Origin of the sequence: uncultured Nisaea sp., from assembly GCF_963974195.1 — a bacterium.
In the GTDB taxonomy this organism is placed as follows: Bacteria; Pseudomonadota; Alphaproteobacteria; order Thalassobaculales; family Thalassobaculaceae; genus Nisaea.
This window is the reverse complement of record NZ_CAXBDC010000019.1, coordinates 1-52,471: the sequence shown is the minus strand read 5'-3', so window position 1 is coordinate 52,471 and position 52,471 is coordinate 1. Positions and strand designations below refer to the sequence as shown.

Here is a 52,471-nt window from a genome sequence, read left to right as displayed (position 1 = left end):
GAAGGCCTATGTCGCCGATTTCCCGCCGGCCCTGGTTGCCCGCGATCAGCTTGAACATGCCGTGGCCGAGCTTGCCACCTATCAGAACCAGCGCATCACCAGCATCTTCAATGACGGCCTGGAAGCCGCCATTACCGGCAAGGCCACGCCGGAAGAAGCAATGAACGATGCGCAGCAGAAGGCGGACAAGATCCTCAAGGACTACCGCTAAAACTCCGGGACCCGGCGGCGGGCATTGTCCCGCCGCCGGTCTTTTTCCGACCAGCGAAAGTACCGCGCCCGATGGGACCCACAGCAAAGAGAACCTGGATCCATGCCTGGCTGTTCCTCAGCCCGGCCATGATCCTGCTGATTGCCTTTACCCACTATCCGGCAGCGGTCACCCTCTTCCACAGCTTCTTCTCCACGCCGCGTGGCAAACGCGAGGCGAAATTCGTCGGTCTTGAGAATTATCAGACGCTGATCGCGGACGACACATTCTGGACCGTGCTGGTCAACAATCTCTGGTACGCACTCGCCACCATCCCGCTTTCGGTCGGCATTGCTATCGCCATGGCGCTCTGGGTCGACAGCAAGCTGAAGGGCCGGTCCTTCGTGCGCATGGCCTACTTCACGCCGACCGTGCTGCCGCTGATCGCCGTCGCCAATATCTGGATGTTTTTCTATACGCCCGGCTTCGGCCTGATCGACCAGATCCGTGGTGTCTTCGGTTTTGCCCAGCAGAACTGGCTCGGCGATCCGGAAAGCGCGCTGAACGCCGTCATCGTGGTGGCGATCTGGAAGGAAGCCGGTTTCTTCATGATCTTCTATCTGGCCGCGCTGCAAACCATCCCGGCATCACTCCGGGAAGCCGCTGCCATAGAAGGCGCGGGGCGCTGGTATTTCTTCCGCCGCATCACCTTCCCCTTGCTGATGCCAACCACTCTCTTCGTCTCGGTCAACGCGATCATCAATTCGTTCCGGCTGGTCGATCACATCTTCATCATGACGGAAGGCGGCCCGGACAATGCCAGCTCCCTGCTGCTGTTCTACATCTACGAGACCGCGTTCCGGTTCTGGGACACCGCCTATGCCTCGACCCTGACCGTTGTTCTGCTTGTGATCCTGTTCACCGTGGCCATCGGCCAGTTCCTGCTTCTCGACAAACGGGTGCATTACCGATGAGCGCCGCCAGAGCCTTCCGTTTCGACTATGACCGGGCGCTGAACACCACTGCCGCCTGGGCACTCGCCATCGTCTGGTTCGCGCCGCTGATCTACGCCACCTGGACAGCGTTTCACCCGACGGAATTCTCCACCCGTTTCGAGCTGACAGCTCCGCTGACACTGGAGAACTTCTCCGCAGCCTGGAACGCCGCGCCGTTCGCACGCTATTTCCTGAATACGATGCTGCTGGTGACGTCGATCCTGATCGGCCAGTTCGTGCTCTGCACGCTCGCCGCCTTCGCCTTCGCCCGGTTCGAGTTTCGCGGGCGGGATACCGTCTTCGTTCTGGTGTTGCTGCAGCTTCTGGTCATGCCGGATATCCTGATCGTCGAGAATTACCGGACCATGCGGTTTCTTGGACTGGTCGACACCATCCTCGCCATCGGCCTGCCCTACATGGCGTCCGGCTTCGGCATCTTCCTCCTGCGGCAGACCTTCAAGACCATCCCGAAGGAGCTGGACGACGCGGCAAGGGTCGAGGGTGCCGGGTTCATGACCATCCTGCTCAGGGTCTATGTCCCGCTGGCAAAGCCGACCTACCTCGCCTACGGCCTGGTTTCCGTCAGCCACCACTGGAACAACTTCCTGTGGCCGTTGATCGTGACAAACTCGGTCGAGACACGGCCGGTGACCGTCGGCCTCAGCATCTTCTCCTCGACCGATCAGGGCATCGACTGGGCCGTCATCAGCGCCGCAACGCTGATGACCTCCGGCCCGCTGCTGATCGCCTTCCTGCTGTTCCAGCGGCAATTCGTTCAGAGCTTCATGCGGGCCGGGATCAAGTAGGCTCAGGCCTCAGGCACAACCTTGCCCGGGTTCATGATCCCTTTCGGGTCGATCGCCTTCTTCACCGCCTGCATCAGGGCGATTTTCGAAGGCGAGCCGTATTTGATCAGATACGGCAGCTTTTCAGAGCCGATCCCGTGCTCGGCGGAGATACTGCCGCCGAGCGCGATTGTGCTTTCATACATCCGCTGCGAGAGACCGGGTTTCTTAACCTCCCACTCCTCGTCGCTCATGTCCGCCGGTTTGCGGGCCGTGTAATGAATATTACCGTCCCCCATATGGCCAAAACAGTTGAAGGCCATACCCGGCACATATTCGCTCAACGACGCCTGAGACTGATCTATGAAGGTTGCCACCTTGGAGACAGGCACCGAAACATCGCCTGCCATGCGGGGCGTCCCCTCGCGCTTACCGGCCTCGGCCTGCTCCTCACGGATCCGCCAGAGTTCGCGGCGCTGGCCTTCATTCTCAGCAATCACCCCGTCAGTTACCCAGCCCTGCTCCATCGCTTCGGTGAAGATTGCCTCAAGCTTGGCCCGTAGATCGTCGAGCGGAGATGGCGTCCCCATCTCCAGCAGCACGTACCAGGGCGAGCGCTCTGCAAGCGGGTCGGTGATTCCATCAATATACTTGATCGCCATGTCGAATGAGGCCCGGGGCATGATCTCAAAGGCGAGGATCGTGTCGCCGGACAGCTCTCGCGCACTCGACAGCAGATGCTGTGCCTCATGCGGGGACGGCACTGACAGCATGGCTGTCTCGCGGACGCGCGGCAGCGGCATCAGACGGAACGCCGCGGCGGTAACGATGCCAAGCGTGCCTTCCGCGCCGATGAACATCTGCTTCATGTCATAGCCGGTATTGTTCTTGCGCAGCGTTTCCAGCCCGTCGAACACGGAGCCGTCCGGCAGCACGGCCTCGATACCGAGGATCTGCTCCCGGGTATTGCCGTATTTGATCGTGTTGTTGCCCCCGGCATTGGTGGAGAGCGTCCCGCCGACCGTACTGGAACCTTCCGAAGCCAGGGACAGCGGGAATAGCCGTCCTGCCTCTGCCGCAACCGCCTGCATGTTCTGGATAACGCAACCCGCTTCCGCAATCATTGCGTAATTCTCCGGGTCAAGAGACCGCACGGTTGTCAGACGATCAGTCGAAACGACGATGGTCGGGCGCGGTTCGGTCGGGACAGAGCCGATGGCAAGGCCGGTATTGCCGCCCTGGGGCACGATGGCGATATCCGCCTTCGCCGCCGCACGCACAACCGCCGCCGTCTCCTCCGTCGAGGCGGGCCGGGCGACGCCGAGGGCATCGCCGGTCGGTGCGCCGCGCCAGTCGGTGCGGTATTTCAACGTGTCATTCGGATCTTCCAGCCAGCCCTTCGATCCCAGAATGGACCGGATTTCCGTAAGCGCCGCGTCGATGGACTGGGGCGTCTGATCGTTCACCCACTCTCTCCCGTTGGATAATTTCAGGCGGGAGGCTATCAGCGATCACGGCACGCGCCAATCAGGCGGGCAATCTGTTTATGGAAATTCTCTCGGTCAGTTCCAGCCGCTGTGCCGCACCGAAGAGCGCGCCGATGCGCCGCGCCGCCTCCTGCATGCCGCCGTCGAAATCTTCTTTCGACGTCTCTGCCCGGACCATGGAGAGGGAATGCGAGAGAGTTCTGTCATCCTCTGCAACGCTCAGCAGCGTCAGGATCAGGGTTGCCAGGTCGCGATCCGGTGCGTTGTCCGAATCTTCGGTGAGAGTCTGGGTGGATAGTCGGGACATCTAAACCTCCTCCGGTGCACCCCGCCCGGGTTAAATGTGGACACAGCGTTGGCAGGTTTCCTGACTCCCGGCTCTTCGATCCGTGCCGCCTTCCCAGCCCATGGGGGCCAGTGGCATACCGGTCGGATCTAGCCGGTTACAGTTGCGGGGGCAGTCCCGGACTTGCGGCGATAAAACCGCGCACCGGATTCCCTTTTGTCCCGAAGGACACCAACGCTGGAAGGCTCGTCCTTACGGCCTCCCGTGTCAAGGCAGGAGGCGGAAAATCACTCGCGGATCAGCCGTTCCAGCTCGCGGATGAAGGTTTCCCTGTCTCTTTTCGAAAAGGCCGGGCCGCCACCCGAAACCTCTCCCATGGCGCGGAGGTCTGACATCAGATCACGCATTGCCATCGCCATGCCGATTCCCGCCTCGGTGAATTCCTTGCCGGAATGGCCGATCGCCTTGGCGCCGCTCTCGATCACCCGATGCGCCAGGGGGATATCGCCGGTAATAACGATATCGCCCGCCGCCACCTTGCCCACGATCCAGTCATCCGCCGCGTCGAACTTGTCGGAGACCAGGATGTTCTGCACATTCGGCCGGTCACCAGTCCGGAAGCCCCGATTGCTCACCACATAGACCTTGATGTCGTGCCGGTCCGCGATCGACAGGATCTCGTTCTTCACCGGGCAGGCATCGGCGTCGACATAGACAGACTTCATTGCGTGCTTTGCCCCTTTTGCAGGCGATCAGTCGTGCTAGGTTCCGAGCCCAACCTGATCGCATTCAACATTAAGCTGGCCAAGAAACACGGATGTACACGGTCCTTCAAGATTTGACAGTCGTCGAGGGCGCATCTTTCATCGCCGCGCCGTCCTGTACCCTGAACATGCTGCAGATGGGCGCGACGGTGATCCGCTTCGACGCCATCGGCGGCGGGCTCGATTACCGGCGCTGGCCGAAGGCTCCGAATGGCGCCAGCCTGTATTGGGAAGGCCTGAACAAGGGCAAGAAGTCCGTCGCACTGGATCTGCGCAATCCGGAAGGCCGGGAGCTGGCTCTGCAGCTTGCCACGGCGCCCGGTGAAGGACGCGGCCTGTTCGTGACGAACTACCCGGTGTCAGGCTTCCTCTCCCATGAAGCACTGAAAGCACGGCGCGAGGATATCATCACGGTCCGCGTCATGGGTTGGGCGGACGGCACGCAAGGCGTCGATTACACAGCCAATGCCGGTGCCGGATTTCCACTGATGACCGGCGAGCCCGGTCCCGTCGGCGAGAAGCGCCCGGTGAACCATGTCCTGCCCGCCTGGGACCTGATCGCTGGGGCCAATGCCGCGTTCGCCATGCTGGCGGCGGAGCGGGAACGCCAGAAGACCGGCAAAGGCGCCGAAATCCGCCTACCGCTCGGCGATATCGCGCTGACCACCCTCGGCACACTGGGCCAGGTCGCCGAAGTGATGACGGAAGAAGAAGACCGGCCAAGCTATGGCAACGATGTGTTCGGCGCCTTCGGCCGGGACTTCAGGACCAGTGACGGCCACTACCTGATGCTTGTCGCCCTCTCCCCCCGGCAATGGACCGGCCTTCTGGCATCTCTTGGCATCGAACTGGAGATCGCCGCCATCGAGGCCGAGACCGGGGTCAGTTTCGCCAAGGACGAAGGCTTGCGGTTCGACTATCGGGAGAAGATCAACCCGGTCGTCGAGCGCGCCGTCGCGGCAGAGACGCTGGATGCGCTTGCGCCGCGTTTCAAGGAAAACGGCGTGTGTTGGGAGCCTTACCGCACGGTCCGGGAAGCAGTCGCGAGCGACCGCTTCAAGACCATGGGCAAGCCTTACAGCGATGTCACCCACGGCAGCGGGCTGACCTATCCGACTTCGGACACGCCCATCGATTTTTACGGACAAGCCTCCCAGATTCCGGCACCGGCGCCGCGCCTTGGCCAACACACCGACGAGGTTCTGGCGGACTTTCTCGGTCTCGACAGTGGCGCCATCGGACGGCTGCACGATGAAGGCATCGTCGCCGGCCCCGACCACGCCAATTGAGGCACGCGATGCCACAACCGGAAATGACCCGGGAAGATTTCGCTGCCCGCGATGCCGCCGATCCCCTCGCCCCGTTCCGCGCGGAATTCGAGCTGCCGGAGGGTGTGATCTATCTCGACGGTAACTCCCTCGGCCCGCTGCCCCGCATCGCGCGGGAACGGGTAGCCGCTTGCGTCTCCGAGGAATGGGGCAATGGCCTGATCCGAAGCTGGAACGATGCGGGATGGATCAACCTTCCCGCGCGCGTCGGCGACAAGATCGGCGCACTGATCGGCGCGGAGCCGGACAGCGTGGTCGCGGCGGACTCGACCTCGGTCAATCTCTTCAAATGCCTCTCCGCCGCGCTGGCGCTCCGGCCCGGTCGCACAGTCATTGTTTCGGAGAAGTCGAACTTCCCGACCGATCTTTATATGGCGGAAGGCCTGTCGGCGCTGCTTGGCGGCCGTCATGAACTCCGTTTGATCGAAGACCCGTCCGAGCTGCCCGGCGCCCTCACGGACGAGGTTGCCGTGCTGATGCTGACCCATGTGAACTACCGCACCGGCTACATGCACGACATGAAAGCGGTGACCGCCGCCGCCCATGAGGCAGGCGCGCTGACGCTGTGGGATCTCGCCCATTCCGCGGGGGCCGTTCCAGTCGATCTCGCCATCGCCAATGCGGATTTCGCCGTCGGCTGCGGCTACAAATATCTGAATGGCGGCCCGGGTGCCCCGGCATTCCTCTATGTCGCGCCGCGCCACCAGCAAGACGCCACCCAGCCGCTCACCGGCTGGTTTTCCCACAAGGCACCGTTCGCCTTCGATCACCGGTTCGCGCCAACGGACGGAATTGGGAAATTTCTTTGCGGTACGCCACCGGTGCTGGCCATGACGGCGCTCGATGCAGCGATGGATATTTGGGCCCGTGCCGACATGAATGCAGTTCGGGAAAAGTCAGTCTCACTGACCGAGAGCTTCATCACGCTGGTAGAGAAACGCTGCGCCGGGCTCGGCCTGACACTCGCAAGCCCGCGCGCTGCGGCGCAGCGCGGTAGCCAGATATCTTTCGCGCATGAAAGTGGCTATCCGGTGATGCAGGCCCTGATCGACCGTGGTGTGATCGGTGACTTTCGCGCGCCGGACCTTCTGAGGTTCGGGTTCACACCGCTCTATACAAGGTTCACGGACGTCTGGGATGCCGTCGAGCATTTGCGCGACATCCTTGAGACCGGCGCCTGGGATCGCCCGGAATTCCATGCCCGGGCGACGGTTACCTAAACCTCCGGAAAACACTCCCGGAACCGGCGCTCGCCCTCTCCGGTGAAGGAAACCACGCGGGAATCTTCAATCCGGTGCGCCCAGCCAAGGTCATAGAACCTGTCCAGGAGTCCGGTGCCGAGGGCGCCCGCCAGATGACTGCGGCGCTCGCTCCAGTCGAGGCAGGAGCGGCATAACGGGCGGCGTGTATTCGTCAAATCGGACAAGGCGATGCCGAGTTCGCCGACAAATGCCTCTCCGGCTTCCGTCAGGGAAATCTCCTCCCCGTCTTCCATCAGCAGATCCCGCGCCATCATGCTGTCGAACATCCGCACGCCGTAATCGCCAGCCAGATGGTTGTAGCAAACCCGTGCTTTGCGGAGTGCCGGGTCGCGCGGGCCGGTGCGGGCCCGCATATGCCCGCGTTTTGCCGCCAACCCCATCATCGCTTCCAGCAGATTGCCCACCTCGTCATCCGCCAGGGCAAAATAGCGGTGCCGCCCCTGTTTGCGCTGGGACAGCAGCCCTGCCGTTTCCAGCTTGGAGAGATGGGAGCTTGCCGTCTGCGCGGTGATACCGGCCTCGGCGGCAAGTTCGCTCGCCGTCAGGGCCTTTCCGGTCATCAGCGTGGTCAGCATGTTGGCCCGGGCCGGGTCCCCAATCAGGGCACCGATCAGAGCGATGTCAGGTCCTTCTTTCATACTTCGACCATAACCGAAGCATGAATCCGCGCCAAGGTGAGATTGTCCGCCTATCTTATATGGAGGACCACATGCTTACCTGCTTTATCCGCTATCACATCGACCCGACCAAGAAAGCTCAATTCAATCAATATGCTCGCAACTGGGGCGAGGCTATTCCCCGCTGCGGCGCCGATCTGATCGGCTATTTCGCCCCACATGAGGGTTCCACCACACTGGCCTATGGTGTCTACAATATCGAGAGCCTGGCCGCCTATGAAGCCTATCGCGCCCGCCTGTCCGCCGACCCGCTCGGCCGGGAGAATTATGAATTCGCACAGAAGGAAAAATTCCTGCTGCGCGAGGACCGGACATTTCTGATCAATGCGTCAAATCCGGCGCCAAAGAGAAACGCCTAGGGAGAAACATGCCATGATAGCCGTGATTTTCGAAGTTGAACCGTATCCGGAACACAAGGGAAGCTACCTTGAGGTCGCCGCAAGCATGCGTGCGTTGGTGCAGGAGGTGGACGGCTTTATCTCCGTCGAGCGATTCCAGAGCCTCACAAACGAAAACAAACTCCTGTCCCTCTCCTATTTCCATGACGAGAAAGCGGTCGAGGACTGGCGGAATCTGGTTGCTCATCGCAAGGCGCAAGCAAAGGGACGGGACAAACTGTTCCAGAACTACCGCCTGAAGGTGGCGTCCATCCTGCGGGATTACGGTCCGAACGACCGGGCAGAGGCGCCCACTGACAACAATGCGGCCCATATCGGCTAGGAGTGCAGCAGGTCTCGCAACTTTCGTGCGAAATCGGAATAGCGTAAGCCATGCGAGCCCGGTTGACCGGCCTCGCCGGCCCGCGTCTAATCCTCAATCTCACATTCCATAATTTCTGCACGGACACATCACATGACCGACTTTCGCACAGCCAAACCTTCCGCTTTGGGCTTCAGCGGCAAGCGCCTGGAGCGGATCGGCGACTGGATGAGGCGCTATGTCGATGACGGCAAGCTGCCCTTCGTCGAAACGCTGATTGCCCGGCGGGGGGAGATCGTATTTCACGAAACCGTCGGACACCGCGATGTGGAGAACGGTCTGAAGGCGGAGCCGAACGGTATTCACCGGATCTATTCCATGACCAAGCCGATCGTCAGCGCGGCGATCATGCAGCTTCTGGAAGACGGCAAACTGCAGCTCGACGATCCGCTGGCCTGGCACATTCCGGAACTGGCGAACCTGAAAGTGCTCGAAGAGGATGGTGAAAGCACGCATGTCGCCAAGACCCAGCCGACCCTGCACCATCTGCTGACCCACACATCCGGCCTGACCTACGGCATCTTCGATCCGGGACCGGTCGGCAAGGCGCTGCGCAAGGCGAAGATCGATTTCTCCGAGAAACATGGCCGGCTGGACGAGACCGTCGCCAAGCTCGCCGATATCCCGCTGGTCTTCGAGCCCGGCACACGCTGGAACTATGGCGTCTCGACGGATGTACTCGGCCGCGTGGTGGAGACCGCTTCCGGCATGTCCCTGCCGGAATTCCTGCATGAACGCATTTTCGAGCCGCTCGGCATGGAAGACACCTTCTTCGCCGTGCCCTCCGACAAGCTGGACCGATTCAGTGCCTGCTATGCCAAGACCGAGGATAACGGTATCCGCCGGATCGACGAGATCGAGGACAGCCGCTATGCCAATTCGGTCACCATGTTCTCCGGCGGCGGCGGGCTTTGCTCCACGGCGAAAGACTATATGCGTTTCATGGAGATGATCCGCACCCATGGCGGCAAGGGCAGCGATCCCGTTCTCGGCCGGAAATCCGTCGAGCTCATGCTGATGAACCACTTGCCGGGCGACATGGCTTCGATGGGCCAGTCCGTGTTCAGTGAAATGCCGATGAAGGGCATCGGCTTTGGTCTGGGTGGCTCGGTCGTGCTCAACCCTGCACAGGCACAGGTCCTCGGAACGGCCGGTGAATGGGCCTGGGGCGGCGTCGCCTCGACCGGATTCTGGATCGATCCGGTCGAAGAGCTGAGCGTGGTTCACATGACCCAGCTCATGCCGTCCTCTTCCTATCCGCTGCGGCGCGAACTGCGCACACTGGTCTATCAGGCGATGACGAACTAATAACGTTCCCGGCGGCGCTTGCCCGCCGCCGGACGAATGACAAAACAATAAAAAACGACTTCAGGGATGGAATGACGTGACCAGGGACCTCGGGGCCTATGACTACATCATCGTCGGCGCGGGCAGCGCCGGCTGCGTGCTGGCAAATCGGCTGTCCGCCGATCCGGCGAACAAGGTCCTGCTGCTGGAGGCCGGCGGTAACGACAATTACCACTGGATCCACATCCCCGTCGGCTATCTCTACTGCATCGGCAATCCGCGCACAGACTGGCTGTTCAAGACCGAGGCGGAGCCCGGTCTCGGCGGGCGCGCGCTCAACTATCCGCGCGGCAAGGTGATCGGCGGCTGTTCTTCGATCAACGGCATGATCTATATGCGCGGTCAGGCGCGGGACTACGACCAGTGGCGCCAGCTCGGCAATCCCGGCTGGGGCTGGGACGACGTGCTGCCCTACTTCACCCGCTCCGAGGGCTTTCAGGTTCGTCTTGAGGATGGCCGCAACCCGGATGGTGAGCTCAGGGTCGAGAACCAGCGGCTTTCATGGGAGATCCTCGACGCCTTCAAGCAGGCCGCCGTCGAAGCGGGTATCCCGGAGACGGACGATTTCAATCGGGGAAACAACGAAGGCGTCGGTTACTTCCACGTCAACCAGCGCAAGGGCATCCGCTGGAGCGCCGCCACGGCCTTCCTGAAGCCGGTGAAGCACCGCTCCAACCTGCATATCGTCACCCACGCCCATGCCAAGGCGCTGGAGTTCGACGGCACGCGCTGCACCGGTCTCTCTCTCTCGGTGAACGGCCAGGACGCCCGCGCCACATGCAGCGGTGAGATGGTGCTTTCCGCTGGAGCTATCGGCTCCCCGCAAATCCTGCAACTCTCCGGCATCGGCGATCCAGCTCTGCTGAAAGAGCACGGCATCGACATAAAACACGCATCCGCCGAGGTTGGCGGCAATCTGCAGGACCATCTGCAGATCCGCTGCGCCTACAAGGTCTCCGGCGTTGAGACACTGAACCGGCGGGCCAATTCCTTCTTCGGCAAGATCGGTATCGGACTGGAATATGCCCTGTTCCGGCGCGGGCCGATGACCATGGCACCGTCCCAACTCGGCCTGTTCGCCAAGTCGGACCCGTCCAAGGAAACGCCGGACCTCGAATATCATGTCCAGCCGCTCTCCCTCGATGCCTTCGGCGAGCCGTTGCATTCCTTCGGCGCCTTCACCGCCAGCGTCTGCAATCTGCGCCCGGAAAGCCGGGGCACGGTCTCGATCAAGAGCGCGGACCCGATGGCGGCCCCGGCGATCCGGCCGAACTATCTCGCCTCCGAAGCGGACAAGAAGGTCGCTGCCGATGCAATCCGTCTGACCCGGCGCATTGCCTCCCAACCCGCATTGTCACGCTATGAGCCGGACGAGTTCAAACCGGGACCGGAATATTCGGATGCCGACGAGTCCCTGGCGGAAGCCGCCGGTCAGGTCGGCACAACGATTTTCCATCCGGTCGGAACCTGCCGGATGGGAGACGATGCGACGGCCGTGGTCGATCCGGAGCTGAAGGTGAAGGGCTTCCAGAATCTCCGCGTGGTCGACGCCTCGGTAATGCCGACCATCACGTCCGGCAATACCAATGCCCCGACCATCATGATCGCGGAAAAAGCCAGCGACCTCATTCTTGCAGCCGCACGGGCGGGATGATTCCGGCGGCTACAGCTTGCGGCAGAGGGTAAAGAAGGCCAGCAGCGCGATCAGGCCTGAGGCTCCCATCACGGCGCACATGGAAAAGGCGGTGCCGTCATGCAGCGCGCCGACGACAAAGGCCGCAACCGCCCCGCTGCCGAACTGGGCCGCCCCGAGGGTGGCTGCGGCGGCACCGGCGTTTTTCGGATAGCGCGCCATCAACAATGCCATGCCATTGGCGCCGAGGATCGGCACCATGGCGACAAATACCATCAGCCCGGCCATGATCGTGACCGGCCCTTCGAGGCCAGCCTGCTCGATCACGACCAGATAAAGTCCTGCCGTGAAGGAAATCAGCACCCCGCCGGAAAGCAGGCTTTTCAATTCGAAACGCCGGGTCAGACGGCTGTTCAAGAAAGCCGCTCCCATGATTGCCGCCGCATTCATCGCAAACAGCATGGCATAGAAGCCCGGCGCGATGCCGAAATGCTCGATGAACACAAAGGACGAGCCTGAAATATAGGCGAACAGCCCGGCGAAAACGGCGGCACTGGCAACGGTGAGGCCAAAAGCCGGACCGTCGGACAGAATATGCCAGTAGGCCCCGAGAGCCTGTGCCATGGTCATTCCGCCCCGCGCTTCCTTGGAGTGGGTTTCCGGCAGTAACAGCACCACAACCAGCATCGCCAATGCGCCGAAGCCGAACAGCACCGCGAAGATCGCTCGCCAGCCGGAAAACTCAAGCAGGAGCGCGCCTGCCAGCGGCGCCAGGATCGGCGCCAGAGTGGTCAGCACCATCATCAGGGAAAGCACCCTGGCGGCTTCCTGCGCCGTGAAGAGATCCCGAACGACCGTCCGGGCCAGAATAGAGGCTGCCCCGCCGCCGATCGCCTGAAACAGCCGGGCAATGATGAGCTGATCGATTCGCTCCACATACACACATGCGAGAGACGCGATGATGAAAATAAAAATCCCGGTCATCATCACGGGACGGCGGCCGAAACGATCCGAAATCGGGCCGTAGAGCAGCATGCCGGCTGAAAACCCGGCCATGAACACGGCCAGGGTCGCCTGAACCTCACTGGCCGGCACACCAAGATCGCGGGCGATGGACGGCAAAGCGGGCAGATACATGTCGATCGACATCGGCGCAAAGGCCGCGAGTGCCGCCAACAGAACCACAAGCCCCGATCTGGGCAGCGTAAAACGCGCATTCGCTAACATTAAAAACTGTCTCCAGGTAAGCGCCGGACAGGCACCCCGCACAATTGCTCTCCCCGGTTAGCGGCTGGGCAAGCGGAAGAGATCGGCAGAACGTCAAAAGCGATTTTCATCGAGATACCACATCATGCCGCAATGCAGCGTGTTAAATGGAAAAGTCCTTGCCCGAGGCGGCTCACCCACTACGATATTTGCACACAATCCGTCGCGCCCGCGAACGGCCTTACAGGGAAAGAACCATGGATTCTGTCGTCGAAGACAATCAGCTCGGCATGATGAAGTACGGGATCGGCCAGCCGGTAACCCGCTCCGAGGACCCGAAACTGCTGCGCGGCGAGGGTAATTACACCGACGATGTGAATCTGGACGGCCAGGCCTATGGCGTGATGGTCCGCAGCCCCTATGCCCATGGCACCCTGAACGGGATCGACACGGCGGAGGCGAGCGCGGTGCCCGGCGTTATTTCAATCCTGACGGGCGCGGACCTCGATGCAGCCGGCCTCGGCACGATGAAATGCGGCCTTCCGCTGAAAGGCCGCGACGGCAGCCCTATCAACTATGTGCCGCGCCCGGCACTGGCGACGGACAAGGTGCGCTATGTCGGCGACCCGGTCGCCATTGTGATCGCAGAGACCGCCACACAGGCCCGCGACGCGGCCGAGCTGGTGGAGCTGGACATCGATCCCCTGCCCGCCGTCACGGACGCCCGCGCCGCCGCAGAGGCAGGCGCACCGCAGCTCTATGACAGCATCTCCGGCAACACCGCCATCGACTTCCAGTATGGCGACACGGCGAAAGTCGATGCGGCGCTTGCCGAAGCCGCGCACGTCACCACCTTGCCCCTGCGTAACAACCGGATCGTGGTCAGCGCGATGGAGCCGCGCTCCGCAGTCGGCTCATTCGATGCGGCCAACGAAGGCTACACCTTGAATGTCGGCTGTCAGGGCGTCTTCGGCATGATGAACACGCTGGCCAAGCAGGTGTTCAATATCGAGCCGGAAAAGATGCATGTCGTCACCGGCAATGTCGGCGGCTCTTTCGGCATGAAAGCCGGTGCCTACCCCGAATATATCTGCGTTCTGCATGCGGCGAAGGTCCTGGGACGGCCCGTGAAATGGACCGACGACCGGTCCGGCAGTTTCCTGTCCGACTGCCACGGCCGGGACCATGACATGACGGCGGAACTGGCGCTGGATGCGGACGGCAAGTTCACCGCGCTGCGGATCACCGGCTACGGCAATGTCGGCGCGTTCCTGACCGCCGTCTCGCCGATGATGCCGACCATGAACACGCTGAAGAACGCCAACAGCGTCTACCGGCTGCCGCTGATCGAAGTCGCCTCCAAGGCGGTCTTTACCAACACCACGCCGGTCACCGCCTATCGCGGCGCCGGGAGGCCGGAAGCGAACTACTACATGGAACGGCTTATCGAAACAGCCGCACGGGAAATGGGCATCGACGCCATCGAGCTGCGCCGCCGCAACCAGATCCTGCCGAGCGAAATACCCTATGCTGCCGCCAACGGCATGAACTACGACAGCGGCGATTTCCCGACCATCATGCAGAAAGCCGTCGAAGCCTCCGACTGGGACGGTTTCGCCGCCCGCAAGGCGGAGAGCGAGAAGCGTGGCAAGCTGCGCGGGCGCGGCGTCGGCTGCTATCTCGAAGTCACCGCGCCGGTGCAGGAAGAGATGGGCGGCATCCGGTTCGAGGAAAATGGCGACGTCACCATCATCACCGGCACGCTGGATTACGGCCAGGGTCACTGGACCCCGTTCGCCCAGGTGCTGCACCAGAAACTCGGCGTGCCGTTCGAGCGTATCCGGCTGATCCAGGGCGACAGTGCCGAGCTGATCGCGGGCGGCGGTACGGGCGGCTCAAAATCCATCATGGCCAGCGGCGCCGCCATTCTCGAAGCCAGCGACATTGTCATCGACAAGGGCAAGAAGATCGCCGCCCATGTGTTCGAGACTGCGGTCGAGGATATCGTTTTCGAGGGTGGTGCCTTCCAGGTAGCCGGTACCGACAAGACGGTGACCGTCACCGAACTGGCGGAGCAGCTTCGCGGCGGGCTGGACCTGCCGGAGGATCTGCCCCGGGATCTCAGCGTGAAGCACATCTTCGACGCCGCCCCGTCGGCCTTCCCGAACGGCTGTCATGTCTGCGAGCTGGAAGTCGACCCGGATACCGGCGTGGTCGAGATCGACCGCTACAACATGGTCAATGATTTCGGCACCGTGGTGAACCCGCTGCTGGTCGAGGGTCAGGCACATGGCGGCATCGTGCAGGGCCTCGGTCAGGCGCTGATGGAAAATGCCATCTATGATTCGGAAGGCCAGCTTCAGACCGGCAGCTACATGGATTATGCCGTGCCCCGCGCCAGCGACGTGCCGAGCTTCACCTTCGCCACCCATGCTGTTCCGGCGACGACGAACCCGCTCGGTGCCAAGGGCTGTGGCGAGGCAGGCTGTGCAGGCTCCCTGCCCTCGATCATGAACGCCCTTGTCGATGCACTGGCGCCGCTCGGTGTGAAACATATCGACATGCCGGCAACGCCGGAGAAGGTCTGGGCGGCCATACAGGAAGCACGGGCCGGTCTCTAGACCGGCGTTTCGCTTCCGGCGAGGGCCATATGCAACGATGCCTCATGCTGGATGTTGACGGCGTTGTCGTCACCGGGCGCCCGGAGGATGGGAAATCCTGGGCCACGGATATCGAGCGCGATCTGGGTATTGCGCCCGAAAAATTGCACGACGTGTTTTTCGCGCCGCATTGGTCCGGGATCGTCACAGGCGGAAAGAACCTGACGGACGTGCTCGCAGCCTGCCTGCCCGTCCTGGCGCCCGCTCTCACCGTGCAGGAATTCACGGACTATTGGTTTGAAAAGGATTCCCGTCTTGATGAAGGCGTTCTTGCGGAATGTGATGAACTCCGCGAACACGGCATGCGCATTTTTCTCGCCACCAACCAGGAGCACATGAGAGCAGCCTACCTTATGGACGCCCTGGCACTCCGAGATCATGTGGACGGGATGATTTACTCGGCTCAGCTCAAGGCCCGCAAACCGCAGCGCGCGTTCTTCGATGCAGCCGCGCGGCACAGCGGCTCACGCCCGGAAGATCTCATCCTCGTGGATGATACCGAAACCAACATCATCGCCGCTCGTGACGCGGGCTGGCAGGCCATGCTCTGGTCGAAAGGCGCGCGCCTGATGTCCCTGCTGGAGATCAGGTAAGACTGTTCCTGGCTCCGGGCCGGCATAGGAAACACCGGCCCCGAACCTGAAACGCTTATTCACCCAGCGCCTGTTCCAGATCCTGAATCAGGTCTCCCACATCCTCGATCCCGATCGAGAAGCGCAGCAGGTCGGCCGGGACCGGTGTGCCCTTGCCCTCGATCGAGGCGCGATGCTCCACCAGGCTCTCGACCCCGCCGAGCGAGGTTGCCCGGTGGATCAGCTCCAGATGCGCCGCGGTCTTGATCGCGGCCTTCTCACCGCCTTCGATCCGCAGCGACAGCATACCGCCGAAGCCGCCTTCCATCTGTTTCGCCGCGACATCATGCGTGGCATGGGTCGGCAGTCCCGGATAAAGCACCGAGGCGACTTTCGGGTGATTGTGGAAATGCTCCGCAATCGCCATGGCATTGTCCGACGCCTTGCGGACCCGCAGATGCAGCGTGCGCATGCCGCGCAGCAGCAACCAGGCCTCGAACGGCCCCATGACCATGCCGTGATCGGTCCGCACCCGGCGGATATCAGTCCACCACTGGTCGGCTTTCGCCGTGATCAGGGCGCCGCCGAGCACATCGCTGTGCCCGTTCAGGTATTTCGTCGCCGAATGCATGACCAGGTCCGCGCCATGCTCGATCGGACGGGACAGGACCGGGCTCGCCGCCGTCGAATCAACACAGAGCTTTGCCCCCGCACCGTGAGCGAGCTGGGCAAACCAGGCAATGTCGAGGCAGTCCCACAGGGGGTTGGCCGGGGTTTCGATCCAGACCAGCTTGGTCTTGCCCGGCTGCACCAGACCGGCGGCGCTTTCCGGATTGTTCACATCGAAAAAGTCGATCCCGATGTTCCACTGGGCAGTGAAGTCCAGCAGCCAGTTGCGCAGGGCCCAGTACATCACCGTCGGTGCCAGCACATGGTCACCGGGGCGCAGGGTCATGAAAGGCGCAACCGCCGCAGACATGCCGGACGAGAAAATCAGCGCGCCCGCGCCATTTTCAAGCCGCGCCAGCAGGTCTTCGGCGACGTCATAAGTCGGGTTTCCGCTGCGGGTGTAGACAAACCCTTTCGGATAGCTGTTATCGGCATCCCGTTCGAAGGTCGTCGAGAGATGGATCGGCGGTGTTACCGCGCCCGTGGTCTCGTCGACATGGCCGAGTGCCTGGGCCGAAAGAGTCTCGGGCTTCAGGTCGTTATTGCGCATTGCCATTGCCGGCTCCGGCGTGAGTTGTATCGTTGGATCCGGTCATCAGCGGATCGCCTATGCCTCTATCACGAGGCGGGAAGAGTGGGAATTGCCCGGATTGTCGCGAGACAAATAAGGCTGCAGTGATTCCCGTTGTCCGGAAATCTCTGCAGCCTCATAAAAAGCCGGTCAGACTGTCCGGGTGTCCATCAAAGTCAGAAAGGACACCGGTTATCGGGTGGGTCTCCGATACATGGCGATGAGGGGCACTGCCACGTTTCGTACTGTCTGCCCGGCGGGGCAATTGAACAGGTCGATAGACGAGCACTGTCATTCTCAGTGTACGAACCGGGCATGCAAACTGATAATTCTCTTTTAAAGCACCGTATTAGTTCCTATAACGAATGAATAATTCCGTACCGTTCAGGGGAAACGCGCTGAAATGGACACTTTAACGGCTATGAAGGTTTTTTGCTCCGTAGTCGAGAATGATAGTCTCGCCGGAGCATCCCGAACCCTCAATGTCTCACCGTCCGTCGTGAGCAAACAGCTCTCGGGACTTGAGGACCGACTGGGCGTACGCCTGCTGAACCGGACAACACGGCGGGTCAGCCTTACCGAGGTAGGGTCCGCCTACTACGAACGCTGCAAGCGCATCCTGGCCGATGTGGACGAAGCGGAGATCGCGGTCTCTCAAGCACACTCCGCACCGCGCGGACTGCTGAAGGTCACGGCGCCGACGACCTTCGCGCACCGGCATGTCGCCCCTCACCTCCCGGAATTTCTCGATCGCTATCCGGAAGTCGAGGTGCAGCTGCTGGTGAACGATCGCGTGGTGGATCTCGTCGATGAGGGGATCGATCTCGCTATCCGGATCGCGCAACTGAAGGATTCCAGCCTGATTGCCCGCAAACTTGCGGTGAACCACCGCATGCTGGTGGCCAGCCCGGACTATCTGAACAAATGGGGCCAGCCGGAAACACCGGATCAGTTAAGCGACCATTCGCTGATCACCTACGCGCCGGGCAACCCGATCAACGACTGGCATTTCATGGTCGACAACCAGCAGAAGATCCTGCGCGCCAAGGGTACGCTGGCCATGAATAACGGCGACTCGGTGCTTCAGACCGTGCTGTCCGGCGGCGGCCTCGCCATGCTGGCGGCCTTCATGGCCGGTGAGCATGTGAAGAGCGGCAAGCTGGTGACATTACTGGAAGATTATGTCCGCGAGGACGTGCCGATCTACGCCGTCTATCCAAGCGGCCGGCATCTCTCGCCAAAGGTCCGGGCATTCGTCGACTTCCTGGTCGATCTCTACAACCCGACGCCGTACTGGCTGTAATGCTTTAGACCGTCATCCCGTTTTTAACGGGATGACGGATATTGTGTGCATTTAAAGGGCTTTAGATTAGCGCCAGCTCTCGTCCAGCTCGGCCGGCTCGCTCGTGTACCCGGCTTTCTGGATACCCTTGCAGGCACAGAACTCATCTTTCTCGGAAAGATCACCGCTGACGCCGACGGCACCGATCACGACACCGTTTTCCATGATCAACGCACCGCCCGGAACGGCCGCGAACTGACCATCGAATGCGGAAGCTGCCGCGACCTGAAAACCAAGACGTTCTTTCAGGCGGGCGCCGAGATTGCGGGAAGATTCACCGAAGCCAAGGCCACCCCAAGCTTTTGCCGTCGCGATCTCTACCCGGCCGATACCGGAGCCATCCTGACGCTTCAGGCAGACCACCTGACCACCGGCATCGAGCACAACAACAGTCATCGGCAGCATCTTTTCAGCCGTCGCAACACTCAGAGCCTCATCGGCGATAATTTCCGCCTTGGCGAGCGGCAGTGCGACATGCAGCGGAAAGTTCCCAGCCATAGTTAGTCCCCTTAAATCAAGATCATCGGTGTAAATGCTGCACTGCTTATAACATCGCCTCACACCACCACGATACGGAGCGGTCATCCGCATCGCGGAAACAGAAAAGGCGGCTCGGGATCGCCCGGCCGCCTTTTCATACAATGTTACTTTCGGGATCAGCCCACGAGTTTCTTCTTCAGCAACTCGTTGACCATGGCCGGGTTGGCCTTGCCCTGGCTCTGCTTCATCACCTGGCCGACGAAGAAGCCGAACAGCTTGTCCTTGCCCGAACGGTATTCCGCGACCTTCTCCGCCTGGGACGCCATGACGCTGTCGATCAGTTCCTCGATCGCGCCGGTGTCCGTGACCTGACGCAGGCCCTTCTCCTCGACGATCGTCGGTGCGTCCTTGCCGCTCTCGAACATCTCCGCGAAGACGTCCTTGGCGATACGGCCGGAGATCGTGTTGTCGGTGATCAGGTCGATCAGCCCGCCCAGCTTCACTTCGTCAACCGGCGAGTCAGAGAGATCCTTGCCCGCCTTGTTGAGGTTGCCGAACAGCTCGGTGATCATCCAGTTCGCGGCCAGCTTCGGATCGCGCCCGTCTGCCACCTTCTCATAGAAGGCCGCTGTCTCCTGCTCTTCCACCAGGATAGCGGCGTCATACGGGCTAAGCCCGAAGTCCGCCATGAAACGCGCCTTCTTGGCGTCCGGCAATTCCGGCAGCTTGGCTTTCTCCGCCTCGACAAACTCCTCGCTGAAAATCAGCGGCAGCAGATCGGGGTCCGGGAAGTAGCGATAATCATGCGCTTCTTCCTTCGACCGCATGGAGCGGGTTTCGCCCTTGTTCGCGTCGAACAGGCGGGTTTCCTGATCGATGGTGCCGCCATCCTCGATGATCTCGATCTGACGGCGTGCCTCGTATTCGATGGCCTGCTGCATGAAGCGGATCGAGTTCATGTTCTTGATCTCGCAGCGGGTGCCGAGCTCGTCACCGGGTTTACGGACGGAGACGTTCACGTCGGCCCGCATGGAGCCTTCCTGCATGTTGCCGTCGCAGGTGCCGAGATAGCGCAGGATGGAGCGCAACTTCTTCACATAGGCCGCCGCCTCTTCCGCCGACCGTATGTCCGGACGGGAGACGATTTCCATCAGGGGGACGCCGCAGCGGTTGAGGTCGATGAAGCTCTTGGTCGGGCTCTGGTCGTGGATCGACTTGCCGGCATCCTGCTCCAGATGCAGCCGCTCGATGCCAATGGTCTTGCTGCGCGGTCCCGGCAGATCCACCGTGATCTCGCCCTCGCCCACAATAGGCTGCTTGAACTGGCTGATCTGATAGCCCTGCGGAGAGTCCGCGTAGAAGTAGTTCTTCCGGTCGAACACGCTGAAACGGTTGATCTCCGCCTGCAAGCCAAGGCCGGTACGGACGGCCTGACGCACGCATTCCTCATTGATCACCGGCAGCATGCCCGGCATGGCGCTGTCGACCAGCGAGACCTGGCTGTTCGGCTCGGAGCCGAAGGTGGTCGCCGCGCCGGAGAACAGCTTGGAGTTGGAGGTCACCTGGGCATGCACTTCGAGACCGATCACGATCTCCCAGTCACCAGTGTTGCCCGCGATCAGGTTTGATTTTTCCTCGGTCATCTTACTTCCCTCCCGCAAGGAAGCCCGGCAGGGCATCGAAGCCCGCCGCCTGTTCCAGAACGCCGCCAACCTTGAGGACCGTTTCCTCGTCGAACGCCTTGCCGAGGATCTGAAGTCCCAGCGGCAGGCCATCGCCGGAAAGACCGACCGGCACGGAAATGCCCGGCAGGCCCGCAAGGCTGGCCGGCACGGTGAAGACGTCGTTCAGATACATCTTGATCGGATCGTCCTGGTTCTCGCCGATGGCAAAGGCCGCCGACGGCGCCGTCGGTGTCAGGATTGCATCGACGGTCTGATAGGCGTCGTTGAAATCCTTCTGGATCAGCGCCCGGACCTTCTGCGCTTTCAGGTAATAGGCATCGTAATAGCCAGCCGAAAGCACGTAGGTGCCGATCAGGATGCGGCGCTTCACCTCTTCGCCGAAGCCTTCGGCGCGGGTGTTCTCGTACATATCGATCAGGCTGTCCCCATCGACCCGGAGGCCATAGCGCACGCCGTCATAGCGGGCCAGGTTGGAAGAGGCTTCCGCCGGGGCGATGATGTAGTAGGTCGGCAGCGCGTACTTGGTATGCGGCAGGGAGATATCGACGATCTCCGCCCCCGCGTCCCGCAGCATATCGGCACCCTTTTTCCAGAGGGCGGCGATTTCCTCCGGCATGCCGTCAACCTGATATTCCTTCGGAATACCGATCTTCATGCCCCGGATATCGCCGGTCAGCGCCGCCTCGAAATCCGGCACCGCGATATTGGCGGAGGTGGAATCCTTCGGATCGTGCCCGGCCATGGCACCCAGCATCAGGGCGGCGTCGGAGACGGTCCGGGTCAGCGGACCTGCCTGGTCGAGCGAAGAGGCAAAGGCGACAACCCCCCAGCGCGAGCAGCGGCCATAGGTCGGCTTGATGCCGACAATGCCGCAGAAGCTGGCGGGCTGACGGATGGAGCCGCCGGTATCGGTACCGGTCGCCGCGATAGCGAGACGGCCGGAGACGGCCGCAGCGGAGCCACCGGACGAGCCGCCCGGAACCAGTTTCTGGTTACCGCCGCCGGAACGGCGCCACGGGTTTTCGACCGGGCCGTAATGGCTGGTGATGTTGGCGGAGCCCATGGCGAACTCATCAAGATTGAGCTTGCCCAGCATCACCCCGCCGGCGTTCCAGAGATTCTGGCTCACCGTCGACTCGTATTCCGGCTTGAAGCCGTCGAGGATGTGGGAGGCCGCCGTGGTCAGCACACCTTCTGTGCAGAACAGATCCTTGATGCCGATGGGCAGGCCTTCCATGGCCCCGCCCTCGCCGCGTGCGAGCTTTTCGTCGGAGGCCTTGGCCATCGCCCGCGCCTTGTCCGGCGTCTCGGTGATAAAGGCGTTCAGGCTCTTGCCCGCTTCCATGGCGCCGATATAGGCCTCGGTCAGCTCGGTAGAGGAGGTTTTTTTTGCCTTCAGCGCGTCGCGCGCCTCGGTCAGGCTGAGTGAGAGAAGATCGCTCATTATTCGACCACCTTCGGAACAGCGTAATAGCCATGCGCCCGGTCCGGCGCGTTCGCCAGCACCCGTTCGGGATAGGCGCCGTCGGACACCGCGTCGGCGCGCAGCGGCAGGCCGTGGCCCGTGACGCTCGCCAGCGGCTCGACATTGTCCGTATTCACTTCACCCAATTGCTCGACGAAGCCGAGAATAGTGTTCAGATCACCGACCATGGCATCCAGTTGTGCGTCGTCGGTCTTGATACGCGCGAGATGCGCGATTTTCGCGACAGTGGCTTTGTCAAGCGACATCGGATAAGGCTCTCCGTAATATTCGGAAATTCGCGGCAGCTCCATACACCAAGCACAGAGCCGCAAAACGGTGGCGAAGGTATCACCCTGACATGACATTCTGCAACCCCGCCGACCTGCCAGGAATGATGGGCAAGTTCACCCGTATTCTGGGGCTGGACCTCGGCTCCAAGACCATCGGCATCGCCATCTCCGACCCGTTCCTGCGCGTCGCCTCGTCGGTCACCACCATCCAGCGCCGGAAGTTCACCAAGGACGCCGAAGAGCTGGCGCGGATCGTCACGGAAAAGAATGTCGGCGCCTTCCTGATCGGCCTGCCGCTGAACATGGACGGCACCGAGGGCCCCCGGTGCCAGTCGACCCGCGATTTCGCCCGTGAGCTGATCCTGCGCATCGACCTGCCGGTCGCGTTTTTCGACGAGCGGATGAGCACCATGGCCGTCGAGCGGGCCATGATCGACGCGGACATGACCCGGAAGAAACGCGCGGCCCGGGTGGATCAGCTTGCCGCGGCCTATATCCTGCAGGCCGCGCTGGACACGATACCGGACTGAGCCACCCCGAATTCCAGCATCCAAGACAAGACAGAACCAGAGAGACCCGATGTCGATATTGTTCATTACCTCCACACGGATCGGCGACGCGATTCTCTCGACCGGAATTCTCTCCTGGTTGCATGAGCAATATCCCGAAGACGGCATCACCATCGCCTGCGGCGGGCCGGCGTCGAAGGTATTCGGCGAAGTGCCGAACCTGGAAGCGCTGCACATCATCAGGAAGCAGCGCAATCACGGGCACTGGTGGCAGCTCTGGCGGGCCATGGTGCCCCGAAAATGGCGCGTCGTTGTCGATCTGCGCCGCTCCGCCATGCCCTGGCTGCTGCTGGCCGGAAAGCGCTACAGCGTCCCCTACGACCGGGCCGGGCGGCACCGGGTCGAGCTGAACGCCTCGATGTTCGGCATTCCGCCGCAGAACCCGAAGATCTGGACCGCGCCGGAACACCGGGAGACTGCGGAAAAGCTGCTCGCGGGAGCGAAAACCCCCGTCGCGCTCGCCGTCGGTGCCAACTGGGCGGGAAAGACCTGGCCAGCGGACCGGTTCGCGGCACTGGCGGACAGTATCCGGCAGATGAAAGCCTTCGCGCCGGGCGCCGAGATCGTACTCGTCGGCGGTCCCGACGAGCGGGAGGCTGGAGCCGCTCTGCTGGAGAATCAGGATGGAGGCCGGGTGATCGACGGCTTCGGGCTGGACATCCTCTCGACCTACGAGCTGCTGAAAAGATGCCGCCTGATGGTCGCCAACGACAGCGCCATGATGCATCTCGCGGCAGCCTCCGGCATTCCGACCATCGGCCTGTTCGGGCCGACAAAGGACCAGCATTACCGGCCCTGGGGCGAGAACGGCTACGTTATCCGCACCCCGGACAGCGCAGACGCCCTTATGGCCCGCCTGCGTACCGACCCCGCTTCGGTCTCGACGCTGATGGAAGGCATCACGGTCGATGACGTCCTGGCGAAAATCGCAGAGCTGGAAAGCCGGGGCGCGATTCCGAACACCCGCCAGGCATGAGTACCGCCCCTTCCCGGCAGGAACTGACCCGCATCGCCGGGGACGTCCGCCGGTTTCTGGAAGGGCTATGGCCCGAATGGCACGCCCTCAGGGGCCGGGCGCTTCCCGATCCCCTCTCCCTCGGCACCTGCCAGACCACCAGCCTGCTCCTCGCCACTGTTCTGCGGGAACACGGATTCGATGCGGCCGTCGCCCAGGGCAATGCACCGGGGGCGACGGAAGGCTATCTCCACGACGGCATCTGGCACGGGCATGCCTGGGTCAAATGCGGCGGCTGGATCGTCGATATCTGCGCCGACCAATATGGCGCCCCGCCGGTTTCGATCAGCCCATCAGACGATCCGCGCTACCGGACGGGCCGGGACACCGCATATGAAAGCGCGAAACGGCAACGGCAGGAGTTGGCCAGCTCCGCCCTCGAAGCCTGGCGAAAGCGCCGCTGACGCTTGATCAGCGGCATTCTTTCCAGCCGAAAAGCCCCGTCCGCGCCAGCCCGGTCAGAATCCGTCCACGAACATCTCCGCGTTCATTTTCCGGGCCGCGATCACTGGCTCCGAAGTCTCCGTCTCGTAACCGCCCGGACGCGGAACGCTGACGGCGAGACCGTTCTCGGCAATCTTCAGGATCATCTCTTCATAGCTCATGTTCAGATTGAGCAAACAGCCACGGTAAAAGTACCCCTTGCGGAGGCCGGGCATGAGATTGGCTTCGATGAAGTGCGGCACGTTGTCGTGGCTCATCTTGATGTCGATGCGCCCGAGCGACTTGCCGTCGAGTGCCCGGAACGCCGCCTTGGCAAGGTCGCCGAGGCGCGCGTGAATTGCCATGTCCGTCACCATCTCGACGGTCTCGGCATCCTGCTTCTTGATATCGTAATCGAGAATACGGTCCCCGTTTTGATTGGGAGCGGCGATGATCTCGATCGGCATGGCGCGCAAGGTTCCATTGGTTGCGTCTTCCAGAATGCCGACGCTGTATTCCCGGCCCGAGAGATACGTTTCCACCAGTGCGCGGCTGTTCTGCGTCTCATGGATATCCAGCACCTTGCGCCGGAAGCTCTCGAAATCATGCACCACGGAATTGGCATCCACGCCCCGGCTGTCTCCCCCGGTGACAGGCTTGACGAAGAGCGGAAAGGCAATCGGCACGGAGGCGGCGGTCGGATGTTCGCCCGGAGCTGTCTGGAAATACCGCGCGGTCGCGATATTGGCCTGCTGCATGATGCGTTTGGCGCGGGCCTTGTCATGCTCGTTGTCGAGCGCTGCCTTGCCTGAGGCAATGTAGGCAATGCCATGCAGGTCCAGGAAATCGTTCAGCCACAGATCCTGGCCGCCGAAATTGAAATATTTGACCCCGGAGAACACCAGATCCGGCCGCCGTGCGGCCAGAAGCTCCAGATCCTTCTGCGTGTTTATCTGGGTGATGCTGACATCGTGATAATAACCCGACAGGATTTCCTGAACGGCCGGCACATCCAGCTCAATCCCGACATTCTTGCGATTGGCCGTGATGTCCGTGAGATAGGGCACGGTAACAATTTCAATCACCTTGTTCCGGTTGCGATCAACAGGGGAGGCTGTGCCGGGAGAGACCGCTGTTTGACCGGCATGTCGCGGGAACGCTTTGGCGCGCGGCCGGTAATCAAGGGACGTTCTGGGATCAAGGGAGGCTCTCGATTTCAGGAGAGCCCCGGGTTTCAGGGACGTTCTGATGATGGTTTTGTCATTAATGTCCAAAATGGATCCTTCACCGCTAATGCGTGTGATACCGCGGGAGGCACGTGTGTGCTCCCGGGGGCGAAAATGTCAGAAATGCTCAGTAAACAAGCGCGGAGAAACCGAATTTCTCAACCGCAGCTGCATGAGCCTCTTCCTTAGCAGCAATTGCGGCGTACAGATATGACGATCTTCATGAGCCCCGGACTGCCCTGCCCGGCTCACCGGCAAAATACAGGCCCTGCCAGCAGTGTTTTCGCCGGAGAATGCGGAGCCGATGGCCGACCCGATGCTCGCCCCGGCGGAGTCCGGGTTTCGCGCTCAAACGGGAGGGTATTCAGGCGTGGAACACTTATTGCGATCACGGTGCCACCACGCCGATGGCACCCCTTAAATTCCGCTTTTAATGGATTATCTCAAGAGCACGTCACGTGCTCAGGAGATGTCACGGACGTTGAGAGGAAAATATGATGTTGTCTTTAACGAGATTGCTCATCGTCGCCACTGTTCTCGTCGTCACACAGGCCGGATCCGCCTATTCCGCCGGAAAAAACCCGACGACGATCACCACCCTGAAAGCCTGCGAAGCCGCGATCCAGGATACCCAGGAAGCCCGCGCGGGAAACCCTGACCTTGGCCCCAAATCCGCAGCGGTCTTTGACAGCCTGCTAGAGCTTGCGGCCCAGCGCTGCAAGGACGGCGAATATCAATACGCGGATGACTTGCTTATCGTCGCACGCGGCATGGTCGCGTCCGAGTAAGACGAATAGGCAGTCCAAGGGACACGAAACATAATCCACGCACCCGGGAGACAAGTTTCGTGTCCCCATATCATCCCCTCCCCCTCAGGCCATCACCCCGTCCGGAAACATCATTATTCCGCCCCCAACATCGTCATCCCGCACGTGATGCGGGACCCAGAGAGCATAGAACACGGCCCCACGCCCCCCCTGGGGCCCGGCTCTCCGGCCGGAATGACGATGCTTTCTGTTTCAAAGTCGGCCAGCTAATTACGTATCGTCCCCTAATCCCCGGTCACGAGCGTCCTCAGCAACGAGACCGAGATCACGAACGCGCTTGATATGCTGCTAACTGGAATATGACATTGCGTTGCGGGATGCGAAATGCCGTTGAGGAGAGACCGCATATTGTGATTTAGGAACCGCAACACGAATTAAATGTCGTGCCTCCTTAGTTCCTGAATAGATCTCATACCCAAATCTGCCTCATCTGATGACGCAAACAACTGTGGCCCCCAAGATAGTTCGTTCTGTATATGATTTGCTGTATCAAGAACTATTGCACGACACCAGTTTGCGACTTTAAAAAACGTCATAGCCGTGTTTGTATCAATACCCAACATTTCGTCACGACTAACCCCAGCACTCCTTACTGCTTCCAAAACACGACCTCTCCACTCGTTACGAGGTGATGGAATCGGTACGAAATGCACAACTTCACCTCGTAGATTCGATAAAAGACCCAGTTTGTTGATCAAATTTTGGTCCGCAAAATCACTCAATTGCAAAATGAACATAAACCGCTTTATTTTTTCCTTGGAAAGGGGCTCTGCGGCAACCTCGTAACACGATGCGTTTAATTCTTCTTGATCGACAAACAACTGAACTCGCGCCAAAATAGAATTTAGTAAAGAATCTAATGAACTTACATAAAGAACAATACTCGGAGCAATCATCGGCGATCCAGAAAAATTAATACTTGGTCTTTTTGAGATCGCTTCACGATGTAATGTTGTTGCAGATTTCCAGTAAGCCTGCGTCAAGTCTGAGAACATTTTTTTAGAGTCATCTGATCGATAAGCAGCCGCAGTTTTGTGACGCCTCAATTGGATCGAACTAAGATTAGAGATGCTTTTTTCTCTCGCATTTATGGGAACACGCGACTTAATTGACGCGTTCAAAGGTGAATTTCGTCCCTCAGCCTCACCTGCTCCCTCCCGCGCCCCAACCAACGCCCTCATCTTTCGCACCGCCGCCTCCGGGCTGGTCAGCACCGGCCGGTCAGTCACCGCGCGGCAGGCCGGGGCGGCTGGGGCCATGGAGAAATGGGCCAGCAGGAAGACATCCGCGTCCGCCGTGCGGGCGACCGCGTCGGCGATGAGGCGGTTGTGGGTTTCCGCGTCACCACCGTTCAGCGCCTCCCGCGCGCCCTCCGCGAAAACCGTTGTCAGGCGTGCTCCGGAATCGCGCCGCGCAGCCTCGTCGCGGAATTCCTCCGCCATGCCCTCGACCGCCGCCGGGAAGGTGTAGATCATCGCAATACGCCTTCCGTGGCCAAAGGCCTCCTCGAACATGGCTTCGTTCGGTTTCAGCACCGACAGCGGCGATGTACGCGCGGCCTCCTCTATCGCTTCGCCAAAGGCCGAACAGGTGTAGAGGATGCCCGCAGGCCCCGTTCCCTCGGCATAGCGCGCGAGCGCCACGGTCCGCGCCGCCAGACCCGGCGTCAGGTAGGCTTCCTTCGCGCGGTCGACCGAGAGAGCCTCGTCCAGCAACGAACGGATCTCGGCCTCCGGCCAAATTTCCCGGAACGCCGTCTCTATCGGGGCTATGGCGAGCGGCGTTGCGTGGATCAGGGAAATGCGGACTGGATTGGACATTTTTGAGTTCCAGAAAATTGGCTCTTACGGGGACACAATTCAATTCGCGCTCTGACCGTCACGCCCCTCACCCCTCCGGGTTCGGCTGCATATAAACGATGGCACTCAGGATCACATCAACATCAGAGCCATTCGCTGCGAATGGCAGGAACACCCGTTCGAGTGCAGCGAAATCCAGCCTGAAGCTGGTCGGCGACACGCCATATCTGTAATTAGGCAACCCCGACTCCACGACCTCGACCCTATGGCGCACGAGCAATTGCTCATCGGCATTCGGCCAGACCTTGTCAAGATACTGGCCCGTGAAATCAGCGCCCATCGCCTCGACGATTGCGGTTCCCATGAGACGAACCCGGAAGCGGTACGGGTCCCGTTCAACATCGGTCAGCACGAGGTTAGGTAGAACTCTCGAGACGCTCAGCGGATCGAAATCCGCCCGCGCGGGTATACGGTCACCCGGATGGATCGCTATCCAGTGGGAGAGGAGTTCACGTATCGCCGTAGTCTGCGCCTGCTCCCTGATGTCCCTGGCGCGCGGGAGACTCGGGTGTTCATGCATGTTCTGTCCGGTTCAGTGAAACGCCCCGAGTTCATGTTGCAACGCCATTCCCGGGATTGCCAGATCTTTAGCCCCCGAAAACTCAACCCTCGGTATTTTCAACCCCTCCAAAAGTTGAATTTTTATGATTATACCGATATCGAAAATCGCAATGGCTCGCCCCACGCATAATGGTCTGCCCGCGCTGCATCGTGATCTTGTCGGAATAGCCTTCGCAGAAGCTGCCGTCCCGGTTGCAGGACAGCAGGTGGCCGATGTCGCCGAGGCCCATGTCCTTGTACATCTCGGCATAGCGGCAGCGGGTGACGTTGAAATGGTAGTTGTCGCCCGTTGCCTCCAGCACCTCGGTTTCCAGAGCGCCGCCCTTGGTCCAGAGGCCGTACAGGTCCTGGAAGTCGCGCATGTTGCGATCCGGTCCGTCGCGTTCGGCGAAGGTTTGTGCCTGGGCGATGGCGGCCTTGCGGATGGCGCTGCTGATAATCTTCTGTGCCACCTCCCGGCCAACCTCCCGCACCATCTCCTCGTAGATCGGTTTGATCACGGTCGCTTCGATGCGGCGTTGCTCGATGATGGGAAGGTCGGTCATGGCTCTCTCCGGGTGATTACGGCCAAGCTCTTTTCAACGGCCCGGCGGACGGTCTCGACCTCATGAAAAGGCCGGGACCGGTATGTTAGAATAAAGCAGGTTCCACGGTGCCGGAAATGGGGCCGGTATTCGGAGAATTCGCCGGCACGCGGGACCGTGCGGCGCGCCTTTACCGGTCTTGCGGTTCAGGAACGTCCTCCTCGAAAATCTCTTCGACTTTCAACCCGAACAAGCGGGCTATCCGGAACGCCAAAGGCAATGACGGGTCGAACTTTCCGTTCTCGACCGCATTGACGGAGTTTCGAGAAACACCAAGCCGGCTTGCAAGGTCTGCCTGGGTCCAGCGCCGCTCCGCCCGCAGAACACGAATCCTGTTTTTCATATCAGCCTCGGCCCGCCGCTATCGCTTGGATGCCCACCACATCCAGTTGCCAATGGCACAAACCACGCTCTGAACCAAGACGACAAAGACTATGCCCAATGCGAAGCCAACCACCGCCGGCGATAAACCGCTTTTCGAGAAGGCCGCGATGTCTGTCACGGCGCCCTGAAGTTCCGGCATTGCGACCATGAGCATGACGAGTGCGATGGAAACGGGAACGCCGACGCCGCTGGCGGCCGCCAGGCTGTATCTCAGGCTTGCGGATTGCAGTTCATCGCCACCCCTGAATATCGAGAGGAAGACCCATCCGGACCACGCCACACAAAGAGTGGTGAAGAGGACGGTCACAAAGAAGGGAACCTCGACAACGAAAAACAGAGCCGCGCCAAGAAAGACCGCAATCGCCACACCATATTGAGATCGGGCAGAGGCAGGCATGATAACTCTCCTTTTCAAAATGACAAATAAACTTGTCATTTCTAGGAAGACGCTGTCAAGCCCCGGAGGCGCCCTTACAGGCGCCTCCCCCTCCTCTGTCCGATATCTCAGTGGCCCGGCATGTCAGCGGCCGAGCGTGCCGCCCTTGAGGGAACGCGGGTCGCGCAGGCCCCAGCGGCCAGCCTCGACCTCGTGGAAGAAGTCGAGAATGGTGCGGTTGAACAGGGCCGGCTCCTCGATATTCAAGGTATGGCCGGTGTTCGGAAACATGGCATGCCCGGCGGACGGGATGGTGCGCTTCATCAAGAGGCCCGGCTCAAGGCAGCTTTCGTCCTCGTCCCCGTTCACGATCAGGGTCGGCACGGTCAGTGCCGCCATCTGCTCCCGCAGCTCCCAGAGCGACGGCCGGTTCGCCTGCACTCCGCGCAGGGTGTTGGCGGAGCCTTTGCTGGAATGCTCGCCGAGCTGTGCCGCGAACTCGGCCCAGCCGCGCGGGTCCTTGTTCTGCAACTGCACCCGGGCAGGCTCCAGCGCGTAGGTCGGGGCGATCTTGTCCATCCCCTCGCTCTCGATGCGCTGCGCCAGCTTCTCCGACTGGGCCTTGAAATCGTCCCGCCGCTCCGGATCGGCGCCGTAGCCGCAGCCCGCGACGACCAGCGACAGGGCGCGTTCGGGATAGGCCAGACCGAAATGCAGCGTGGCGAAGCCTCCCATGGACAGGCCGACGATATGCGCCGCCTCTATATCGTTCGCATCCAGCACGGCCTTGATGTCGTCCCGCGCCCGTTCCTGCGAATAGCGGGCGGGATCTTCCGGCACGTCAGACGGCGGATAGCCGCGCGCGCTGTAGGTGATGCAGGTGTAATAACGGGACAGCCCCCGGACCTGGCTCTCCCAACTGCGGTGGTCGCCGGCAAATTCATGCACGAAGACGACAGGCGTCCCCTCACCGGTCGTCTCGCAATAGAGCGAGATGCCGTCATCCGTACTCACATAGCCCATTTCAGCCTCCCCGTTATTTATTGGTTGGGAGTGACTATGCAGGATCGGGCGGCGGCGCCAAAGGGGCCGGTTTGCGAATGAACTGTTCCGAATGCGGCGCTGGTCCGGCGTCAGACGAAGCGGTGAAACGGCGCGATCTCGACGCCGGAGGCCTCCAGCGATGCCCGGAGCGCCCGCGCCATGCCGACAGCGGCCGGATTGTCCCCATGCACGCAGATCGTATCGATCCGGCCCTTGATCCGCTTGCCGCCCTGGGTGATGACCGCGCCTTCCCGCAGCATCTTCAGAACAGAGGCGGCCGCTTCCTCCGCATCATGGATCACGGCGCCGGGCTGGCTGCGCGGCACCAGATTGCCGTTATCCTGATAAGCCCGGTCGGCATAGATCTCCCGCGCCATGCGAAGCCCCGTTACCTCGGCGGCCCGCTCCGTCGCCATGCCGGGCATGACGACAAGGATCAGATCGGGGTCGACGGATTTCACGGCTTTGGCGACGGCACCGGCCACACCGTCATCCTCCGCCACCAGATTGCCGAGCGCGCCATGGGTCTTCACATGGGTCACTTTCGCGCCCTCAAGCGCGGCCACCCCCATAAGCGCGCCGATCTGGTAGGCGGTCTGTTTCTCGATATCTTCCAGACTGTCTCCCACGATCTTGCGACGACCGAAGCCCCAGAGATCGAGATAGCCCGGATGCGCCCCGATCCCGACATTACCGTCCCGCGCCCGGATCACGGTCTGCCGCATGACATCCGGATCACCCGCATGAAAGCCGCAGGCGATATTGGCACTGGAGACAACGGAAAGCATGTCGGCATCCGCGCCGAGCTCATACACTCCCCAGCTTTCCCCAAGATCGGAATTGAGATCAACGCGCATCTTTCAGTCTCCGGTTAAAGCACCCGATATGCATACATCGGCTGGAGCCGGCACTGAAGCCTCACGACGGAAAAATACCCTCAGCAGCACCCGTCCTGTGCGATATCGAGGGTGACCAACCGGGTGCTGACATCGTCCGGTGACGGAGCCTCGACAAAGCCAAGGTCACGGCACAGGGCGAGCATCGCCCGGTTTTCCGTCATCACATAGCCGAACATCTTCTTCAGCCCGCGCGAATGGGCATGCCGGATCAGATCCCCCATCAGGCGGCGGCCAAGCCCCTGCCCCTGCTGATCGGTCCGGACAAGCGCGGCGAACTCGCAGGTCTCGAAATGCGGGTCGGCCGTCAGACGGGCGACACCGAGAATTTCGCCCTGGCTTTCGGCGATCAGGGCCATTTCGCGGTCATAGTCGATCTGGGTCAGCCGGGCCGCCGTTTCATGCGGCAGGGTCTTCACTGGCGCGAAGAACCGGCGGCGCAGATCGTCCTGGGAGGATTTCTGGATGAGGTCCAGCAAAGCCGGTTCGTCCTCCGGGCGGATCGGGCGAACGGTGAGCGCTCGGCCGTTATCGAGGCTGACATGCCGTTCCAGATGCTTCGGATAGGGCTCGATGGCGACCGGAATGGCCTTGGATGCATCCTGCACCCTGATCCGGGCATCCAGCGCCAGAATGCCGAAATCGTTGATATAGAGCGGATTGACGTCCAGCTCCCTGATCTCCGGGAAATCCATGGCGATCTGGGACAGTTTGACCAGCGCCGCCGTCAGCTCCTCGATGGCCGCCGCCGGGCGATTGCGATAGCCCTGCAGAAGCGACCAGATACGGGTCCGCTGCACCATGTCGCGGGCCAGCGGGATATCGAGCGGCGGCAGGGCCACGGCACTGTCATCCGCGACCTCGACCTCAACCCCGCCCTTGCCGAACAGAATGACGGGACCGAACACGCTGTCCGTTGTGATGCCGATGATCAGCTCTTCCGCATGGGGCATGACCGCCATGCGCTGCACCGCAAAGCCCTCGATCTTCGCGTCCGGCTTCACGTGTTTGACGGTCTTCAGCATGTCTTCCGCGGCGGCCACCACCTGCTGGCGCCCGGTCAGATCAAGGCGGACACCGCCGACATCGCTCTTGTGGGTGATATCGTGGCTCAGGATTTTCAGGACGACATGGTTGCCAAGCTCGACCGCGGCCAGTCCGGCCTCTTCCGGTGTCTTCGCAATGACCGTCTCGACAACCGGGATGCCGTAGGCGTCCAGCACGTCTTTCGCTTCCGGCTCGGTCAGCCATTCCCGGCCCTCGTCGAGCGCTTTCCGGACAATCCCGCGCGCCCGTTCGGTCTCCGGGTGATAACCCTCCGGCAATGACGGCGGTGTTTGCATCAACAGATCGCGCCGGCGCTTGTAACGCACAAGGTGCATGAAGCCGGTCACCGCCTGGTTCGGCGTGTCGTAGGACGGCACCGAGGCCTGATAGAAGGCCTTCTTCGCCTTTTCCTGCGCGCCCTCGCCCACCCAGTTCGTCAAAATCGGCACGCGCGGTTTTTTAGCCACCGCCCGCTGCACCACTTCCGCCGCCTTGAAACTGTCCGCGATCGCGGTCGGGCAGTTCAGCACCAGGACCGCATCGACATTCGGATCCTTTACCACTTCATCCAGCGCAGCTTCATAGCGCTCGGGCGGTGCGTCGCCAATGATGTCGACCGGATTGCCGCGCGACCAGGTGGAGGGCAGCTTGGCGTCGAGCGCCGCAATGGTTTCCGGGCTGAGTTCCGCCAGGCGACCGCCCAGCTCAACAAGACATTCGGTCGCCAGCACCCCGAGACCGCCACCATTAGTAATGATCGCCAGCCGATCGTTCGCAGCCTTCAGGCCCGTGCCGAGCGTATTCACCGCATCGAACAGCTCAAGCAGATCGTACACTCTCAGAATACCCGCGCGGCGAAAGGCGGCGTTATAGACCTTGTCCGAGCCCGTAAGCGCCCCGGTATGGGATGCCGCGGCCTTGGCGGAAGCTTCATTACGCCCCGATTTGATCACGATCACCGGTTTGTTCCGGGCGGCCGCACGCGCGGCGGACATGAATTTCCGCGGGCTGCTGATCGACTCGATATAGAGCAGGATCGCCTTGGTATTCGGATCGGCGACCAGATAGTCCAGCATGTCGCCGAAGTCGACATCCGTCATGTTGCCGAGCGAGACCACATGGGAAAAGCCGATATTGTGGTGCGCGGCATGGTCGACGACAGCAGACGCAACAGCGCCGCTCTGCGTGACGAAGGCAAGATTGCCGGCAGGCGGCGCAATATGCAGGAAGGATGCATTGAGCCCGAGGGTCGGCACCATAATGCCGACGCAGTTTGGCCCGACCACGCGCAGCGGATATTGCGACTTGATGCGCTTGATCTCGCCGGCCAGATCGGCACCGTGACCGTCAGCCTCGCCAAACCCGGCAGTGACGACAACGGCGGCCTTTGTCCCTTTCGCCACCAGATCCTCCAGCACCCCGGGAACGGATGCAGCCGGCGTGCAGATAACGGCAAGGTCCGGGACGATCGGAAGATCCGCGATGCTTTTGTAGCAAAGCGTGGAGCCGATAGAGGTTTCATGCGGATTGACCGGCAGAACCGGGCCAGTGAAAGAGCCGCCCAACAGATTCCGGGACAGAACCTTACCGACCGACTGCTCCCGGTTGCTCGCCCCGATGATGGCGACCGAGGTCGGCTGAAAGAGTTTATCCAGATTCCTGATCGACATGGGACGGCCTCATTATGCTGCAGTGCAATATAATAACTATGCCGCCGAACTGTGTCAGTCCTAATGCACCTCTAAGATAATTTGTCGCAGTGCACCATTCATAAAGACATCAGTTCGACACCCGGCCGGCACGCGCGTCGTCGACCATGCGCTCAAGCTCGGAAATATCCTTCACCACATAGGCTCCCCTGGTCCTCTCCAGCAGATCGCTCCGCTCAAGCGCCTTCAGCTCCCGGGTCACTGCTTCACGGTGTGTGCTGATCCGGGCCGCGATTTCGGCATGGGTCGGCGGTGGTGAAATACGGCCCGTGCCATCGACAATCCGCCCGGCCCGCGCCAGACGCAATAATTCGGCATGGATCCTGTTGCGCACACCGAGCGTGCTGAATTCCACAACCCGCTCGACCAGTGTCCGGAGCGAGCCAACCATACGCTGCATGACGATCTGGGCCATTTCCGGAACCTCGGCAAGCAGATCGCGGAACATCTCGGCCGACATGCAGGCAACGCTCGTCCGGCTCAACGCCACGATGCTGGCAGAACGCCGCCCGCCATCGATGGCCGCGAATTCCCCGAAATGATCACCCGTTTTCAGATCGTGAATAATCACGGTCTTTCCGGTTTCGGAAAACACGGTGACCCGCACGTCTCCCCAGGTAATGAAATAAACATCGGTCGATTCATCATCCAGGTTAATGATCACCTGATCCGCGTCGAAATTCCGCCACCGGCACCTCTTGTCGAGTTCGGCAATTTTGGCCTCCGGCAAGCATCGCAGCAAATTGCACGCTCCCAGGCTGCGATTGATCGTCGACACTGCTTTCTCCCCACTAAAAAACCATCATGGCTTGAGCCGACCCTGCCCCATGGATCTGCCCGGCCCTACCCCGTCATCTTGCAAGAGGACAGGGCTACTCACAACCGCGCGGCTGAAACGTACTTCAGGCGCCCCGCCAACGCCTTCTGGACTGGATGATCGGCCTTCGTGCGAAATCTCACACCAGCCGGATCAAAATGTTCCTATCTATACACCAAGGGGAAGAAGGCTGGAGCCGCTACCGAGATAACGTCCCCCAGCGTTGGTGCTCTCCAGCTTTTCCCCGGATTGAATGGATATCCAGAGAGTCGTCTCAAAGCCGCGCCACACGTGATCGATCCCGGCATTCCCCGCCCTCCCGATCGTCCAGGCGCGGTTTTTTTTGCTTCAGCACCGGCTTTTACAAACGACCATCGGTTGATGATCCTTTCATTGCAAACACGACTTTTAATCACAACTTCACTTGCCGCGCCAATATCCCCACCCTATCTCAGATTGGTCTGTGGACGGCTTTGAAAATGGAGTGCCTTCCGCCAGTCCGTGCTGGGTGTCTCTCCGAAAGCGTGTCTAAGGGTAAGTGTCTGAGTGAGTGTGTTTTTGGCTTTGTGAGCAGGGAGAGTTTCCAGTCATGCCAACGGGTACAGTGAAATTTTTCAAGACCGACAAGGGATACGGGTTCATCACGCCCGAAGATGGATCCCGCGATGTCTTCGTTCATGTTTCTGCCGTGCAGAACTCCGGCTTGGCAACCATCTCCGAGGGTCAGAGACTGAATTTTGAAGTTCAGGAAGACGCCCGCGGCCCCAAGGCGGTCGACCTGTCGGTCGCCGATTAAGAAGAGCCGTCATCGCCGCCCCTTTGGGCGATGACCGAGCGGCACAAGCGTCCCCCGGCTGTTGCCTGACATAGCCGGTGGCTTTGCCATGCACGGCTCGCTTATCCATTCCATGAGCACTGTCCAGGGACACTTTCAGCACGTACAGTCACTGCACGCGCCAGCCCGGCTTCCTGCCGCCGGACTTCAGCCCCCTCCTTCCATATACGGATATCAAAGATTCACGCCCCCGGTGCGTGTTGCCGCTTCACAGACAGCAATCGAATTGTCATATTTGCGGCTGTCTGAACCGGGCAAGGCTTGCAATCAGGTATCGTATTGTTCCGCCGGTTCGGAAAATGATACGGGAGGATCACCCTCTAGGCGCAACAAGACCGGCAAGAGGCCGGCAACCGTCGCCTCAAGGCTTCACAAATTCAGGAGATCTCAATGATTAGAGACATCGTGCGCGCCCTCCTCGGCGGTGCAGGTTTGGCGGCGACGGTGCTTGCGGCGGGTGTAGTCCCCTCCAGCGCCAACGCGGAAGAACTCAAGGTCGGCTTCGTCTATGTCGGTCCGGTTGGCGATCATGGCTGGACCTATCGCCACGATATCGGCCGCCAGGCCATCGAGAAGGAACTCGCCGGAAAAGTGACAACGACTTTCGTCGAAAGCGTGCAGGAAGGCCCCGATGCGGAGCGCGTCCTCCGCCAGCTCGCCAGCGACGGCAACAAGCTGATCTTCACCACCTCCTTCGGCTTCATGAATCCGACCGTGAAGGTCGCCAAGAAGTTTCCGGACGTTAAGTTCGAACATGCGACCGGCTACAAGCGTGACAAGAACGTCTCGACCTATGCCGCACGCTTCTATGAAGGCCGCTATGTCGCCGGCCTGATCGCCGGAAAGATGACCAAGTCGAACGTGATCGGCTATGTCGGCTCCTTTCCGATCCCCGAAGTGATCCGGGGCATCAACGCCTTCACGATTGCCCTGCGTTCGGTCAACCCGGAGGCCGAGGTCAAGGTCGTCTGGGTGAATTCCTGGTACGATCCGGGCAAGGAAGGCGATGCGGCCAAGGCCCTGATAGATCAGGGTGCGGACATCATCCTGCAGCATACCGACTCCCCGTCTCCGCTCCAGGTCGCCGAATCCCGTGGTGTCTACGGCTTCGGCCAGGCCTCGGACATGGTCAAGTTCGCGCCGAAAGCCCAGCTTTCCGCCATCATCGACAATTGGGACGGCTATTACGTCGAACGGGCCAAAGCCGTGATGGACGGCACCTGGGAATCCCAGGACACCTGGGGTGGCCTGAAGTCCGGCATGGTAGAGATGGCACCGTTCAACGATGTTATCCCCGCCGATGTGCAGAAGCTTGCCAACGACGCGATCGCAAGCCTCAAGGACGGCTCCATCCACGCATTTGATGGACCCATCAAGGATCAGAGCGGCGCCGTGAAGGTCAAGAAAGGCGAAATGCTCGACGATGGCGCTTTGCTCGGCATGAACTGGTATGTCGAAGGCGTTCAGGGCAAGATCCCGAACTAACACGACCAGCGAAACACCGAAACGGCCCCGCCCGTACCCGGCGCGGGGCCGTTTTCATTTTGAAAGGCTTTTCCATGACTCCAGAAGAAATTCGGGACCGGGTAGTGCATCGGGACGGGCTGATTCTGGTTATCGACAAGCCTCCGGGATTGCCTGTCCATGAAGGGCCAGGCGGCGGGGATAATCTCGAAGCCTATTTCAAGCATCTGACATACGGCATCCAGCATGTCCCGGCACTCGGACACCGGCTGGACCGCGACACCAGCGGCTGCCTCGTCCTCGGGCGCAATCCGAAAGGATTGAAGAAGCTCGGAAAACTGTTCCGTGAAGGCCTTGTCGAGAAAACCTATTGGGCCATTACAAAAGGTGTCCCGAAGGAACCGGAAGGCCGCATTGAACTCCCCCTGAGGAAAGTCACCAGCAAAGACAAGGGCTGGCGCATGGTGGTGGACAGGAAAGACGGGCAAGAAAGCATCACCGACTATCGGGTCGTAAGCGCCGCGGACGGCTTGTGCTTTATCGAATGCTTCCCGCGCACCGGCCGGACGCACCAGATCCGCGTCCACCTGGCCTCCATCGGCTGCCCGATCATCGGAGACCCACTCTATGGCGCGGAAGAAGGTGGAGAAGACAGAGAACCCCTGCAACTCCACTCCCGCGCCCTGCGACTGCCGATGCAACAGAGCAAGCCACCCGTCTATGCGGAAGCACCGCCCCCCGCATATATGGCTGCCCTCCTGGAGCGCCTGGGAGCCGGCCTGACAGCGATTACGGCGCAGAGGCCATCGATCCCGGATTAAACAGACAGCACTGCTTCACGGCTACTTCCTGCTGTCCCTACGCGTCTTTTCTTTCACCAGTCTCGAATGAAATCAGCTTAGCGGTTTCGAACAAAGCTTCCCGGTCGTCCTCGCTGTCTTCCTGCCCCAGGTTAGAGACAGTTGTCACGACACAGGCCAACTCTCCCTGCGGGTCGAACACCGGAGCCGCACGGCCGACAACAGCCGGCAGGAGGTGACCGACCTGTTCGGCCTTTCTCGTTTGCCTAATGCCTTCCAGCACCTCGGGCGACGGGAGCGCGCCCTTGAAGCGTTCAAGCTGCACCTTGCGGGCGTCCTTGATCTGGCTTTTGGGAAGATACGCCTGAAACACCATACCGCAGGCAGTAACATCCAACGGCAAGGTATCGCCAAGGCCAACCGGGTTCAGGGTGAAATAAGCCCCCCTATACCATCGTACGATGGTCGGGCCGCGATTGGTCCAGATGGCAACGCCCCCGGCAGCCGCGATCCTTGTCGTCAGCTCCTTCATGTGGCGCGCGGCGATCTCAACCGGCTCCACACGCCGCAACGCGCCAATGCCGATCTGGAGAGCCGCCGGCCCAAGGTCATACCAACCGCTGGCAGGATCCTGAGCGGCCAATCCTTCCTTCACAAGACTTTGCAGGTAACGATGGGCGGTCGAGTTACCCGTCTCCGTCAAGTTTGCGAGCGTACCGAGCGCCAACGGGCCTTCCGACTTTGCCAGGACATCCAGAAAGCGAGCCGCGATCGAAACAGACTGGATGTTTCCAGATCGCTTTTCTTTCTTCTCAAGGGAACGGTCATTCATGGGCGTTCCCCAATTCAATAGAGTGCATATCTCTGTTCTTTTTCTGCAGCGACAGGTCCGATACGGTCCTCCATTGCGCTTATCTCGTCCATAACGAGTTTGATTTCAAGTAATTGGCTGACCATTCAGCATGCCTTACGGGGCACATATATCGTGATCAATTCATATTGCGTATCATTCTCAATATTGCTATGCAGAATGCATTCTGTATAGCGGAATAAAGGTCACCCATATCCGTGGCAGCTCTTCTCTCGCCACGCCACCAAAACTGATCGAAAGCCAGCGTCAAGACGCAAGCCAGGGAACCCGCCACGTGGAGAACGATTTCTCATGAATAAGCGCTTGATCGCGATGCTGCTCGGCAGCGTTAGTGTCGTGTCGCTCTCGTCGATAATGACAACAGCAAGCTTCGCCCAGGACTCAACGGCACAAGCCGAAAATTCCACGAAACTCCCGGCAATCACCGTGACCGGTGAAAAGGTTGAACGTAGCCTCAAGGAAACGGCCAGTTCGGTCACCGTCCTGACCGCCGACGATATCGAGGCGAAGGCTGAAGCTGCGGACGTCTCCGATATCCTCAGGGGGACGCCGAACGTTCTCTACACGGATACAGTCAGCGCGCCGTTTATCCGCGGCATTGACAGTCAGGGCGCCAACTGGGGCTCGGGGGCATTTTTCGGTGGGACCGTCCCGCGCGCCAGGATCAATCTCGACGGCCATTACCTAAGCTTCAACGAATACGTATTCGGGGCAGCCTCGATCTGGGACGTTGAGCGGATTGAAGTCTACAAAGGCCCGCAAACGACGACCCAGGGCGCGAACAGCATCGCCGGCGCCATTGTCGTCAAAACCAAGGACCCGACCTTCACACCGGAAGCGGAAGCCCAGTTGCAATACGGCAACCGGAACAACAGGCGTGCATCAATTGCCGCCTCGGGTCCGCTTAGCGAAGAAGTCGCTGCACGCATTTCAGCCGATTACAGCGGCCGGGATACCTTCATCACCTACACGAACCCGAATTTCGCAACGGGGAAGACCGATCAGGATTTCGAGACTCTCAACACCCGCCTCAAATTGCTGGTGCTGCCCGATGCAATTCCCGAACTAGAAGCAAAACTGACAGTTTTCCACGCGCAGTCCAACCGGCCGACATCCGAAGCCGCAGCATTTCCGTATGAGGATCTGAACACCGGCACCGCGTCGATGCCAAGCTGGGACGTGAAAACCAACGCCGGCATTTTCGATGTAAACTATGACCTTGGCAACGACATCGAACTGGTGAACCAGTTCCAGTATTCCGAGGGCCTGACAAAGCGTGTTGCGCAACCGACAACCAATGGCGGCGCGACGATCGACTATGCCGATATCTCGAACGAGACACGCGTCAATTTCGGCACCGAAAACTCGACACTGAGTGGACTCGCCGGCTTCTACTACGGTCACGTAACGTCAGAAGACACACTCTACATCCGAGGTGTGACTGAATACGAGGACACCAAGGATAATCTTGGTCTGTTCTCTGAAATGACCTGGCGCATGACCGACCGGTGGAGACTCACGGGCGGGTTGCGTTATCAGCGAGACCATATCCAGCGCAGCGGTACGTCAAGCTTCACCACCAGCATTCTGGATTACGATGAAACCTTCGATGAAGTGCTGCCAAAGGTCTCCCTCGCCTATGACGTGACTCCAAAAGTCACGGTCGGCGGACTTGTCAGCAAAGGATACAGCCAGGGCGGCGTCAATCTCAGCTTCGTCTCGGCCGATTACTTTACCTTCAAGCCGGAGACCGTCTGGAATTATGAGCTGTTCACCCGTGCGCGTCTGCTCAATGACCGGCTGATGCTCAGCGGTAACATCTTCTTCGCCGACCACAAGGATTCACAGCGCGTGCTGCCGGATTACCTCAATGGCGTCCTGTATGGTTCGACTGTGGTGAATGCCGAGGAGGCAAAATCCTACGGCATGGAAGTCAGCGCCGATTATCAGGCCCTCGACAATCTCCGCCTACGAGCCAGCCTGGGCCTGCTCCAGACCGAAGTCAGCAAGTTCACCGATACGGTCGGAAACAGCTACGATGGTAATGAATTCGGTCGTGCACCGGACTACATGTTCAGCGTCGGCGCGGACTGGAACATCACTCCCGAGATCAGGCTAAGCGGTGATGTCCGTCATACGGCGGGCTACCACTCAACCGATGAAAACACACCGGCTTACGAGATCGACGCCTATACGATCGCCAGCACCCGGGTCACCTATGAGCCTTATGAAGGCCGGCAGGTCTTCGCCTTTGTCGACAACATCTTCGACGAACGCACACCGACCTGGAAATATGATGACCGCACGGCCGGCGGGATCGTGGCGTCCGTCACGGAACCGCGGACTTTTGGCGTCGGCGTCAAAGTGAAGTTCTGATACCTCATTATCAGCGGGCCGGGATCCGGCCCGCTGATTTCCCGCCTACTTGTTCGCCCAAGCCTCAATCGCATCGAGCGCATGCTCTGCACTGGCAACCGTCGGCGTCGTCACTTCCGCAGAATCCAGATAAAGCACCCGGCCCTCGCGCTCGGGTTTCAGGAACCGGCTCCAGCCCGGCACGATACGGTCGAGTTGCACGCGTATCGCTTTCTCGTCCCGCCCGCCTCCGACATAGCTGTTCATGATAACAAGCAGGTCAGGATTGAGCTGTGCGAAAACTTCCGGATTGAGTGGAACCATCAGGGTCGCCCCGACACCGTTATTGGCGCCCGTTTCATTCAGCACGGCACGCTCATACCCCAAATCTTCAAGGGCCTGAATGAGCCCGGACATCTGCCCCAGGACATTGAGCTGATCCGTAATGAATATAGCGAGATAATCCTGACCGGCGGGATCAAACGGCAGTGCCTTGCGGGTCTTGTCCAGACGCTTCAGATAATCGGCCATGCGCGCGGCGAACACGTCTTCACGGCCAACCACTTTCGCAAGTTTTTCCTCAACACCGAAGCCATATGACTTTCCCGTGCTTGCGTTCTGCAAATAGATGGGAGCAACGCTCGACATCTGATCGACCTTGTCCGTATCGAGCTCAGTTCCGACAATCAGATCCGGCTTGAGAGCACGTACCTTTTCAACATCGAGCTGGCCAAAAGCGCCAATACCCTTTGGTTTTGACAATTTTCCACCGAGCACCGTATCGATAAAATCAACCGCGGTAACAAAACTTCCATCGTCCGCGCGGCCATAGCTGCCGACGAGGTTGAGACCAAGGTCCATTAGCGGCAAACCGACCAGTGGTTCATGGAGAACGACGATCCGTTTCGGATTATCCGGAACAGAGACATTGCGGCCGGTATCGTCGATCAGAGGCCGCTCGTCCGCGACAGCGACATTAACGGCCAGCAGGGCAGGAAGGAGAAAAAGCAATCGCATGGGGAAACCTTTCATTCAGTACGCATGTCTTTCAGAGCCTTAAGGCGGAGAGAAATGATGAAAAGCGGAACACCGATGATCGTCAGACTGAGCCCGATCGGAATGGCAAGATTGCCGGCGAGCCCGCGGGTCAGGCAGTCAGCGCCGACAACCAGAACTCCTCCCATCAACCCGGACAGGACCAGCCTCGACCGCCCCGTTGCCTGCGACATGAAACCGGCCAGATGTGGCGCCATCACACCAAGAAACATCAATGGCCCCACGGCCGTGACGGCGGCTGAGCTCAGCAACACGGCAACGAACAGAATAATCGGGCGCGAACGGGAGACCTGTTCGCCAAGAGACATCGCCATCTCGGCCCCAAGGTCATATGAGCGCAACGCCCTGCCGATCAGAAAAATCGCGGGCAAGCTCAAGACGCACCACGGGGCCAGCGCCACTATGCCACTCCAACTTGCCTGATAAAGCGATCCGGCGAGCCAACTCGACACCGCATACGATGTGTCTGGCGGGGTATACAAAAGCAGAATTGACGTGATGGAAGACAGCACCGTTTCCACCGCAATTCCCATCAGAAGAAGGGCAAGTCCATTCGCGTGACTGCCGCCAGTCAACCAGATCAACAGAAAAGCGACACCCAACCCACCGATCATTGCCGCCAACGGAATCAGGCTGCGCGGTGCATTCGGAAGAAAGACCAGAAGCAGCATAATCACCGCCATCGCGCCCTGGCTCAATCCGAACAATCCCGGATCCGCAAGGGGATTGCGTGCCAGGGATTGAAGCATCGCGCCGGTAATCGCCACGCACCAGCCGGCCATGAAACCAAGGAGAATGCGCGGAAACCGGATGTTCCAAAGCGTATAGGTTTGGTCATCACCAAGCTGGCCGCCGATCACTGTTTCCAACAGATCGACAAACCCCGTTTGCGTAACCCCAATATTGATCGAGAAACCCGAGAACACAATCGCGGCCACAATCAGGGCGATACCGGCCCAAACATCGCCCACCCGGATTTCAAGTCCTGACCGAAGCCGGAGAACCGGTTTTCCGTCAATCGACAGAGCCTGTTTCATGTTTCACGCCCCGAGCCGGCAGACAGATAAAAGCGTTTGACGGTCAGCGCGAACATCACGCCGCCAATCAAATTCATGATCAACCCGGTATGCAGCACATAGGGTGCGAACGCCTGCCGCGCCAAAAGATCAGACAGCAAACACACGGTTGCCCCCGTCGCGGCGCAGGCAGGCAGGCTCACGGTAAACCCGGTTCCCACAAACGGCCGGACAATATGCGGCACCACAAGCCCGACAAATCCGATAGGTCCGCAGATTGCCACGGATGATGACGCCCCGAACATGACGGCGGTCAGAGCAAGAGCCGTCACCAAAGGGACATTCACGCCGGATGATGCCGCCTTCTCCGCCCCCAATGTGATCAATGTGAGCGGGCGAGCAAGCAGCGTAAAAACGATCAGCGCCAGCACACCAATCCACCAGAAATGATACAGGCGATCAGCATAGACATGATTGATGTTGCCCGTCACCCAGCCGAGAAATTCCAGCCGCCGGACGGGATCGGACAGCAAAAAGGCATTGGCAATGCCGAGAAAAAGCATTGATGAGAGAGCGCCGGACAAGATCAGCATCATGCCCCGGGGATCGCGTTCCCGTCCGGCAAGCCTGGCGATGAGGACGCATCCGAGAAATCCGGCGACGCCGCCGACCAAGGCAGCGGCCCCTTGTGCCTTTATTCCGAAATCAAAGGAATAGGCACCCGCAATGACAAACATTGTCGCGCCGGCATTGATCCCGAGCGTCGCTGGAGAAGCCAGCGGATTGCGCGTCAATCCTTGCAGTATCACGCCCCCGCAAGCCATCAGCGCACCGACATAGACAGAGATCAAAGCCCTGGGCAGCCTTTGATAAAGCAGGATGAAGTGCTGGTAATCATCCTCGTCGAAATGCAGCAGCATCCCGGGCATGTCCTGCCACGGGATTATTGTCGGACCGATTGAAAGATTGGCGAGCAGACTGAGCATCATGGCGCATATCGCGCCACACAGAAATCCGGTGCGGCGGGTCATACCGAAACCGGAGACGCATGGCTCATATGGGGCAGACAGACCAATCTTCCATTACGGGTGAAGATATCTGCCTCCAGGTCGAAAACACGTTCGACGCTTGCTGAATTAATTGTTTCGCTCACAGCTCCCGACGCCACGACCTCGCCGTCCCGCAGCATCACCACCTCGTCCGCGAAGGCTGTCGTCAAATTCAGATCATGCAGTACTGCAATCACCGTTTTCCCGTGACGGATCGTCAGGTTGCGAACAATTTCCAAAACCGAGTATTGGAATTTCACGTCGATATGGTTGACCGGCTCGTCCATCAGAACGATGTCCGAGTCCTGAGCCAGAACCATGGCGATCCAGGCTCGCTGCCTTTGCCCGCCCGACAATGAATTGACTTGCCGATGCACCAGATCGGTCAGGCCGACAATTTCAAGCGCGGCCCGGAAAAGTTGGCGGTCACGATCCGATGGCCCGCTAAGCAGTGAATAGCGCGCATATCCCGCCAGCTCGATCAGCTCCCCCAAGGTCAGGTAATCCGGGCAATAGCTTTCCTGCGGGAGATAGGCCATGCGTCGGGCGAAGCTTCGGCGCGGAATTTTATGCGTCGGTGTGCCTTCCAGAGTGATGCCTCCTCCGGTGAGCGGAACAAAGCCCATGACCGCTTTCAGCAAGGTCGATTTACCACACCCGTTGGGGCCGACGAGCGCGGTCATCCGACCGGGACGAAACGCGACCGAAACAGCCTTCAAAACCGTCGTTTTCCCATAGGCAACCGACACGTCCTGCGCCGCCAGCATTTCACTGTTTCTCCGCTCTGAAACCTTGGCCCAGAGGATAAACCAGAGTAGACTGCCCAGCAATCGTAAGGCGCTGAATATTCGGATAAAATTGATCTTTTTCGGGTCACAAAACGACCGATTTCGGAGCGTCCGTTCATCTCAGTCTTTTTGCAAAGATCCGAGGCCATGAATCATCGAAAAAAACTGCATATCGGCATGTCCTTGAGCCCTACCTGGCTCGCCGGAGATGCCTGGCGGCGCGACGATAGTAAAATCGAGGATATTTACGGTAGCGACTTCCATCTCGATATCGCCAAACGCTCGGAACAGGCGAAGTTGGATTTTGTTTTTCGGCCAGACACGCTGTTCCTCGATTCCCAGATACTCGAATCAGGTCCGGGTTTCAGCAGCCTCGACCCGACAATCCTACTGGCATCGATCGCGAGGGAGACGGGCCGTATCGGCCTGCTGTCGACCGCGTCCACCACCTTCTTTCCACCTTACATTGTCGCCCGGCAAATCCAGTCCCTGAACTGGTTAAGCAATGGCCGGGCCGGCTGGAACATTGTTACAGCATTGGACGGAAACCAGAATTTCGGCCTTGATGCCATGCCCTCTTCCGACGAGCGCTATGAGCGCGCCATCGAATTCACCGAAATTGTCCGCCAGCTTTGGCAGAGCTACCCCCATTCCGCTTTGATGAATCACCGGGCCTCGGGTCGCTATGCCGACACGTCAAAAATCAAGTCAATCAATCACTCTGGAAAGTATTACACAGTAAAAGGCCCGCTGAATGTACCAGCATATGGCGATACGCCGATCCCGTTGATTCAGGCCGGCGCATCCGAGACCGGACGCGATTTCGCGGCCTCCATCGCCGATGCTATTTTTGCCGCAACTCCTGACAAGGACGTTGCATCGGAGCTTCGTAAGGACCTTCGTCGCCGGGCAACTTCACATGGCAGAAACGAAGATGACATCCTGGTTCTTCCCGGCCTCAGCCTTTATCTGGCATCGACTGAAAGCGAAGCGCGGGATCTCTACACGGAGACTCACGCCCGACAGGATAACGTAAAAAAACTTCAATATATCAAATCATTGACGGACCTTGATCTTAGTCTATGGCCCACAGACAGACCAATTACCGCAGCAGACTTGCCGCCACCTCCAGCCACAGTCCGCAGCCGGACTCATTCCAATCTGTTGCGCCGCCTGATCCATAGAGAAGAACCCACGGTGGAAACTCTTTTGCGATGCCCGGAAGTTATCGGATCGGCGCATTGGCAGGTCATCGGCACCGTCGATGATGCCATCGAAAAAATCGAGGAATGGACGAACGCGGGAGCGATGGATGGCTTCATATCCGTACCCGGTGGCTCAGTCGATTCCGTCGATATTTTCTTCGAACAACTTATGCCACGACTATCCGATAATGGATTTTTTCGGAGCGAATATTCTGGAAACACTTTTTACGAGCACCTGAAAGAATAATGGGAGAAATAAAACCGGACAAAATCCGTGAACAGCGCCCCTTTGGAATCCCCCATTTCCGCCTGCAGACAATCGCCAGGGTGACAATCACGGCCATGGCAGATAGAGTGATGGCACTCGGCTGATAGCCAAAGGAAAGTCTCATGGATATCAACAGCACCACCGCCTCCCAGAATATTGCGCGCACGCAGGCCAAGCCGGTTCAGCGCAACGAAGGTCAGCAGGCAGCAGGTCAAGCGCCGGGTGCCGCCGGGGCCGTTTCTATATCCGTGACCGGTGAGAGCCGGCAGGCGTCCGAGCTTGGCGAAAGCGTGAATGACAACCTCTCTGGTGAGGAGGCGCTCGCACTTGCCGGGAGCATTGCCGAGCAACTTGCCAACCTGCCGGGCGATACGGGTATCGTCAGCAACCCGGCTCTGTTGGAAGAAGCCGCACGCGGCGCCAGCTAAGAGCCAGGCACGCCGCATGACGGAGTTGATTTCTGGCTTCCGTCTCCCGGCGAGATGACGATTTCAGGAACCTGACGGAATTCAAAAGGGCGCCGCATGGCGCCCTTCCATTTTCTGGTTTAAGTAAACGTCAGCATCAGGCTCCTTGATTTTCCAGCTCTTTTCTGGCGGCGTCGGCGATCATCCCCTCCCTGACCTCTTCCATAATCTCTTCCCTGAGCGCGGCCTTTTCCTTTGGAGGAAGGGCATCATACTGCTCCTGGGTCAGGCCTTTATCCTTCAGAATGGCGTCGAAATACCGCTCCTCGGGCGTCTTGTGCAGATAATCGAGCAACGCGGTCACAACGGCGGATTGTCCGGTATCGGCATTCGATACGCTGGCCGCAGCTGCGCTGCCCGTAGAGGCGTTTTCCTCTTCGATTTTTGAGCTGTAGACGCCATTGAATGCTGTCGTGAACCCGCTCATGCTTGCAATGCCGAGCTTTTGCGGCGCGTTGCTCTTCAGTTGAGCGCTATCACTTTCTGCATAGCTTCCCGTATAGATCATTGTTTCCATTGCTTCGCTCCTCGGTTGGAAGACCGAAGAAACGGCATGCAATAAGCGTACCCGGAGAGCCGATTGCCAAGAGTCTGTTAAAAGTGCGGCCATAGCATGCGGGACACGGCGAAGGTCGCCATCTCGACATAGAACAACATGAAGCCGAGCATGATATAGCGGTGCACATCACTGGTGAAACGTGACTTCTGCGCCAGTGCCGACCGGGTAAGCTCGTCAAAATGGGCGCGCATGAAAGCCTGTTTCTTCGCCTCCGAGCTTTGCCAGCTTTGCAGCATCAGGATTGTGCCGACGGTCGCCAGGCTGAAGACCCAGACCAGATAAAACAGGAACCGGACCAGGCTGACATCGCCCCAGCGAAGCCAGACACCAACAGCCACCACACCGACGCAGAGCGCCGAGAAATATATCAGCGTGCGCCATTGCTGCGCCTTGGCAAACCGGATGTTCGCCGAAGCATCCGTATAGAGGAAAAGAAACTCCTGCCGGGTATCGGAATCGATGTCCCGGTGAGAGTCATGATGCGCGGCCGCACCGTGCATGTGTTTCGGTTTCTGCGGGTCCGCTCTGGACAGTCCATCAGCCATGGAAGGTCCCTCCAGCTTGCCTGTCTCACACGGATTATGCGCTTTTGATTATTATTGAATCAACTCTTTAGGGTCTAAAAACGGACAGGGTTTAAGGATCACTTGCGTCTCCCCCTCCCGAACCAGTTCCGGCGCGCCGCCGCGCTTGATCAGATAGGTCCGGCGTGGCTCCGGTGCGGACCATGTCAGAACCTGGTCGACCACCAGACGGTCGCCGGAGATCCGGTAGGCGGCACGTCCCATTTCCAGAACACGCATACCGGAGAGCGTGCCGTGCCTGGGCAAGGCCCGGACATAGATCCCCCGGTGAAATGCCATCACCGCCGTGCCGCTGCATTTCGGCTGCCCGTCCGGACCGGCGATCCCCCACACCCCTTCCACCTTTTGCTCTGCCCCGGAAGTTGCGGCCGAAACGGCAGCACCTGAAAGGCAGAGCGTTAAAGCGAGTATGATCAGCAGCGCCAGTGACCGGCCGTGTTCCATAGCTCAGGCAGCGCCTTTCTTGCTTGCCAGGAAAGCCTGCATCATGGTTTGCGGCTCACCTGTTTCGTAGGCGGCAGCAAAAGCCTCTATCCCGGCTTCGATGCCCTCTTCCAGCGACTCTTCTTCCCAGACCTTGAGAAGCTGCTTCTGGATACGGATCGCCGCCGGACCGGCCTTGGCTATCTCGGATGCCATCTCGTCGGCGATCTCGAACAGCGACTCGCTCGTCACCATGCGCTCGATGAAGCCCCAATCGCGGGCAGTGCGAACGTCAATGGTGGTACCCGTGTAGATCAGGTACGACGCCTTGCCCCAACCGATCAGGCGTGGCAGCAGGGCTGCTTCGATCACCGATGGGATGCCGACCTTGACCTCGGGCATGCCGAACTTTGCATTTTCGCCTGCGATCCGCATATCGCAGGCTGCGGCGACTTCCATGCCCGCGCCCAGACAATATCCGTCAATGGCGGCAATCACCGGCACCCGGCATTCCCGGATCGCCTTCATCAGGCCATGCAGGCGGGAGATGAAAGCTTCCGCACTGTCCGCATCGCAAGCTGCCATCTCGTTGATATCGGCACCGCCGATGAAGGCCTTGTGCCCGGCACCGCGCAGGATCACCGCGCGAACGCTATCATCCGCCTCCAGGGCGGTGATCGCCCCGGTCAATGCCTCTATCCCCTCGGAGCCAACGATATTGATCTTGGCGCTGTTCTCCCAGGTGATCGTGACGACACATCCCGTGCCACGCTCCTCGCGGCCGATTTCAACCGGCATTCTCAGTATCCTCCATATCTTCCGGGCGTGCTTCGAACGGCTCGCCACCAAAGTCTCTTATCATTTTCCGGATCGCCTCGGCGACGTCATCCAGCACAGCCTCGTCCGTGCCGCGCGCAACCAGGGTGGTGCCGAACCCGCCTGCCCGGTAATAGGGGTAACTGCCGATCTCCACATCCGGGAACCGGTCCTGGATTTCCCCGAGCGCGGCGGCAACCGTTCCCTCTCCGATAGTGCAACTGACGGAGCGGGACTTCATCTTGCTTCCATGCTTCAGCTTCGGCAGCAGTTCCAGCACCATCGCCTGGAACACGCTCGGCACGCCGGCCATGACATGCACATTGCCGATGATGAAGCCCGGCGCCACCGAAACGACATTGTCGATCAGCGTGGCCCCTTCCGGAGTCTCCGCCATCTTCTTCCGGGCCTCGTTGAATTCCCGCCCGATGGTTTCGTAATGCACCGCCATCCGGCGCATCGCTTCGGGATTGCGGATTACCGGCTTGTTGAAGGCCGCCGCAATGGACGCGCAGGTGATGTCGTCATGGGTCGGGCCGATCCCGCCGGAGGTGAAGACATATGTGTAGGCTTCCGAGAGCGCCCGGACCGCCGCGACGATCTCCCCCTCCTCGTCCCGCACCACCCGAACCTCGGAGAGGCGGATACCGGTTTCGGTCAGTTTCTCGGCGAGAAATCCGAGATTCTTGTCCTTGGTGCGTCCGGACAGGATTTCGTTACCGATGATGAGGAAGGCGGCTGTGACGGTTTCGTCTGACATGATGGACCGGGATTGCTATGACGGATCAGGAATTTAGAGTCCCGGAACCATGAGACAACGGACGCCCCGATGCAACTTCCGTCGCCGCTTTACGAAGGCACGCTGATCCAACGTTACAAGCGCTTCCTGGCCGATGTCCGTTTCCCCGACGGAACCGAGGTCACGGCACACTGCCCCAATCCGGGCGGCATGATCGGCCTGAAGGATCCGGGCTCCCGCGTCTGGCTCTCGAAATCGGATAATCCGAAGCGCAAGCTCGCTTACACGTTCGAGCTGATCGAGACATCCGGCGGCCTTGTCGGTATCAATACCGGCCATCCGAACGCCATCGTCGAGGAAGCTGTGCGGGACGGCACCATCACCGAACTCGCCGGATATGAAAGCCTCCGGCGCGAAGTCAAATATGGCGAGAACTCGCGGATCGACCTTTATCTCGAGGATCCGGAAAAGGGCATCTGCTATGCCGAGGTGAAGAACGTTCACCTAAAACGCGACGATGGCCCGAACCCGGGCGCCGCCGAATTTCCGGATGCGGTGACCAAGCGTGGAGCCAAGCATCTGGTAGAGCTTGGCAACGAGGTGGCAAAGGGCAACCGGGCTGTCATGGTCTATCTGGTGCAGCGCATGGATTGCGACAGGTTCTGCCTCGCCGACGATATCGATCCGGCTTATGCGGAAGCACTCAGGGTCGCGCGCGAGGCCGGTGTCGAGGCGATCTGCTACGACACATCGATCACCACAGAGGCTATTTCCGTCCGCCGCCAGCTCCCCGTTGTCTGGCCCTGACGGCGTTTTCCGGGCTGGATTGACTTGACGCTCGCGCCCTCGGGCCGCATTTATGGCAGACACATTTACTGACATTGCGCGGTTCATGCCGCGCCATTTGGAACAGCATGCAAGATCCTTCACTCGCCCAGGATGAGAATTACCGCGCCATCAAGCTGCATGGCCCGCTTGATTTTCAGGGCATGCGCCTGGCCGGACGCCTGGCCGCCGAGACCCTTGATTATCTGACGCCATACGTGAAACCGGGCGTGACCACGGAAGAGCTGGACCGGCTCTGCCACGAGTTCATTCTGGAGCATGGCGCGACACCGGCACCGCTCGGCTACAAGGGCTTTCCGAAGTCGATCTGCACCTCGATCAACCACGTTGTCTGTCACGGGATTCCGGGCCCCAGGAAGCTGGAGAACGGCGATATCCTGAATATCGACGTCACCGTTATCCTGAATGGCTGGCACGGCGATACCAGCCGGATGTACGGCGTCGGCAAGGTCGGCGTGAAGGCGCGCCGGCTGATGGACATCACCTATGAAAGCCTGATGCGCGGCATCGCCGTGGTGAAACCGGGCGCCACGCTGGGCG

General features: G+C 60.1%; 53 protein-coding genes, 1 pseudogene and 1 riboswitch. Of the genes and pseudogenes, 24 read left to right on the top strand and 30 right to left on the bottom strand.

Annotated features, from left to right (window positions below):
- The 3 genes and pseudogenes from AAC126_RS06585 to AAC126_RS06575 all read left to right on the top strand — a co-directional run.
- Positions 1-211, top strand: a pseudogene (locus tag AAC126_RS06585) (ABC transporter substrate-binding protein); the annotation flags it as partial.
- A gap of 71 nt (positions 212-282) precedes the next feature.
- A complete protein-coding gene (locus AAC126_RS06580; protein WP_339851298.1) occupies positions 283-1,164 on the top strand; it encodes a sugar ABC transporter permease in 882 nt (293 codons plus the stop codon).
- Positions 1,161-1,991 carry a carbohydrate ABC transporter permease gene (locus AAC126_RS06575; protein WP_339851296.1) on the top strand — a complete coding sequence of 277 codons (831 nt, stop codon included), beginning with the start codon at positions 1,161-1,163 and terminating at the stop codon, positions 1,989-1,991. Before AAC126_RS06580 ends, AAC126_RS06575 begins: the two co-directional genes overlap by 4 nt.
- Positions 1,992-1,993: 2 nt before the next feature.
- Here AAC126_RS06575 and AAC126_RS06570 read toward each other — a convergent pair whose 3' ends face one another.
- The 3 genes from AAC126_RS06570 to AAC126_RS06560 form a co-directional block, all read right to left on the bottom strand.
- Complete coding sequence (locus AAC126_RS06570; RefSeq protein WP_339851294.1) at positions 1,994-3,436, bottom strand: FAD-binding oxidoreductase; 1,443 nt, start codon at positions 3,434-3,436, stop codon at positions 1,994-1,996.
- A 61-nt stretch (positions 3,437-3,497) separates the two neighbouring features.
- Entirely contained in the window at positions 3,498-3,764 is a 267-nt protein-coding gene (locus tag AAC126_RS06565; protein ID WP_339851292.1) for a hypothetical protein, read from the bottom strand.
- A 32-nt stretch (positions 3,765-3,796) separates the two neighbouring features.
- A riboswitch (cobalamin riboswitch) is annotated at positions 3,797-3,994 on the bottom strand.
- Positions 3,995-4,030: 36 nt separating this feature from the next.
- Entirely contained in the window at positions 4,031-4,468 is a 438-nt protein-coding gene (locus AAC126_RS06560) for a YaiI/YqxD family protein (RefSeq protein WP_339851290.1), read from the bottom strand.
- 92 nt (positions 4,469-4,560) lie between these two features.
- Between AAC126_RS06560 and AAC126_RS06555 the strand changes: the two genes are divergently transcribed.
- Positions 4,561-5,796 carry a CoA transferase gene (locus AAC126_RS06555; RefSeq protein ID WP_339851289.1) on the top strand — a complete coding sequence of 412 codons (1,236 nt, stop codon included), beginning with the start codon at positions 4,561-4,563 and terminating at the stop codon, positions 5,794-5,796.
- An 8-nt stretch (positions 5,797-5,804) separates the two neighbouring features.
- Positions 5,805-7,055 carry a kynureninase gene (gene kynU / locus AAC126_RS06550; RefSeq protein ID WP_339851287.1) on the top strand — a complete coding sequence of 417 codons (1,251 nt, stop codon included), beginning with the start codon at positions 5,805-5,807 and terminating at the stop codon, positions 7,053-7,055.
- Here kynU and AAC126_RS06545 read toward each other — a convergent pair.
- Positions 7,052-7,735: a helix-turn-helix domain-containing protein gene (locus tag AAC126_RS06545; RefSeq protein ID WP_339851285.1), complete on the bottom strand. Its 684-nt coding sequence runs from the start codon at positions 7,733-7,735 to the stop codon at positions 7,052-7,054. The genes kynU and AAC126_RS06545 overlap by 4 nt on opposite strands.
- Before the next feature lie 71 nt (positions 7,736-7,806).
- Here AAC126_RS06545 and AAC126_RS06540 point away from each other — a divergent pair, with 71 nt between their 5' ends.
- The 4 genes from AAC126_RS06540 (at position 7,807) to AAC126_RS06525 (ending at position 11,534) form a co-directional block, all read left to right on the top strand.
- Positions 7,807-8,133, top strand: coding sequence for an NIPSNAP family protein (locus tag AAC126_RS06540; RefSeq protein ID WP_339851283.1), 327 nt, complete (start codon positions 7,807-7,809; stop codon positions 8,131-8,133).
- A 13-nt stretch (positions 8,134-8,146) separates the two neighbouring features.
- On the top strand, positions 8,147-8,494 hold the full coding sequence (locus AAC126_RS06535; RefSeq protein WP_339851281.1) for an antibiotic biosynthesis monooxygenase: 348 nt from the start codon (positions 8,147-8,149) through the stop codon (positions 8,492-8,494).
- Between the two features lie 132 nt (positions 8,495-8,626).
- Complete coding sequence (locus AAC126_RS06530) at positions 8,627-9,841, top strand: serine hydrolase (protein ID WP_339851279.1); 1,215 nt, start codon at positions 8,627-8,629, stop codon at positions 9,839-9,841.
- Positions 9,842-9,917: 76 nt separating this feature from the next.
- Positions 9,918-11,534: a GMC family oxidoreductase N-terminal domain-containing protein gene (locus AAC126_RS06525; RefSeq protein WP_339851277.1), complete on the top strand. Its 1,617-nt coding sequence runs from the start codon at positions 9,918-9,920 to the stop codon at positions 11,532-11,534.
- 9 nt (positions 11,535-11,543) lie between these two features.
- Here the strand turns inward: AAC126_RS06525 and AAC126_RS06520 are convergent, their stop codons facing one another.
- Positions 11,544-12,740 (bottom strand): Bcr/CflA family multidrug efflux MFS transporter, encoded by a 1,197-nt coding sequence (locus tag AAC126_RS06520; RefSeq protein WP_339851275.1) that lies wholly within the window; start codon positions 12,738-12,740, stop codon positions 11,544-11,546.
- A gap of 236 nt (positions 12,741-12,976) precedes the next feature.
- On the opposite strand from AAC126_RS06520, the gene AAC126_RS06515 reads away from it, so the two are divergent.
- Both AAC126_RS06515 and AAC126_RS06510 read left to right on the top strand, forming a co-directional pair.
- On the top strand, positions 12,977-15,340 hold the full coding sequence (locus tag AAC126_RS06515; protein WP_339851273.1) for a xanthine dehydrogenase family protein molybdopterin-binding subunit: 2,364 nt from the start codon (positions 12,977-12,979) through the stop codon (positions 15,338-15,340).
- A gap of 29 nt (positions 15,341-15,369) precedes the next feature.
- Complete coding sequence (locus tag AAC126_RS06510; protein WP_339851271.1) at positions 15,370-15,972, top strand: HAD-IA family hydrolase; 603 nt, start codon at positions 15,370-15,372, stop codon at positions 15,970-15,972.
- A 55-nt stretch (positions 15,973-16,027) separates the two neighbouring features.
- Here the strand turns inward: AAC126_RS06510 and AAC126_RS06505 are convergent, their stop codons facing one another.
- Complete coding sequence (locus AAC126_RS06505) at positions 16,028-17,176, bottom strand: aminotransferase class I/II-fold pyridoxal phosphate-dependent enzyme (RefSeq protein ID WP_339851269.1); 1,149 nt, start codon at positions 17,174-17,176, stop codon at positions 16,028-16,030.
- A 418-nt stretch (positions 17,177-17,594) separates the two neighbouring features.
- Here AAC126_RS06505 and AAC126_RS06500 point away from each other — a divergent pair, with 418 nt between their 5' ends.
- Positions 17,595-18,494: a LysR family transcriptional regulator gene (locus AAC126_RS06500; RefSeq protein ID WP_339851267.1), complete on the top strand. Its 900-nt coding sequence runs from the start codon at positions 17,595-17,597 to the stop codon at positions 18,492-18,494.
- Positions 18,495-18,560: 66 nt separating this feature from the next.
- On the opposite strand, the gene AAC126_RS06495 is transcribed toward AAC126_RS06500, so the two are convergent.
- From AAC126_RS06495 to gatC, 4 genes are all read right to left on the bottom strand, one after another.
- Complete coding sequence (locus AAC126_RS06495) at positions 18,561-19,031, bottom strand: heme-binding protein (RefSeq protein ID WP_339851266.1); 471 nt, start codon at positions 19,029-19,031, stop codon at positions 18,561-18,563.
- 158 nt (positions 19,032-19,189) lie between these two features.
- On the bottom strand, positions 19,190-20,656 hold the full coding sequence (gene gatB, locus AAC126_RS06490; RefSeq protein WP_339851264.1) for an Asp-tRNA(Asn)/Glu-tRNA(Gln) amidotransferase subunit GatB: 1,467 nt from the start codon (positions 20,654-20,656) through the stop codon (positions 19,190-19,192).
- A 1-nt stretch (position 20,657) separates the two neighbouring features.
- Positions 20,658-22,142 (bottom strand): Asp-tRNA(Asn)/Glu-tRNA(Gln) amidotransferase subunit GatA, encoded by a 1,485-nt coding sequence (gene gatA / locus AAC126_RS06485; RefSeq protein WP_339851262.1) that lies wholly within the window; start codon positions 22,140-22,142, stop codon positions 20,658-20,660.
- Complete coding sequence (gatC, locus tag AAC126_RS06480) at positions 22,142-22,429, bottom strand: Asp-tRNA(Asn)/Glu-tRNA(Gln) amidotransferase subunit GatC (RefSeq protein WP_339851260.1); 288 nt, start codon at positions 22,427-22,429, stop codon at positions 22,142-22,144. Before gatC ends, gatA begins: the two co-directional genes overlap by 1 nt.
- Positions 22,430-22,521: 92 nt before the next feature.
- Here gatC and ruvX point away from each other — a divergent pair, with 92 nt between their 5' ends.
- From ruvX to AAC126_RS06465, 3 genes are read left to right on the top strand one after another with little or no spacing between them, the layout of a single operon-like run.
- Entirely contained in the window at positions 22,522-22,983 is a 462-nt protein-coding gene (ruvX, locus tag AAC126_RS06475; protein ID WP_339851258.1) for a Holliday junction resolvase RuvX, read from the top strand.
- Positions 22,984-23,032: 49 nt separating this feature from the next.
- Positions 23,033-23,998 (top strand): glycosyltransferase family 9 protein, encoded by a 966-nt coding sequence (locus tag AAC126_RS06470; protein ID WP_339851256.1) that lies wholly within the window; start codon positions 23,033-23,035, stop codon positions 23,996-23,998.
- Positions 23,995-24,441: a transglutaminase domain-containing protein gene (locus AAC126_RS06465; RefSeq protein WP_339851254.1), complete on the top strand. Its 447-nt coding sequence runs from the start codon at positions 23,995-23,997 to the stop codon at positions 24,439-24,441. Before AAC126_RS06470 ends, AAC126_RS06465 begins: the two co-directional genes overlap by 4 nt.
- Before the next feature lie 54 nt (positions 24,442-24,495).
- Here AAC126_RS06465 and AAC126_RS06460 read toward each other — a convergent pair whose 3' ends face one another.
- Complete coding sequence (locus AAC126_RS06460) at positions 24,496-25,545, bottom strand: hypothetical protein (RefSeq protein ID WP_339851253.1); 1,050 nt, start codon at positions 25,543-25,545, stop codon at positions 24,496-24,498.
- Between the two features lie 638 nt (positions 25,546-26,183).
- On the opposite strand from AAC126_RS06460, the gene AAC126_RS06455 reads away from it, so the two are divergent.
- Complete coding sequence (locus AAC126_RS06455; protein WP_339851252.1) at positions 26,184-26,474, top strand: hypothetical protein; 291 nt, start codon at positions 26,184-26,186, stop codon at positions 26,472-26,474.
- A gap of 413 nt (positions 26,475-26,887) precedes the next feature.
- Here the strand turns inward: AAC126_RS06455 and AAC126_RS06450 are convergent, their stop codons facing one another.
- The 9 genes from AAC126_RS06450 to AAC126_RS06410 all read right to left on the bottom strand — a co-directional run bounded on the left by AAC126_RS06450 (position 26,888) and on the right by AAC126_RS06410 (position 35,715).
- Entirely contained in the window at positions 26,888-28,333 is a 1,446-nt protein-coding gene (locus AAC126_RS06450; RefSeq protein ID WP_339851250.1) for a hypothetical protein, read from the bottom strand.
- Positions 28,334-28,400: 67 nt separating this feature from the next.
- Positions 28,401-28,892 (bottom strand): PAS domain-containing protein, encoded by a 492-nt coding sequence (locus tag AAC126_RS06445; RefSeq protein ID WP_339851248.1) that lies wholly within the window; start codon positions 28,890-28,892, stop codon positions 28,401-28,403.
- An 82-nt stretch (positions 28,893-28,974) separates the two neighbouring features.
- Positions 28,975-29,478: an L-2-amino-thiazoline-4-carboxylic acid hydrolase gene (locus tag AAC126_RS06440; RefSeq protein WP_339851246.1), complete on the bottom strand. Its 504-nt coding sequence runs from the start codon at positions 29,476-29,478 to the stop codon at positions 28,975-28,977.
- A 169-nt stretch (positions 29,479-29,647) separates the two neighbouring features.
- The gene (locus tag AAC126_RS06435) at positions 29,648-29,860 is read right to left on the bottom strand and encodes a helix-turn-helix transcriptional regulator (RefSeq protein ID WP_339851244.1); all 213 of its coding nucleotides are present in this window, start codon (positions 29,858-29,860) and stop codon (positions 29,648-29,650) included.
- An 18-nt stretch (positions 29,861-29,878) separates the two neighbouring features.
- Positions 29,879-30,298 (bottom strand): hypothetical protein, encoded by a 420-nt coding sequence (locus tag AAC126_RS06430; RefSeq protein WP_339851242.1) that lies wholly within the window; start codon positions 30,296-30,298, stop codon positions 29,879-29,881.
- 123 nt (positions 30,299-30,421) lie between these two features.
- The gene (locus AAC126_RS06425; RefSeq protein WP_339851240.1) at positions 30,422-31,300 is read right to left on the bottom strand and encodes an alpha/beta hydrolase; all 879 of its coding nucleotides are present in this window, start codon (positions 31,298-31,300) and stop codon (positions 30,422-30,424) included.
- A 110-nt stretch (positions 31,301-31,410) separates the two neighbouring features.
- On the bottom strand, positions 31,411-32,178 hold the full coding sequence (locus AAC126_RS06420) for a 5-oxoprolinase subunit PxpA (RefSeq protein ID WP_339851238.1): 768 nt from the start codon (positions 32,176-32,178) through the stop codon (positions 31,411-31,413).
- Positions 32,179-32,258: 80 nt separating this feature from the next.
- Positions 32,259-34,934: a bifunctional acetate--CoA ligase family protein/GNAT family N-acetyltransferase gene (locus AAC126_RS06415; RefSeq protein WP_339851236.1), complete on the bottom strand. Its 2,676-nt coding sequence runs from the start codon at positions 34,932-34,934 to the stop codon at positions 32,259-32,261.
- Positions 34,935-35,043: 109 nt separating this feature from the next.
- Entirely contained in the window at positions 35,044-35,715 is a 672-nt protein-coding gene (locus AAC126_RS06410; RefSeq protein WP_339851233.1) for a Crp/Fnr family transcriptional regulator, read from the bottom strand.
- A 664-nt stretch (positions 35,716-36,379) separates the two neighbouring features.
- On the opposite strand from AAC126_RS06410, the gene AAC126_RS06405 reads away from it, so the two are divergent.
- The 3 genes from AAC126_RS06405 to AAC126_RS06395 all read left to right on the top strand — a co-directional run bounded on the left by AAC126_RS06405 (position 36,380) and on the right by AAC126_RS06395 (position 38,910).
- Positions 36,380-36,586, top strand: a complete 207-nt coding sequence (locus tag AAC126_RS06405) for a cold-shock protein (RefSeq protein WP_193171024.1) — start codon at positions 36,380-36,382, stop codon at positions 36,584-36,586.
- 429 nt (positions 36,587-37,015) lie between these two features.
- Positions 37,016-38,110 (top strand): BMP family ABC transporter substrate-binding protein, encoded by a 1,095-nt coding sequence (locus tag AAC126_RS06400; RefSeq protein ID WP_339851228.1) that lies wholly within the window; start codon positions 37,016-37,018, stop codon positions 38,108-38,110.
- Positions 38,111-38,184: 74 nt separating this feature from the next.
- A complete protein-coding gene (locus AAC126_RS06395) occupies positions 38,185-38,910 on the top strand; it encodes an RNA pseudouridine synthase (RefSeq protein WP_339851226.1) in 726 nt (241 codons plus the stop codon).
- Positions 38,911-38,947: 37 nt separating this feature from the next.
- Here AAC126_RS06395 and AAC126_RS06390 read toward each other — a convergent pair whose 3' ends face one another.
- Complete coding sequence (locus AAC126_RS06390; RefSeq protein ID WP_339851223.1) at positions 38,948-39,721, bottom strand: IclR family transcriptional regulator; 774 nt, start codon at positions 39,719-39,721, stop codon at positions 38,948-38,950.
- 330 nt (positions 39,722-40,051) lie between these two features.
- On the opposite strand from AAC126_RS06390, the gene AAC126_RS06385 reads away from it, so the two are divergent.
- Positions 40,052-42,136 (top strand): TonB-dependent receptor, encoded by a 2,085-nt coding sequence (locus AAC126_RS06385; protein ID WP_339851221.1) that lies wholly within the window; start codon positions 40,052-40,054, stop codon positions 42,134-42,136.
- 45 nt (positions 42,137-42,181) lie between these two features.
- Here the strand turns inward: AAC126_RS06385 and AAC126_RS06380 are convergent, their stop codons facing one another.
- From AAC126_RS06380 to AAC126_RS06365, 4 genes are read right to left on the bottom strand one after another with little or no spacing between them, the layout of a single operon-like run.
- Positions 42,182-43,132, bottom strand: a complete 951-nt coding sequence (locus tag AAC126_RS06380) for an ABC transporter substrate-binding protein (RefSeq protein ID WP_339851220.1) — start codon at positions 43,130-43,132, stop codon at positions 42,182-42,184.
- Between the two features lie 11 nt (positions 43,133-43,143).
- Positions 43,144-44,208: an iron ABC transporter permease gene (locus AAC126_RS06375; protein WP_339851218.1), complete on the bottom strand. Its 1,065-nt coding sequence runs from the start codon at positions 44,206-44,208 to the stop codon at positions 43,144-43,146.
- Entirely contained in the window at positions 44,205-45,173 is a 969-nt protein-coding gene (locus AAC126_RS06370) for an iron ABC transporter permease (protein ID WP_339851300.1), read from the bottom strand. The genes AAC126_RS06375 and AAC126_RS06370 overlap by 4 nt, the downstream gene beginning before the upstream one ends.
- Positions 45,174-45,214: 41 nt before the next feature.
- Positions 45,215-46,003, bottom strand: a complete 789-nt coding sequence (locus AAC126_RS06365; RefSeq protein ID WP_339851216.1) for an ABC transporter ATP-binding protein — start codon at positions 46,001-46,003, stop codon at positions 45,215-45,217.
- Between the two features lie 168 nt (positions 46,004-46,171).
- On the opposite strand from AAC126_RS06365, the gene AAC126_RS06360 reads away from it, so the two are divergent.
- Complete coding sequence (locus AAC126_RS06360) at positions 46,172-47,476, top strand: NtaA/DmoA family FMN-dependent monooxygenase (RefSeq protein ID WP_339851214.1); 1,305 nt, start codon at positions 46,172-46,174, stop codon at positions 47,474-47,476.
- 143 nt (positions 47,477-47,619) lie between these two features.
- Positions 47,620-47,925: a hypothetical protein gene (locus AAC126_RS06355; protein WP_339851212.1), complete on the top strand. Its 306-nt coding sequence runs from the start codon at positions 47,620-47,622 to the stop codon at positions 47,923-47,925.
- 136 nt (positions 47,926-48,061) lie between these two features.
- On the opposite strand, the gene AAC126_RS06350 is transcribed toward AAC126_RS06355, so the two are convergent.
- From AAC126_RS06350 to AAC126_RS06330, 5 genes are all read right to left on the bottom strand, one after another.
- The gene (locus AAC126_RS06350) at positions 48,062-48,481 is read right to left on the bottom strand and encodes a hypothetical protein (RefSeq protein WP_339851211.1); all 420 of its coding nucleotides are present in this window, start codon (positions 48,479-48,481) and stop codon (positions 48,062-48,064) included.
- A 77-nt stretch (positions 48,482-48,558) separates the two neighbouring features.
- Positions 48,559-49,068, bottom strand: coding sequence for a hypothetical protein (locus AAC126_RS06345; RefSeq protein ID WP_339851208.1), 510 nt, complete (start codon positions 49,066-49,068; stop codon positions 48,559-48,561).
- A 51-nt stretch (positions 49,069-49,119) separates the two neighbouring features.
- Entirely contained in the window at positions 49,120-49,551 is a 432-nt protein-coding gene (locus AAC126_RS06340; protein ID WP_339851206.1) for a hypothetical protein, read from the bottom strand.
- A gap of 3 nt (positions 49,552-49,554) precedes the next feature.
- Positions 49,555-50,328 (bottom strand): enoyl-CoA hydratase, encoded by a 774-nt coding sequence (locus AAC126_RS06335; RefSeq protein WP_339851204.1) that lies wholly within the window; start codon positions 50,326-50,328, stop codon positions 49,555-49,557.
- Positions 50,318-51,106, bottom strand: a complete 789-nt coding sequence (locus tag AAC126_RS06330) for a competence/damage-inducible protein A (RefSeq protein ID WP_339851202.1) — start codon at positions 51,104-51,106, stop codon at positions 50,318-50,320. The genes AAC126_RS06335 and AAC126_RS06330 overlap by 11 nt, the downstream gene beginning before the upstream one ends.
- Positions 51,107-51,175: 69 nt before the next feature.
- On the opposite strand from AAC126_RS06330, the gene sfsA reads away from it, so the two are divergent.
- Together sfsA and AAC126_RS06320 are read left to right on the top strand one after the other, a co-directional pair.
- Positions 51,176-51,892 carry a DNA/RNA nuclease SfsA gene (gene sfsA, locus AAC126_RS06325; RefSeq protein WP_339851200.1) on the top strand — a complete coding sequence of 239 codons (717 nt, stop codon included), beginning with the start codon at positions 51,176-51,178 and terminating at the stop codon, positions 51,890-51,892.
- Positions 51,893-51,999: 107 nt separating this feature from the next.
- The coding region (locus AAC126_RS06320; RefSeq protein WP_339851197.1) for a M24 family metallopeptidase at positions 52,000-52,471 on the top strand (472 nt) is incomplete at its 3' end.

What these genes read in the sequence shown, in the direction of transcription:
- AAC126_RS06580 (WP_339851298.1), top strand. Translation starts at nt 283, where the DNA reads ATGGGACCCACAGCAAAGAGAACCTGGATCCATGCCTGGCTGTTCCTC.
- AAC126_RS06575 (WP_339851296.1), top strand. Translation starts at nt 1,161, where the DNA reads ATGAGCGCCGCCAGAGCCTTCCGTTTCGACTATGACCGGGCGCTGAAC.
- AAC126_RS06565 (WP_339851292.1), bottom strand. Translation starts at nt 3,764, where the DNA reads ATGTCCCGACTATCCACCCAGACTCTCACCGAAGATTCGGACAACGCA.
- AAC126_RS06560 (WP_339851290.1), bottom strand. Translation starts at nt 4,468, where the DNA reads ATGAAGTCTGTCTATGTCGACGCCGATGCCTGCCCGGTGAAGAACGAG.
- AAC126_RS06555 (WP_339851289.1), top strand. Translation starts at nt 4,561, where the DNA reads ATGTACACGGTCCTTCAAGATTTGACAGTCGTCGAGGGCGCATCTTTC.
- kynU (WP_339851287.1), top strand. Translation starts at nt 5,805, where the DNA reads ATGCCACAACCGGAAATGACCCGGGAAGATTTCGCTGCCCGCGATGCC.
- AAC126_RS06545 (WP_339851285.1), bottom strand. Translation starts at nt 7,735, where the DNA reads ATGAAAGAAGGACCTGACATCGCTCTGATCGGTGCCCTGATTGGGGAC.
- AAC126_RS06540 (WP_339851283.1), top strand. Translation starts at nt 7,807, where the DNA reads ATGCTTACCTGCTTTATCCGCTATCACATCGACCCGACCAAGAAAGCT.
- AAC126_RS06535 (WP_339851281.1), top strand. Translation starts at nt 8,147, where the DNA reads ATGATAGCCGTGATTTTCGAAGTTGAACCGTATCCGGAACACAAGGGA.
- AAC126_RS06530 (WP_339851279.1), top strand. Translation starts at nt 8,627, where the DNA reads ATGACCGACTTTCGCACAGCCAAACCTTCCGCTTTGGGCTTCAGCGGC.
- AAC126_RS06520 (WP_339851275.1), bottom strand. Translation starts at nt 12,740, where the DNA reads ATGTTAGCGAATGCGCGTTTTACGCTGCCCAGATCGGGGCTTGTGGTT.
- AAC126_RS06515 (WP_339851273.1), top strand. Translation starts at nt 12,977, where the DNA reads ATGGATTCTGTCGTCGAAGACAATCAGCTCGGCATGATGAAGTACGGG.
- AAC126_RS06510 (WP_339851271.1), top strand. Translation starts at nt 15,370, where the DNA reads ATGCAACGATGCCTCATGCTGGATGTTGACGGCGTTGTCGTCACCGGG.
- AAC126_RS06505 (WP_339851269.1), bottom strand. Translation starts at nt 17,176, where the DNA reads ATGGCAATGCGCAATAACGACCTGAAGCCCGAGACTCTTTCGGCCCAG.
- AAC126_RS06500 (WP_339851267.1), top strand. Translation starts at nt 17,595, where the DNA reads ATGGACACTTTAACGGCTATGAAGGTTTTTTGCTCCGTAGTCGAGAAT.
- AAC126_RS06495 (WP_339851266.1), bottom strand. Translation starts at nt 19,031, where the DNA reads ATGGCTGGGAACTTTCCGCTGCATGTCGCACTGCCGCTCGCCAAGGCG.
- gatB (WP_339851264.1), bottom strand. Translation starts at nt 20,656, where the DNA reads ATGACCGAGGAAAAATCAAACCTGATCGCGGGCAACACTGGTGACTGG.
- gatA (WP_339851262.1), bottom strand. Translation starts at nt 22,142, where the DNA reads ATGAGCGATCTTCTCTCACTCAGCCTGACCGAGGCGCGCGACGCGCTG.
- gatC (WP_339851260.1), bottom strand. Translation starts at nt 22,429, where the DNA reads ATGTCGCTTGACAAAGCCACTGTCGCGAAAATCGCGCATCTCGCGCGT.
- ruvX (WP_339851258.1), top strand. Translation starts at nt 22,522, where the DNA reads ATGACATTCTGCAACCCCGCCGACCTGCCAGGAATGATGGGCAAGTTC.
- AAC126_RS06470 (WP_339851256.1), top strand. Translation starts at nt 23,033, where the DNA reads ATGTCGATATTGTTCATTACCTCCACACGGATCGGCGACGCGATTCTC.
- AAC126_RS06465 (WP_339851254.1), top strand. Translation starts at nt 23,995, where the DNA reads ATGAGTACCGCCCCTTCCCGGCAGGAACTGACCCGCATCGCCGGGGAC.
- AAC126_RS06455 (WP_339851252.1), top strand. Translation starts at nt 26,184, where the DNA reads ATGTTGTCTTTAACGAGATTGCTCATCGTCGCCACTGTTCTCGTCGTC.
- AAC126_RS06450 (WP_339851250.1), bottom strand. Translation starts at nt 28,333, where the DNA reads ATGTCCAATCCAGTCCGCATTTCCCTGATCCACGCAACGCCGCTCGCC.
- AAC126_RS06445 (WP_339851248.1), bottom strand. Translation starts at nt 28,892, where the DNA reads ATGCATGAACACCCGAGTCTCCCGCGCGCCAGGGACATCAGGGAGCAG.
- AAC126_RS06440 (WP_339851246.1), bottom strand. Translation starts at nt 29,478, where the DNA reads ATGACCGACCTTCCCATCATCGAGCAACGCCGCATCGAAGCGACCGTG.
- AAC126_RS06435 (WP_339851244.1), bottom strand. Translation starts at nt 29,860, where the DNA reads ATGAAAAACAGGATTCGTGTTCTGCGGGCGGAGCGGCGCTGGACCCAG.
- AAC126_RS06430 (WP_339851242.1), bottom strand. Translation starts at nt 30,298, where the DNA reads ATGCCTGCCTCTGCCCGATCTCAATATGGTGTGGCGATTGCGGTCTTT.
- AAC126_RS06425 (WP_339851240.1), bottom strand. Translation starts at nt 31,300, where the DNA reads ATGGGCTATGTGAGTACGGATGACGGCATCTCGCTCTATTGCGAGACG.
- AAC126_RS06420 (WP_339851238.1), bottom strand. Translation starts at nt 32,178, where the DNA reads ATGCGCGTTGATCTCAATTCCGATCTTGGGGAAAGCTGGGGAGTGTAT.
- AAC126_RS06415 (WP_339851236.1), bottom strand. Translation starts at nt 34,934, where the DNA reads ATGTCGATCAGGAATCTGGATAAACTCTTTCAGCCGACCTCGGTCGCC.
- AAC126_RS06405 (WP_193171024.1), top strand. Translation starts at nt 36,380, where the DNA reads ATGCCAACGGGTACAGTGAAATTTTTCAAGACCGACAAGGGATACGGG.
- AAC126_RS06400 (WP_339851228.1), top strand. Translation starts at nt 37,016, where the DNA reads ATGATTAGAGACATCGTGCGCGCCCTCCTCGGCGGTGCAGGTTTGGCG.
- AAC126_RS06395 (WP_339851226.1), top strand. Translation starts at nt 38,185, where the DNA reads ATGACTCCAGAAGAAATTCGGGACCGGGTAGTGCATCGGGACGGGCTG.
- AAC126_RS06390 (WP_339851223.1), bottom strand. Translation starts at nt 39,721, where the DNA reads ATGAATGACCGTTCCCTTGAGAAGAAAGAAAAGCGATCTGGAAACATC.
- AAC126_RS06385 (WP_339851221.1), top strand. Translation starts at nt 40,052, where the DNA reads ATGAATAAGCGCTTGATCGCGATGCTGCTCGGCAGCGTTAGTGTCGTG.
- AAC126_RS06380 (WP_339851220.1), bottom strand. Translation starts at nt 43,132, where the DNA reads ATGCGATTGCTTTTTCTCCTTCCTGCCCTGCTGGCCGTTAATGTCGCT.
- AAC126_RS06375 (WP_339851218.1), bottom strand. Translation starts at nt 44,208, where the DNA reads ATGAAACAGGCTCTGTCGATTGACGGAAAACCGGTTCTCCGGCTTCGG.
- AAC126_RS06370 (WP_339851300.1), bottom strand. Translation starts at nt 45,173, where the DNA reads ATGCTCAGTCTGCTCGCCAATCTTTCAATCGGTCCGACAATAATCCCG.
- AAC126_RS06365 (WP_339851216.1), bottom strand. Translation starts at nt 46,003, where the DNA reads ATGCTGGCGGCGCAGGACGTGTCGGTTGCCTATGGGAAAACGACGGTT.
- AAC126_RS06360 (WP_339851214.1), top strand. Translation starts at nt 46,172, where the DNA reads ATGAATCATCGAAAAAAACTGCATATCGGCATGTCCTTGAGCCCTACC.
- AAC126_RS06355 (WP_339851212.1), top strand. Translation starts at nt 47,620, where the DNA reads ATGGATATCAACAGCACCACCGCCTCCCAGAATATTGCGCGCACGCAG.
- AAC126_RS06350 (WP_339851211.1), bottom strand. Translation starts at nt 48,481, where the DNA reads ATGGAAACAATGATCTATACGGGAAGCTATGCAGAAAGTGATAGCGCT.
- AAC126_RS06345 (WP_339851208.1), bottom strand. Translation starts at nt 49,068, where the DNA reads ATGGCTGATGGACTGTCCAGAGCGGACCCGCAGAAACCGAAACACATG.
- AAC126_RS06340 (WP_339851206.1), bottom strand. Translation starts at nt 49,551, where the DNA reads ATGGAACACGGCCGGTCACTGGCGCTGCTGATCATACTCGCTTTAACG.
- AAC126_RS06335 (WP_339851204.1), bottom strand. Translation starts at nt 50,328, where the DNA reads ATGCCGGTTGAAATCGGCCGCGAGGAGCGTGGCACGGGATGTGTCGTC.
- AAC126_RS06330 (WP_339851202.1), bottom strand. Translation starts at nt 51,106, where the DNA reads ATGTCAGACGAAACCGTCACAGCCGCCTTCCTCATCATCGGTAACGAA.
- sfsA (WP_339851200.1), top strand. Translation starts at nt 51,176, where the DNA reads ATGCAACTTCCGTCGCCGCTTTACGAAGGCACGCTGATCCAACGTTAC.